This is a genomic window from Acinetobacter sp. YH12070 (genome assembly GCF_013419625.1).
In the GTDB taxonomy this organism is placed as follows: domain Bacteria; phylum Pseudomonadota; class Gammaproteobacteria; order Pseudomonadales; family Moraxellaceae; genus Acinetobacter; species Acinetobacter amyesii.
Genome location: NZ_VOZT01000001.1, coordinates 115344 through 162940, shown reverse-complemented (window position 1 = coordinate 162940; position 47597 = coordinate 115344). Strand labels below are relative to the sequence as shown.

Genomic DNA, 47597 nt, shown 5'->3' with positions numbered 1-47597 from the left:
AATGTCAACGATGTATAACCGGGTGCCGAATGGCGCCTTAGCAGAGGCTTGAGCCGTGTGCTGGGAAACTCGCATGCACGGTTCTTAGGGGGTTGGACGTAGGTAACTGCGTCTGACTACCCGACAATAATCAGCGCATGTTCAAAAAAACCTTGAGCTATTACATCATGCATATCACGGTTGCGATGTTGGTTGGTTATTACGTGACAGGCAGTATTGCAATGGCCATTACATTAAGTTTACTTGAACCAACTGTTCAAGCGGTTGCCTTTTTCTTCCATGAAAAAGTCTGGGAAAAGAAAGATAAAGCTGTAGAGGAAAATATCCCCGCTTAATCCAATCCTGCTCCTTGTAAAAAACCACCATAACGGTGGTTTTTTTAATGACCTTAAAACGTTCTTTTACTCTATCCACTTTAACTTTCTATTCATTTCATCCTATAGATTCAATTGTAGACAGAACATCAAAGCTTGGTTTTTTGCTGTAAGGCCAGCTGATCATGCGCCTCAACCAATTGTTCTATCGCAAGAATTAGTTTGTTTTTTGCCGCATTACACTCGGCAGCTGCACGGTTTTCGTCGTCTTCATCATCTGCGATTTCATATATCGCACAGCGCTTTTCGACTGTCCCTTCAAAAATATCCAATAAATTTTTAATGTGTTTAATATCCATCGCCTTCTCCCTGTGAGGTACAACATTGCTAATCGATGCAGCCATGACTGTACCTGTTGCTATAATTATTCACTGAAAAGTATGTTCCCCAAGCCATCAAAACTTGAGTTCATTTTTTTGTTTTAGTTCAATACTGAATTAAAAAGAAACGTCATCGCTCCTCTTTAATTCAAACGGTTGAATTACTTTCCAGCCCTGTATTTTTTATATTATGCATAACTCTGGTTTCGGTTTAAAAAATAACTTTGTAACAGCGCATTTGAGCTGAAAATGTCACAGCCCAATCTTAAATCATGCAGTGACCAAGTACTCAAATAACACTATTGAACCCTGAAAATCCCCTCAGATTTAAAGCGTCATCTGGCTTGAACGCCTAGTTTTAAATCAAAAGATACAACTTTTCCTTTGATTTATTCTTAAAATATTATAACAATGAGACTACGCATAAAAATTCTTTATAGGAATGAAGATGAATCTCGCAGCCTTTGAAGCCTTTGTAAAAGTCATGGAAACTGGTTCGATCTCTTTGGCAGCAGATCAGCTCTTCATTACGCAACCTGCTGTGACCAAGCGTATTCACAGTTTAGAAGAATACTTCGGTGTCAAACTTTTTGAATCCGCGGGTCGTGGTGTTCAAGCGACGCATGCGGCAAACTCTCTCTTGCCAAAAGTAAAAAGCTGGCTGAATGAATTGGGTGATATTCACCATACGCTCAGCCATGAGCAAGGTCAGGTTCAAGGTAAACTGAAAATTGGCACTAGCCATCATATCGGCTTACACCATTTACCGGCGCATTTGCGTCAATATGTACAACAGTTTCCAGAAGTGACCTTAGATGTACACTTTGTTGATTCTGAACAAGCCCATGAGCAAGTTTTAGCTGGCGACTTAGAGTTGGCTTTTTTGACTTTACCGCCACAAGGTGACAGCCGTTTAAAATACATCACGACATGGAATGATCCACTGGTATTCGTGGTTGCGCCTTTCCATCCTTTGGCGCAAGTTGAGCATTTAACCTTAGAAGATTTGATCCAGTACCCAAGTCTTTTGCCTGCGGCGCAAACCTATACCAGTCAAATTACTTTGGCTGAATTTGAAAAGTATGGACTAAAACCAAAAGTCACCATGAGCAATAACTCACTTGAGTCGATTCGTATGTTGGTTTCCATTGGTCTCGGTTGGTCAGTCCTTCCTAAAACCTTATTGAACCAAGATTTAAAACAACTGAATTTACCTTCAAACATGAATCGTCAATTGGGCATGGTATGGCACCCAGGCCGTACTCAGTCACTTGCTGCACAAAAGCTGGTTGAATTGATGAAACACATCTAATTCATTTTTTTGCCTACAAAATTCAATTATTAATCAAGCCACCGCTATGGTGGCTTTTTATATTCATCTGTTTAAGCATTTAGAAAAAGCGAATAATTTTCTATATGTTGAATGGTCGCTTAAATTTCTTTTGCATTAAAAATGGGATCGCCTATTTCAGCCGATCCCATTAAAAAACCCAAGGAAGACCTGTCGGTTTTATTTCGTCAATGAATCTTCATGTAATGATTCATTCAATTGATCGACAATAATCGCCCATTCACCATCTGACTTAATTTTTTCGGCCAAGAACTGACGCTGAGCATCTGTCCAATAGTCTGCTTCGGTAATTTTAGTTTGGGCACTGAGTTGATGCGTCACGATAAATAAAGCAATCGCGTCTTCACTCGAATCTAAACCCAGTTGTTCAAATAGATGAGTCATGCGTGGACGTACACTCATTGTCATTCTCCGTGTTAAAACTTATTGTTTATGGATACAAAATTATTCTGTTTTAAGGATATAACACGGAACGGACACGCACTCAATTACAGAATTCTACAGCGGTGAAAATTGAATAAAAGGCAAACTGAGCATAATCATCACGACCGATTGAATAAATACCAACAATAAAGGCAGCCCCCAGTTCACTCCGCCTTCTTCAGCAAACACCTGCTCACTATATTTCGGCTGCTGCATATAGGCTTTGGTCTTTTGCACAGCAAAATCGCTATAAAGCCGCTTTCCGATCCCTGCGAGTACGGCGTTAGGAATCAATGACAGCCCCATCAAGACCTGTTCAGGCACACCGATGATGAGCGCCAACATGCTAATCAAAAAACCAACCGCAAAGAATAAGAAGAAATAGCGATACATCTTCCGATAGAGTAACCAATAGGGCCCAAAAATTAACCCCGCCCAACTCAGGCCACTGTTGTGCCCACCTTGTTGTTCTATGAACTTTAAATAAGATTGAGCACGTGGCCCTATAAAGATTTGAATTAAATGTTTAAAAGAAGTTTCTGTCTGCATATGGAGCGATAGTTCAAATAAGTGAGCCGAAGTTTAATCAAAAGAACGTCAAATAAAAAAGCATCTCAAGATGCTTTTTTATCATATCTATTTTTAGGCTTGAATTGACCAGTCTTGAATGTCCCAACCTTGTTCTTTTGCTAGGACTTCTAAACGGTCATCTGGGTTAATTGCAAAGGCATGATCGGCATATTCCAACAGGAAACGATCATTAATCGAATCTGAATAGGCCCAAGACTCTGTCACATCACGACCTTCTAACCATTGATTCAAGCGGACTAATTTGCCTTTTTGATAGCACGGAGTATTGATCACTTTACCCGTATATTTACCATCCACAACTTCGGCATTGGTTGCAATGATTTCAGTAATACCAAATTCACGAAAAATCGGTGCGGTAATAAAATCAGACGTTGCGGTGATCCCGACCAATTGATGCCCTGCATCTTGATGGCGCTGAATGGCAGCAAAGCCCTCTGGACGCATTTGCGCACGAATGACTTTTTTCATAAACAACTGATGTAACTCAGTTAAGTAGGCATTGTCATGTTGAGTTAAAAACTCAAATACAAATTCATTATAAGCAATCGGGTCAAGCTGGCCTTTTTTATAATCATCATAAAATTTATCATTCATGGCACGATGATGAATTGGATCAACCAAGCCTTCATTGACCAAAAACTCCCCCCAAGAATGGTCTGAGTCGGTATTTAATAAGGTGTGATCAAGGTCAAACAGTGCCAATTTCATGAAAATACTCGTAAAAGCTGAAATTTAAGAAAAAAATTGTAAATCTATCTCCGCTAGTCGATAGAAATTCGTTAAGATCATAACAATTTTAACATTTTTACACTTTGCTTTTTCGAGATGGACACAGAAATAAACGTCCCCGTGAGCAAAGTCATAAATTACACAATATTTAGGTAGCCAAATGATCGATTCAGAAGGTTTCCGACCCAACGTCGGGATCATTTTGGCAAACGACATTGGACAAGTTTTATGGGCAAAGCGCATTGGTCACAATGCCTGGCAATTTCCACAAGGAGGTATCCAACATGGAGAAACCCCCGAACAGGCACTTTACCGTGAGCTGAGAGAAGAAGTTGGCTTACTGCCCGAACACGTCCAGGTGATAGCACAAACCCAAGGGTGGTTGCGCTATCGTTTGCCACATCGGTATATACGTACGGATTCAGACCCCGTTTGTATTGGTCAAAAACAAAAGTGGTTTTTATTAAAACTGACGGCTTCGGCACAGCATATTCAGCTGGATTTGTCAGACCCACCAGAGTTTGATCAATGGCAATGGGTCAGCTATTGGTACCCTTTGGGTCAAGTGGTGAATTTTAAACGCGATGTATATCGTAAAGCCATGGTGGAGCTGTGCAATCAGCTTCCGCAAAAACCGTAAAAATTTGCAGAATGGATGCAGATTTTTAGGATGAGTGTTGTTATAAATAAAGCAGAATAAATTTTGGAGCAGACACGATGTCGAACATGCAACTGGATACCTTAAGACGCATAGTCCAAGAGATTAATGCGTCGGCCAGTTTGCATGAATCTTTAGACATTATGGTCAATCAAGTGGCCGAAGCCATGCATGTGGATGTCTGCTCAATCTACTTGCTTGATGAACGAAATCATCGTTATTTACTGATGGCTTCTAAGGGTTTAAACCCTGAAGCCGTTGGGCATGTCTCTTTGCATACCAGTGAGGGTTTGGTCGGCTTAGTTGGACAACGTGAAGAAATCGTCAACTTAGACAATGCACCGAAGCATGAACGCTTTATGTATCTGCCAGAAACGGGGGAAGAAATTTACAATTCCTTCCTCGGGGTTCCGGTGATGTATCGCCGTAAAGTTATGGGCGTCTTGGTGGTTCAAAACAAAGAGCCTCAAGACTTTAGCGAAGCTGCCGAATCTTTCCTCGTGACCCTGTGCGCTCAACTTTCAGGGGTGATTGCCCATGCACATGCCGTCGGGAATATTGAAGTCTTTCGTAAACCAAACAACCTCCCTGCCTATAAAACTTTCCAAGGTATTTCAGGTTCAGGCGGTATTGCGCTAGGTCGTGCAGTCATCCTGTATCCACCTGCTGATTTGGCTTCAGTCCCCGATCGTGAAGCCGATGACATCAGTGAAGAACTCGAATTACTCGACAATGCCATAGACGCAGTTCGTCAAGAAATTTTGTCTCTCGATGAAAAGATGCAAGATGCCCTCATGGCCGAAGAGCGGGCATTATTTAGCGTGTTCTTGCGGATGCTCGATGCCAATGCCCTCCCCGCGGAAATCAAAAGTGAAATTCGTGACGGTAACTGGGCACAAGGTTCGGTACGCATTGTTATTGATAAACACATTGCGCTCTTTGCACAGATGGAAGATGACTATCTCCGCGAACGTGTTTCAGACTTAAAAGATCTAGGGCGTCGTATCTTGGCCTTTTTGCAAGAAGCAGATGCCAGTCACCGTGAAATCACCGATGAAAGCATTTTAATTGGTGAGGAAATTTCTACGGCTGCCTTGGTTGAACTCCCTGTCGATAAAATCGCGGCGATTGTGACCACCGAAGGTGCCATGAACTCACACATGGTGATTGTGGCACGTGCCCTCGGTATTCCAACCGTAGTCGGTGTGACTGAACTGCCAATTAATACCCTCGATGATGTCGAAATGATTGTCGATGCACATCAAGGTCGTGTATTCATCAATCCACCTCGTCGTTTACGCACACGCTATAAAGAGATTCAAAAAGAAGAAGAGCAAATTGCCAAAGATCTGAAGCAATACGAAACCAAAGATGCCATCACCCCTGATGGTGTTGCAGTTCGATTGTTTGTAAATACTGGCTTGATGATCGATGTGGTTCGCGGTGTACAACGTGGCGCCAAAGGTGTCGGTCTATACCGTTCTGAAATTCCGTTTATGCTGCGTGATCGCTTCCCTGGTGAAGAAGAACAGCGCGCTATTTATCGTCAACAGCTGAGTCATTTTGCCAATAAACCAGTGGTGATGCGTACCCTCGATATTGGTGCAGATAAAGACCTGCCTTATTTCTCGATTGAAGAAGAAAACTCAGCACTGGGTTGGCGTGGAATTCGCTTTACTCTCGATCATCCTGAGATTTTTTCAGCCCAAATTCGTGCCATGCTCAAAGCCAGTATTGGCCTGAACAACTTGCATATTTTGCTGCCGATGGTGACCAGTGTCAGCGAAGTCGAAGAAGCGTTGTATTTGCTTGATCGTGACTGGCAAGCGGTGCAAGAAGAAGAACAGGTGAAGATTACCAAGCCAAAAATCGGCATCATGGTCGAAGTACCGAGTGTGCTGTTACAGATCGATGAGTTTGCTGAATTGGTTGACTTCTTCTCGGTCGGATCAAACGATTTAACCCAATATTTACTTGCGGTTGACCGAAATAACCCACGAGTTGCCAATGTCTATTCACACTCACACCCAGCCGTACTTCGTGCGCTAACTCGCTTGGTGCAAGAATGTCATAAATACGACAAGCCGATTAGTATTTGTGGGGAAATGGCCGGTGATCCACTCACCGCTATTTTACTGATGGCGATGGGCTTTAATACCCTATCGATGAGTTCGAGTAATATCCTGAAAGTCCGTAAAGCCATCTGCCATGTGCCGATGCCCGATGCAAAAGAGCTCTTGGATCGTGCCTTAAGCATGAATAATCCCCTGATGGTGAAAAGCATGATGGAGTATTACTTCAAGACTCATGGTCTTGGTGATATGGTGAAATCTGCCACACGCATCGTGAGTGCTTAAAACTACTCATGTAAAATAATAAAACGAGGTGATGATGGATTTTTTATTTTTTCTGGCTTTTGTCGCAATTGCCTTTTATATGACAAAGATCCATCCACAACTCAAACAAAAAATGTTAGAGCTGCAGCAAGACACACCGATTGAAAAAGCATCCTCAACTCGACCTCGACCGTCCCAAACACAACAAGTCAATACACGCCCAACCAAGCCAACAAAATCCCAAGCCCCTGTCAGCCGCTCTCGTATTCCCCCTTTACTCGGTATAGAAATTACTGCGTCACAACAGCGCCGCTTAGGTAAAAATGATCCATCGGTACTGGCTGCACAGCACGCCAAACAGCTAAATCACATGCAACATACTGACTCAACATGGTTTAAGCAATTGACCAGTCAAGTGGAACACGTACTCCAACAACCTAATGACGCCTCAAAATATCAAAGTACAGCGTCTAGACCACAACAAAAATCCGCATTCAACAAAATGTTTGAAGACTTATTTTCAAAATAAGCGGTGTTTTAAGGTTCTACATTTAAACTCAAAACCAATGCTTTAAATACCGCATGGAACCATCTGAATGAACGTCGGTATCTTATTATTCAACGAAGTTGAAGTCTTAGATGATGCGGGGATTTCTTCGGGAATCAATGCATCTCTTTATATTGTGGCCAAATTGCATGGCCTAGAGATTGCGAAGCGAACAGTAAAACGTATGGAATATGATGTGAACTTTGTTTAAGCAGATGCTGAAGCCGAATCGTTTAGTAGACTACAAACTGAGAAAACACACTGAAATAAAAAGGGAGATAATCATTCGAATATCCCCCTTTTTTGTGCTTTGCATAGCCACGTTTTGCATTTTTCTTTCGATCTACAAAAGTTTGGCTTTTGTTAAAATCGTTCATGTGTTTTGCCACAAAGTTGCGAACTTCAACTTCAGGCAGGACTTTTTTCTTTGCCATTTGCATTCACCTTTTGCCTATACAGCACCCTCGTGCTGTAGTGCATATATTGGTCTATTTTTAGATTTTTTCAAGCACTTTCCTATGACTTTTTGATACAGCTTAGTTAGTCTCAAGACCATAAAAACTTTGCTTTGCCACATTTTTCCCCTCTCCCAAAGGGAGAGTAAAATACGTTGCATTTAACTTGCGAAAGCCCTTTCCAGCAAACGCTCCACATCGACCATTTTGGCGTCCAACATCCCCACCACTTGCCCATGTTTAGCGCTATAACGGCTTTGAATAAAACCATTTGCTACATAGTCAGGCGCATAGCGTTTCAGTAAAACTGCTTGTGCAAGTACCGTTAAACGACTGACCAAACTGCGCCCCATAAATTGTAAATCTTCAGGTGATTGATGGAACAACCTGAACAAGTCCTGCAATTCTGTTTGCAAGCTTTCATCTGTACTTGCTGTACTCGCCAAATCTTTAAACAGCACTTCAATAGATTCAGGGTCACGCCCAATCGCACGCAGCACATCTAGGCACATGACATTGCCTGAACCTTCCCAAATGGTATTCACAGGTGCTTCTTTAAAGATGCGCGCCATGATGCCGTTATCGACATAGCCATTGCCGCCAAAGACTTCCATCATCTCACCTGTCAGTTCCACCGCACGCTTACAAATCCAAAACTTGGCTGCTGGGGTCATAATGCGTTTCCATGCCACAGACAAAGTATCATCCGATTCATAGCACTGCGCCAAATGGAAACTGAGCTGCGTCGCTGCTTCACTTTCCAAAGCTAAATCTGCCAAGACTGCTCGCATTAGGGGTTGATCAATCAGATGTTTACCAAAAGCCTGACGCTGACGGGTATAAGCAATGCATTGCACCAAAGCTTGACGCAGCATGGCGCTCGAACCGACCGAACAGGTCAGACGGGTATAATTCGCCATTTCAATAATGGTTGGAATGCCACGCCCTGCCTCACCAATCATAATGCCCCACGCATTTTTGAATTCGACTTCCGAGCTTGAATTACTGCGGTTACCGACTTTTTCTTTTAGGCGTTGCACCTGAATATTATTCTTGGTGCCATCTTCCAACCAACGTGGCACAAAGAAACAAGCCAAGCCATCTTGTTCGTTTTTTGCCACCACCAAATGCGCATCACACATCGGTGCAGAGAAAAACCATTTATGCCCCGTGAGTAAATAAGCTTTACCTCGTCCTGTTTCTGCCACAGGCACAGCTATAGTTTCATTAGCACGTACATCTGAACCGCCCTGCTTTTCGGTCATGCCCATACCGAGCCAAATCGACTTTTTCTGCGCAATCGGTACATCGCGTTCATCATATTCAGTCGATAGTAGTTTCTCGCCAATTTTGGCCCACAGTTCAGGTTCGCGCTGAATGAGTGGAATACTGCCGAGCGTCATGGAGTTTGGACATAAATTGCCGCACTCGACCTGACCTGCTAAATAAAAACGTGCTGCCCATTCCACCCATTTTGCCTTGGAATTTGGCTGATTAAATGGATGTGCATGGGTATCAAACTGGCGGTTGAGCCCCATCCATTTATGCCATGAAGGATGAAACTCGATAAAGTCAGTACGGCGACCTCGCGCATCGAAGGCATGTAAAATTGGGGTATGTTTGTTGGCTAAAGCCCCATGCTGAAAGTATTCACTCGAACCTGCCACTTTGCCCATTTCGCATAAAGTCGGCTGATCATGGCTGCTGCAGCGTTTTAAGATTTCATGTAAAACCGTATCGCTTGAAAATAGATTGTAGTTTTCTAGTTCATCAAATTGGTTGCTGATTTGATGCGTCATCCATGGCTGTTCTAATGTATTCATCGTCTATATTTTCCACTTGTTCTTGTTGGCTTTTCATTTCAGTATAGAGAAAATTTAAAGCATAGACGTTCGGTTTTCAGCGCTTAACAATATGAAGAATTCAGCCATTCAGATACGGCGTAAGCCGCGTCAATCGCGTGCAAAGCTCACGCAAGAAGCCTTACAGGACAGTTTTGTTCGGCTTTTGCATGAGCGCCCTGCCAGTCAAATTACCATTCGGGAAATTACCGACCTTGCAGGCGTTGGCTTAGGGACATTTTATGAATATTTTTCCAAGAAGGAAGATTTGATTGCGCTAACCATTCATTTGCATGTGAAACACAATGCTGAACAGATGAAAACTTATGCACAATCGCTGATCAAGTTATCCACAGATTTGGATTTTCAAGAGTATTTACAGCAAATCATCCACTTTCAAATTGAGCAAATTCAAGCGCAGCAGTTTTTATGGTCACAGGTGTTTTTATTGGAACGGCGGATTTCAGATATTGAAAGTTACCGTAAAAGTTATGTCATGATGGTGCAAATGTGGCAACACATGCTTAAGCCTTTTATAAATAACGAGGAAAAGCTCAAGCCAATGGCTTTAAATATACAAAGAGTGTGTTATGGCTTTGTGTCGCAAAGCTTGTTGATCGTACCCAACTTTACTGAATGGGATGAATTAAAGCGAGATATAATTCATATGTTGCGCGATTAGACTTCGCGGACAAGTCTAATGACGTTTCAAATGCATCGGTGAATAAAATAAAGTCATGTTATTTACAAAAAAAACCGGCTCTTAAACCAGTTATTTTAGATATTTAGGAAATTCATTTTTACGGTAGAAGAAAATCATTCATCACTTGGTTCATCCTTCAATAAAAGTGCTTTAGAAGTTATGCTTTTATTGCCAGCTTACTTATCTCATTTATACGCCTTTGCAATGCTGGCCAGTTGTAAGCTCTTTAAAAACTCAGCCGTATATTTCGGGCTATGGCGTAATGCATCTCGATGATCGCCATTTGGGATCGCATGATAGACCGCTGGCAATTTTTGTTTGCACACTTGCTGGTAATAACTTTGAGTACCAAGGTGATCTACAAATGGTCTGCGGCGCCTTAAACAAACATCAGTGTTACGGTTAGGGTCATATATTCAATCGACTACCGTTTTAAATAGCTTAGGGATGGCCTTAAGTCTGAATTTTTTAAAAGATTGGCTGAGGTGCTTGTTTTAACTAATTTTTTAGTTCTGATAAACAGCGTTTACGGGCCTGATTTAGTAAAGACTGCATATCTGGACTAACCTGTTGATCTACATTGATCGATCTGCTGCGGCTGCTCCCTACAACACGCTGGGGAAAAATGCCGCTACGTTGGTATCTGGGTTTGGATTGGTTTCTACGTATTCAGCAATACATTCATATTGATAACCACCCGGTGCCAAGGGTATTGCAGCTTTAAAATTTAATTCAAGCGCATCTTTTTGCTCCTGAGCTGCAACCGCAATCACAGCTGCACCACCTTGACTATGCCCCATCACCATCCAGTCTTTATTAAATTGCTTCGACTTGCAAGAATGCAGTGCATGTACAGAATGCACCAAATTATAAACTTAACTGACTACATTCATATGAGGGCGCAGTTTTAGCTTACCCAGTCCTTATAATCTGTTGCAACCACTACATAGCCATGCCTCAAACAACTGTCGATTGCACCATCTATGACTAGTTGCAAACTATATACAGGCCCATTGTATAATCACTTGAAGGAGCACTTGTATCAGCCACACAGTCGTGCCATGTGCTCATGCCAATACGGTCCAGTCTTGTTTAAGTGCTTATCCTTTTAGGCGTAAAATATATCCCGAGGTCAAAATGGGTTCGCCATTAACCCCCTCAACTACGATATGCGATCACGTAAGGTTGCCTAGTATGTTGATATGATGTAGGAATCGATACACGCTGGAGTGACAACACCTGACCTGACAACAATAAAGATAGGTGTGCCAACTAGCATCACCCCATAAAAAATTTATTTACAATTTTCTAAAACAACTTAGACCACTTGCCAATATTTCTTCAGCTGTATTTTTAGCTTATTTTAAGTATTAAATAATGTCTTTAATGTTAAAAAAGCTCTGCAATATTAACAACATAAAAATGTCTTTCATTAACTAGAATCAGCTAAAAAACCTATATTAAGGCCAAAATCCATAATAGAAATATGGATTTAGATATTTCGTCCTATTCTACCTATCATAGCGATATATTTGAGTTTAATTCATCGATAAAATATTAAAACAAAATATATAAATAAATAATATAAATTCAATAACTTAATCAATCGAATTAACCATTTATTCAAAACTATTTTTCCATTTGTCAAAAGCCACAGAAAGCTTTAGAGTCAATAAGTATATAAAGATTTTTAAGCTTTTAACGGCTACAGTTTTATGACTTATCTTCGATTGATTGCTGCTTGAAAAATTTTAGAATGAGAGAAAACTGTTGTCACATTGTCACTTTAAAATGAATTAACAAAACGGTTAAGGTCATGTGCTGTTGAGCGTGTTATCAATTGAAAGGTTATAACTCCCAACTTTAATACATGATTATAATAATGGAGATACTCAATGAGCGACGACGTTAAAAAATGTCCTGTCACCCACCTAACAACTGATGCTGGTGCTCCTGTTGTAGACAACCAGAACAGTATGACGGCAGGTGCACGTGGTCCTTTACTTGCCCAAGACCTATGGCTTAATGAAAAACTCGGTAATTTCGTTCGTGAAGTAATTCCAGAGCGTCGTATGCATGCCAAAGGTTCTGGTGCTTTCGGTACGTTTACCGTGACTAACGATATTACCCAATATACCCGCGCTAAAATTTTCTCAGAAGTTGGTAAAAAAACTGAACTTTTTGCTCGTTTCTCTACCGTAGCGGGTGAGCGTGGTGCTGCAGATGCAGAACGCGATATTCGTGGTTTTGCCCTTAAATTCTATACTGAAGAAGGTAACTGGGATTTAGTTGGTAATAACACCCCTGTCTTCTTCCTACGTGATGCTCGTAAATTCCCTGACTTAAACAAAGCAGTAAAACGCGATCCTAAAACCAATAAGCGTAGTGCAACTAATAACTGGGATTTTTGGACTTTACTACCTGAAGCTCTACACCAAGTTACGATTGTGATGTCTGACCGCGGTATTCCAGATGGTTACCGTCATATGCATGGTTTTGGCAGTCATACTTTCAGTTTTATTAATGCCAATAATGAACGCTTCTGGGTTAAATTCCACATGCGCACGCAACAAGGCATTAAAAACTTAACCGATGCTGAAGCTGAAGCGATTATTGCCAAAGACCGTGAAAGCTCACAAACCGATCTGTTCAATGCAATTGAACGCGGCGATTTTCCAAAATGGAAAATGTACGTTCAAATCATGCCTGAACTTGATGCAGAAAAAGTACCTTATCACCCATTTGATTTAACCAAAGTATGGCCTAAAGGCGACTATCCGTTGATTGAAGTGGGTGAATTCGAACTCAATCGTAACCCTGAAAACTATTTCCAAGATGTTGAACAAGCCGCTTTCGCACCAAGTAACTTGGTGCCGGGTATTAGCTTCTCACCTGACCGTATGCTGCAAGCGCGTTTATTCAACTATGCTGATGCTGCACGTTATCGCGTGGGTGTAAACCATTACCAAATTCCTGTAAATGCACCACGTTGCCCTGTTCATTCCAACCGTCGTGATGGACAAGGCCGTATGGATGGTAACTATGGTGCAACACCGCATTATGAACCAAACAGCTTCAGCCAATGGCAAGAGCAACCACAATACAAAGAACCACCATTGAAAATTACTGGTGATGCTGACTTGTGGGATTATCGTGAAGATGACAGCGACTATTTCAGTCAACCACGTGCATTATTCAACTTAATGAATGATGAACAAAAACAAGCATTGTTTAATAACACTGCTGGCGCAATGGGCGATGCACTCGACTTCATCAAATATCGTCATATCCGTAACTGTTACGCATGTGATCCAGCTTATGGTGAAGGTGTTGCAAAAGCATTAGGCTTAACTGTAGCGGATGCGCAAGCTGCTCGTGCAACTGATCCAGCTCAAGGTAATCCTGGCTTGCTTTAAGTTTTATCTTTGAATAAAAAACCACCTTTTAAGGTGGTTTTTTCTTGGCATTAAATATTCCAATTACCTTCTAATTAATCCTTAAACAATCAGTTTTTTGCCTTCATGCATGGTCAAAAATGGATTCATTAACTTTGATGTTTTACGCATTGCATGATGTAAGTCATGCTCCGGCTGGTCTCTAGCTTCATCAGTCAACTGAAACGTCCGATAATGCATTGCCAATGAACATTTTGACTGTAAATCTTTATGCGCCTGAAAAGCTTCTTCGGGATTCATATGCAAATATTTCATTAAACGACGTGGCTCATAAGCTCCAATCGGTAATAACGCTACTCGGGGTGCACCTAAGCGTGTATGGATTTGTTTGAAATGTGCGGCATAGCCCGTATCTCCAGCAAAGAAGAAATGTCCTGTACTATGCACGATGGAAAAACCTCCCCATAAGGCATGATTTTGATCTCGCCAACCACGACCTGAACCATGCTGTGCAGGCGTATAAACGATACGCAAATCTTCAAACATTTCCGATTGCCACCAATCAAGTTCAATGACATTGAAATGTGTGGGTAAATAATAAGCATTGCCTAAACCAGTATAAATCGGCATAGCAAATTGTTCATGTAACCAATTCAAGGTTGCTAAATCCATATGATCATAATGATTATGGCTTAGTAAAACCCCATGAATTGTAGGTAATTCTTCTAAGGCAATTCCTGCAGGACAAGCACGTCGTGGTCCAGTCCCTTGACGTGGGCCTGCATACTCCGCCCATACAGGATCGGTCAAAAAATTATATGGCCCAATTTGAATCAAAACCGTCGCATGTCCGACAAACCAAACCAACCAATCATCCATTTTAGCCAATGGCCGATTGTGCGGAATGCTACGCGAAGAAGCAAAAAACTGTTGGTATTCTTGCTCACGATCTACTTTCCATGTATCGCTTTTACGCGTCATGATCCATTTCAGCATATCTTTACGCGTAAACGCATCTGGATTTCGAAGGGTATTAAAGAATTTTTCCCCATTAAAATGGTCAGTTGCCAGATAATCAAATACAGGCTTCGTCCACGTATGTTTCATACAGCGTTCAGTACTGATTTGAAACTGTGCTGATTGAGTTTTTTGATTCATGTGTATTTAAAATTCATTCACTATGCTGACAAACCTTGCAAAGTATTTAACCTCGCAGACCTATTGATCAAGACGACCTTTCATGCGCTCAAGCCAAACCTTCCGAGATTGAGGCTTGACAAAGAGTGCCACAATTTCAGGATGAAGCTGTTTAATTTGTGCTTCAATTCTGTTGACACAAGCTTCTATATCATCTGACGTTAAATTATCTTTAAATTCAAGACTCAAAGATGCCAAAACTTGATGTGCACCCATCTGCTCTGTTAACACCCCATTGGCAGAATGCACTGCTGGATCTTGCTCTGCAACCATCAAGACATTATGCCTCAATTGTGGGTCAGCAGTTTCTCCCATGAGCAATCCTTTAGTCTCACGTGCAAGTAAAATTGCTGAAATAGCGAGTACAACCCCAATTAGAATTGATGCCAGACCATCAAGCATTGGCATATTCAGCGCGTGTGATAAATAGATACCGATCAGGGCAATAAACAGACCAATCAGCGCTGCTGAATCTTCAAATAACACGGTAAATGTCGTCGGATCTTTACTGCGTCGAAATGCTTCAAAATAGCCCTGTTTCCCTTTGATTTTACGAAATGCTTTCAATGCCACAAACCAAGAGGTCCCTTCACACAAAATCGCAATACCTAATACGATATAGTTAATCATCGGATTTTGCATTTCTTCGGGGTGATAAATATGACTAATCCCTTGATAAATCGACACGATCGCACCCAAAGCAAAGACCATCAACGCCACAATAAAAGCCCAAAAATACAGCTCTCTCCCATAGCCAAACGGATGGCGTGCATTTGCTGGCTGCTGCGATTTTTTCATACCGTAGAGCAGTAAGATTTCATTTAAAGTATCAACCACAGAGTGAATAGCTTCACTCAACATGGCCGAACTATTCGTGATATAGGCAGCGACAAACTTCACCAGTGCAATCGCTAAATTGCCGAAGAGCGCTGCATATACCACGATTTTGTTAGATTCAGACATTTAAAATTGTCCTAAATTTATTTTTATCAAACAGATCTATTTGATTTTATAACTCATTCCATAGTACTCAAACTGACTGTAGCTGTTGTTTGTTATTTTGTTGTTTTTACACCAACTGTCGATTGTTTCGACAATGCCATCATGTTCCATGTGAAACACGCTCTTTAGCGCAAAGGTATAGAAAAAAAAGAAGCCGCAGCTTCCTTATAATTCTGTAGATGTACACGGTTCAACGTACTTTATTAAAATATTGCTCGCGCCACTCTTTCCAAAAGTACATCACAATACCAAACATCACGACCACGATTCCAACAAAGGCATTGGAGCTAATATGTTCACTGTTCAACGTCGCTCCCAAAACCAATGCTATGACAGGTGTCATCACATTACTGAGTGACACCGTTGATGCCGCCAAACGTTTGATCAGCCAGAAGTAACACAGCATTGCCACAATAGATGACATGATCATGGTAAAGACAAAACCTATCATGGCACGGCCACTTGGCAATTCGGTTGGAAAATGCTGCCAGATAAAAGGAATGATGAGTACCGAACCCAAGGCAGAAACAATCAGAGAACCTGTTGCCTGAGACATTGGCTTTAACGGTGCATTAATCTGCTTCACCCAAAAAATCGAACTAATATACGACACCATGCTGATTAGCATCAGTACAACGCCAATTGGATTGACTTTGCTATCAGCAGAATCTGCAAAGACAAAAGTTAGACCACCCACTGCAACCGCCATGCCCAACCACTGCAAAGCGACCAATTTATGTGTTTTTAAAATTACATGCCCAATCAAACCGGCAATTAAGGGTGAAAAACCAAAAATCAGTGCCATTAAACCAGAGGTGAGATAATTGGCTGCGAGATAAATAAACAACTGTGCGCCAATCAAATTCAAACTCCCTGCCACATAACTTTTTAATGAGGTTTCATCAAACGGCAAAGGATCACGCATCAATTTCAACAGAAACAGCGCAATAATAGATGCGCCGAAGTAACGGATAATCAACACCCACATCGGATGTATTTCCTGCACACTCCACACAATCGCGAGCGGCGTCGTCGCCCAAATCAGTACCAAAAGAGCATATATACTTGCCGTCAGCGGCAGTGAAGATTTCATTTCATTCTCAAATTTGATTGTTCTAACGACTTAACCTGAAACCCACTATTCAGATCTGGAACTACTCGTAAGACCATTAACTAATAAAGTTTAAGACCAATTATTGTTCTCCCCTTTATCAACTAAATTGGAGGCGGTATGAATGCCACCCGATCGTTTGGGGTATAAGGACTTCTCCTCAAACGATCAATAATCTCCCCTAGCCCCTCTTTAAAAAAGAGAGGGAACCATCCAAACGAAATCCATTCTTCACAAAGACTACTCCCTCCTTTGAAAAAGGAGGGCTGGGAGGATTAAAACCGTTGAATAGATCTATATAAGCTAAAACTGTATACATGGACTACAAAAATAGCTTTATAAGTGCGATGCTAAAACTAAAGACATAAAAAAACAGACCTACGTTACCGTAAGTCTGCTCCTCTTAGACATTCAGCTTACTTTACAAGTTTACGTAAATCTTGGCTTAAATCTAAATATTTATCCGCTTCAAACGCCGCATTCTTGCTAATCAATTTTTTCAAATGACGCATCTCTTTTGCAGCATTCACCGTAATACCACCAACAATGACACCGTCAGTTACACCAAACAATACAAATGAAGACTCAGCCGCCAATTCAGGTTTAATTTCACCACGAACGATCCATTCGCTTGCAGCCATATCACCTACAAATTGATAGTTGATATTCAATTGATCTGTCCAGAACCACGCTGGATTTGGGGTTGGATGTTCTACATCCATTACATGACGAGCAAAGATACCTGCTTGCAAGTTCGCATTTTCCCAAGTTTCGACACGACGGTGGTTACCACAGTCACGAAGCTGAGTCGCAACGTCACCCGCTGCATAAATATCTGGATGCGAAGTTTGGCAGTTATTATTCACTTTAATGGCAAAATCAACGTCTAAACCTGCATCAACCGCAAGTTGAGCATTTGGCACAATGCCAATACCATAGATCACTGCATCGGCACGAAGTTCTTCACCGCCTTCAAGCGTGATCACTACTTCTTCGCCATCAAGCTTACAGTCAGCAATAGAAGTCGAAAGACGAACATCTACACCTGCAAGACGTTGCTGTGCCAATAAGAATTCACTTAAAACACGTGGAGATGAACGACCCATGACCATCGGACCCATTTCAATCACGGTCACGATACAGTCTTTAGAACGTGCTGAAGATGCAAGCTCAAGACCAATCACACCACCGCCGATCAATACAATACGGCGACCCGCTTGTAATACAGGCACCAATGCTTGTGAATCTTCAAGGTTACGTAAGGTATAAACGTGTTTACCCAAAGCATCGAAATTCGGTAAACGGCGTGCTGCACCACCGGTTGCTAGAAGCAACTTGTCAAATGCAACAATTTCGCCATTTTTCAGTTCAACTGTTTTCGCATCGCTATGGATTTTCACAACGCCATTGCCACGAATATGTTCAACACCGAGTTCTGCCAATTTTTCTTCTGACAGAATTTCGATTTTGGTCTCTTCAGGTTTTAGAATTACGTCTTTAGACAAAGGCGGACGTTCATAAGGAAGATGTGTTTCATCACCCACCAAAATGATTTTGCCTTCATACTTGTTCGCACGGAGTTCTAAAATGGCGCTAGCACCAGCTTGACCAGCTCCAACAATAACGATGGTTTCGATACCATTTTGGCTCATGGGTTTGTTCCTTATTTCAATTCTGCAGATACGATGCCGAAGCCCGCAATCCACTCACTAATGTCTTCGTAGCAATGTGTTGTCATGTCGTATTCGCCCACTTCATGTAGTGCAGCAAAAGCAGCCATCCAAGAACGAACTTCTTGACCGCCACGACCACCTTCAACACGAATTTCAGCTTCAGTCATTGCTTCAATGGCAGCAAAGTCAGCTTTGGCAAACGTCTCAAGCAATGCACGATCCCATTCTGGGTTTAAAGGCACTGCGACAGAAGTATCACCCGCTGCGAGTTTTTGACCGACAGCAATGATTTTGCCTTGACGTGTATTACGTGCCTCTTCAGTTGGATTACGACCTGCAATCAGGAACTCTTCCACTTCTGGTGGAACTGAACCCATTTGCGGCGTTGGTGGATCATGAGACAAACCACCTGTACCCAAAACAAGTACACGTTCATTCTCTAAGTTCAATGATTTAATGAACTGACCGACTGCACGCCCCAAAGCGACTGTACGCTTGGTTGTTGGCATCGGCGCAGCTGCACCATTGATAAAAATTGGAATCGTTGGATAACGATCAAGCTTGCCACCACAAAGGAAATGTAATGGTTGAGTCACACCGTGGTCTGCCTGCATACGATAAGAGTATGCAACATCGACACCTTCATCCAATACGCGACGAACCAGACTGATTGCTGTTTCTTCAGGCACATTGATGTGGTCATTGTCTTTACCATAATCCCAATCACCTGCTGCTTTGGCACGAATACCGACGCAGAAAGATGGCATGAGGTCATAGAAGAAACCATTGAAATGGTCTGGACCAAAAGTAATGATCAATGTTGGATTATAGTCTTCAACTTTTTTAGCAAGTTTGGCAAAAGTTTCGCGAACTTTTTCCTCTTTGTATTTCTCTTGCGGAGAAGCAAATTCCATTAGGGGACTGTGCGATGCACAAATAAGTTTAACGGCCATGGGTGACTCCTAAACGGAAGGCAGCCAAAAACGGCTGCCGAGTAAGTCCTTTACGGTTTTGGCGATTTAGATCTCGTCAAAGAAGCCAGCACGTGGTTGACGTAAACCACGGATACCTAGACCACATTCCGCGTTGATTAAAACGCCTGTCAATGGACGGTTGTTTTGACGAGAAGCCAATAACACATAAGAACCAGTCATATCTTCGGGTTCTGGTAAGAAGTTGAGCGGCATACCGCGGGCAATCTTCTCAGGATCACGTGCATCGAGTAGACCGAGGTTTTCTTGGCCTAAAGAAGCAGCACCTTTGATGTTTACATTCATACCCGACGGAGCAACAGCGTTCACTCGTACTTTAGGCGCAAGCTCGTAGGCTAATTCTTTCATAATCCCAACGCCAGCATGCTTAGACGCTGTGTATACAGGGCCTCCGCCTGCCGAATACAGTGCTGAGTTAGACAAAGTAAATATGATAGAACCTTCCGAAGCTATCAATGCATCAAGTGCAGCTTTGGCACCTAAGATGAGAGATTTGGTGTTAATACCCATAATCTCATCAAAAGCTTTCTCCAGCTGTTCACCCGATGTATTGACGATATCTGCGTAATGATCCCAGATACCTGCGTTTCCGACGAAACAGTCAAGTTTGCCATAATGTTCTACAGTTGCTTGAACTGCACGAACATTATCCTCATAGCTGGCTACATCTCCTGCGATCGCAAGCACGCGGTCACCAAAATGTTCTTTCAATGCATCAACTTTCGATTGAGAACGTTGAAGAACAGCAACTTGTGCACCTTCTTCTAAGAAACGTTCAACCAATGCCCAGCCTAAGCCTGAACCACCACCGGTAATAAGTGCAACTTCGCCTTGTAGCCAACCCATGATTACTCTCCTGCCATCTCTACGTATAAAGCACCATCTTCAACAATCACAGGGAATGTCTTGATAGGATCTGTTGCTGGTAAGCATAATGCTTGACCAGTTTTCAAACAGAATCGAGCCGAATGAAGTGGACATTCAACAGTGCCATCATCTTCAAGGTAACCTTCAGACATTGAAGCATTACCATGTGAACAACGGTCGTTCATCGCGAAAAATTCGCCATTGTTGTTGAATACTGCAAGCGCATCGATACCGTTAACGCCGCAATCTACTTTCAATGCTTCGCCTTCGTCTAATTCGTCAACTTGGCAAACAAAAATCTTATTCATTAGAAGAACACGCTCAGGTTATGTGAGTTGTAAGTCACCTGATCAAGGGTAATCTTACGGTTGAAGATTTCGAAACCTTGCTCAGTGTCGACTTTGCGGATCTTGTCGTGACGCTTACCACAGTAGATTGTTACATCTTTCTCTTTCTGGGTACGGTACAACAAGTACGTTACGTAAACGTCGTATTCGCCTTCAACTTCAGTCGCTTCAACAATCACATTTGAAACCATGTGTGTTGTACGTGAAGGAGGTTCCTCAGCCCAAGCCATACCTGTCTCTAAACGAGCTACACGGCGTTCCAACAAATCTTTAGTATCGTTAAATACCCAAGTTGTTGGCGGCTCAATCGAACGACGACGGTCACGTGTTTGCGCGTTTGGTGTTGTGCGTAGCGTATAAGAAATATCTTCCGCTAATACAGCTAACCAATCACGGAACTTCCAATCGTCCAGCAATTTTGCTTCACGATAAAGAAACTGACTAATTTGGTGATGGAGTTCTAAACTAATTTGACTCATTTCATAAGCTCCTTCTCATATTCGTCAGCCGCAGCTTCAACGTCTTCCCATTTTTCATGAATCAATAGGTCAGCCCAACGACGGTACATACCTCGTGCAGCTGTTTCTGAGAAAATGTAGTTGGTGATACCAGGGATACCATCTTCACGTACTTTCTCGTTACCTTTACCCATTTCCATAATTAATTTGTTTTGACGGGCTTTATAACCACGTAAAACTTTTTGAATTTCAATCCAGTTCTCAGAGTCATCTTGCTCAAGGAAACCAGCAGGACCGAATGCGCGAGTCGCAGAACGCTCAAATGCTTCTTTCACTTCTTGAGATGCTTCAGCGTCTGCAATACAGAATGCCCATACTTCAGTTTTGTTTGGACCACGTGGGTGCCATACACGAAGTGTTGCTGTACCGTTCAACCAAGACAATGTTGGGAACATGGTGTTGTGACCAGCAAGACGTAAAGCACGTACTTCGCCTAAACGCTCTTTAACTTCATCAAATGTTTCACGGAAGTAGTTTGCAACTTCACCATCTACCCAAACGTTTGCATCTGGTTTTTCTGTGAAGAAGAAGCCTGAACCGTGACCACGTGAACCGTATTGGATCGCATCTTTCGCAGTTTCCCAAACAGGACGAGCTGTTTGTGCAGCACCTAATTTCTTAGATGATTCGTCATCTGGTTTCGCGCCAAGTACTTGGATCGCAGATGCGTGAGAGAACAATGCATGGTATTGGTCAGATGCAAACTGTTCAGCTGCAAATTTCCAGTTACACTCGATTTCCCACTTGTGTACACCACCGATAATTTCTGTACCACCTGGACGACGGTCAAGAACACCATCTAAGTACCAAGCGATATCGCCCATGTATTCTTCTAGGTCAGGTGTTGTTTCATCCCAACAAGCGAATACTAAGCCTTTGTATGATTTAACACGGTTAACTTCAACAAGACCCCATTTCTCTTTACAAGCACCGTGCGGGAACGCGCGGTCTTCAAGTGGAATATCTTTTAAAGAACCGTCAATGCCGTAAGACCAGCCGTGGTACGGGCAAGTAAATGCACGTGTATTACCACAGTCCGCGAAGCTCACACGCATAGAGCGGTGACGACATTGGTTTAAGAATGCTTTGATTGAGCCATCTTTTTGACGTGCCACGATGATTGGATCTTCACCCATATAGGTATTGAAGAAATCGCCGGCTTTAGGAATTTGGCTCTCATGGCATAGGAATAACCATGTACGACCGAACACACGTTCTAATTCAAGTTCGTAGATGTCTGGATCTGTATAGATAGATGGCGTGATACGTCCATTTTGTGCATCGACCAAAGCATCGATTTCGCGCACATCAATTTTTCCACTCATGAAAAGCTCTCCTGTGACCAGTAAGGCACAAAGTAATAGACTCAACTTTTCAACGATGATGGATTTTAGACCGATTTTCGGGAAATATTTATTTTGTTTTAATTAAGAGATTTTATGGATTATTACGGTAGATTTTTTTTATGGCATTTTTTTTAAATTGCCGAGAACACCATTTATTTCGTGAATGGTAAAATAATCCTCACGCAATAGTTGTTTATAGATTATACTGAACGGACTTCTAAGTAAGACATTTTTTGGATTACTCCACGGGTTGATTATATGGAATTACGACACTTACGCTACTTTATTACTGTCGCTGAAGAACTCAATTTCAGTAAAGCTGCGTTAAAACTTTATACTGCTCAACCTTCTTTAAGCCAACAAATTAAAGATCTTGAAGAAGATGTCGGCGTAAAACTGTTGCACCGTACTAAACGTAAAGTTGAGCTCACAGAAGAAGGTGCCGTATTTCTAGAACAAGCACGTTTGACACTAGCTCAAGCAGACAAGGCCGTAGCGATGGCACGTCAGGTTTCACAAGCCAAACAGCAGATGCTGCGCATTGGTTTTGTCCCTGTCGCAGAGATGAAAATCTTCCCTTATGTGCTGCCAAATTTACGTGTTCAGAACCCAGAACTCAAGATTGAATTACTCAGTTTAAATAACCGTGATCAGATGAAATTGCTGCAAAAAGGTGAACTGGACATCACTTTTACCCGCAATAACTTCCACAGCGACGAAATTGAAAGTCAGTTTGTACTGCGTGAACCGCTGATCTTTATTTTACCCAAAGATCACCCTTTAGCGAAGTACGAGCGCATTCCAGTTAAAGCATTGAATGGGATTGATTTTATCATTCCTGCACGTGAACAATCTGGCACGTTGCATGAAGCCATTTTGGACTTTGCTTCGACCCATGATATTCAATTTAATATCGTGCAAAAAGCCGACAATATCCTGTTTAACATTAACTCCATCGGCATGGGCTTAGGCTGCACGATCCTACCGGGATACATCGCGCCATTGACCATGAACAATACGGTGATTCGTCCTTTAGATGTCGAATTACCGTATCTAGACTTGTATGTAAGTTACCGAAAAACGGCGAGTTCTGTGGCTGTAGATAAATTCCTTGAACTGCTAACCAAAGTTTTTTATCTCGATATTAATCGCGAACAGCGTTAATTTTCGCCAAGTCATAATTTATAGATATAGCACCATTATTTTTAAAATGAATAATGGTGCTTTTTTTATGGCTAAAAAGTCGCTTTTTTAATCGTTTAAATGTTTTAATCGACGCATTTTATCTATCATGCATATCGACTTGATGGAAAATAACTTATAAATTTTAGTTTAGACATTGATAAAAATTGCTAAAAATTGCCGATTTACAACTTAAGTCTAATAAATAATTCCCCTTCCCCAACCATTTAGATGGGCTGATTTTATGCCTTTTTACTGATTTAGACCGTACACTGTCGACCTTTTAATGAGAATAATACTCACTTAAAGTGTTTCTTTCAAAAGATTTATATAAAAAAAAGGATGGCAAAACCATCCTTTTTTTGAATTTCATGTCAGTGACAAGAAATTACACACCACGCGCTTTTAAATAATCTTTAATCACGGTGTTAAATTCTTCAGCTTTTTCAACTTGTGACCAGTGACCACATTGGCTGAAAATATGCGCATCAGCATGAGGAACGGTATTCAAAATATCCCACGTACGAGATACAGGAATCACCACGTCTTGTACACCGTGAATCAACAATACTGGCACAGTAATGTCTTTCATTTTTTCAAAGTCGAGTGGGAATTCGAAACGGTCACGGTCGCGTGCGCCAACAACATCCATCAAACGATTTGATGCATAGTCATTTGCAGCAGAAGCGAAACGTACTTTTACTAATTCATCAGTAATCAAGTCTTTGTTTACAACAAACATAGACAAGGTTTTCTTGATGCCTTCTTCGGTTAATACAGGGTTTGCATGTGCTTTAAGTGCTGCAGTTTGTTTAGCACCGCCTGTACCCATAGACACGATACCCAATACACGTTCTGGATAGTCCAAAGCCATTTGGAATGCTAACCAGCCACCGAGTGAGTTACCCACTAACCAAGTTTTTTCAATACCTAGGGCATCTAACGTACGTACAGCGTGATCAACCCAAGCACGGATACCATAAGCAGTATTCGGTGCAACAACAGTTTGACCATAGCCAATCGTATCGATAGCGATACAACGAGCTTGTTCACCAATTTGTGGAAGGTTTAACCACCAGTTTGCCGCAGCAGATACACCTGTACCTGAACCGTGTAAAAATAGAATTGGTGTGCCTTCACCCACTTCGTGGTAATGCGTTAATTCGCCTTCAGCAGTTTCAATCCATTTATCTTCTAAACCAAAGAATGAATCAGTTGTATAGTCAGGAATCTGAACAGTGCTCATACATGCTCCTCGTATTGCGTAGAGCTTATGTTTCAATCCATAACGGATTTAAACACAAGGGGGACTCTTTTGGATTTTGTGGTTTTTACAGTCTCATATTACCTGTTCAGCCACTGCTAACTGATACATATTTACGATCATAAACAACAAATAGACTATAATTTAAGTTATTGTTTTTAAATACATAACTCAAAAATATATCCATAAAATCTTTGAGGTATTTCTTTTTTAAATAAACCAGCGAATAAAAAGGGAAGCAATGAATCCACTTCCCTCTTTTTTATCCTGAGAAATTAGAACTTATAGGTATAAGTTGTCGCGACACGGTACTCTTGCAAGTCAGATTTGTAATCGAAATCGGCATCGATATACATTGCCTGGAAGCCTAAGCCCTTCAACTTACCTTCAGGCACGGTGTAGTTCACGATTAAGTTAAGCTCATCAGATTTTTGATCTTTCAGGATGCCATTTGCAGTACCAATTTCTGCATCAGAACCTGTAAAGTAAACCGCTGTAGCATTTAGGCCTTTCGCACCAAGCTCTGCAAAGTCATAACCATACGTAAAGCCCCATGATTTTTCATTTTTTGCAGTAAATGTTGCTATACCCCAGTTGACTAAGTACGGCTGCGGCACCCATCCACCCAGTGTTGGGAATGCATTATCACCAAACATTTGTTGATAACCCAAACCAAAGGTATGCGAACCGTAATTCACTTTCGCACCAACCGATAACGCTTGGTTATCAATTTCGCCATATAGTTTGTCACCCGAATCCGAGTTATCGAAGTAACGGATATGGCTATCCAGTTTGGCTTTGTCACCTAACTTGGTTTTATAGTTCGCGCCGACATATTGCTGTGTGTAGATGTCTTGAACATCGGCATACCAGTAGCTACCACCAATTTCAGGTGTGAATTGATGGTCAATACCCGCAATATACATACCATCAGAAGTTGGCCCAAGATCATAATGACCCATGGTGCCATCTGGTAATCTTTTACCTGGAGCGAACATTGATAAATCACGGAATTGGTTGTCATAACGGTTATTGATCCCGTCAATGTATGCCAAAGTTAACTTAGTATCTTTAATCTCTTTCGACTCTAACCATGCACCGCTATAAGTTGTCATTAGCTGACGAGATGGATCGAAAACCAACACTGGAGAAACTGGTAATAACTCACCCACTTTCAACTCAGTTTCAGATACTTTGGCTTTAAGGGTCACGCCCACTTTACCAAAGTTATCTTTTGATTCTTTACCATCGTGCGGCAAGATCCAGTCTGGGTTTTTATCGCGTGCATTAAGTTTAAATGCATGTTGAACCAAAAGGTCAGCACCCACTTGAATACCTGCACCAATATCTTGATACCCTGACTTGGCATCCAAAGTCACACCCTGTGACCATGAACCCCAGTTACCCGCCGGATTTTCTTTAATTTGACGGTCTAAGTAGAAGTTTTTAAATTTCAATTGTACTTGGCTGTCGTCAACAAAGTCCGCATAAGTTGCAGATGTTCCTAATGTTGCTGTCGCAGCAAGAATTGCTATCCATAAATTTTGACGACGCATGGCTTATTCCCAGTGATCAAATTAAGCTATGACATCATCATGCTCAACAATACCTTGGAAAAAAATCCGACTACAGTATTAAGGTTTATCAGGCTTTTGTGCGACTTGAACTTTGGAAGCTATTTCTGCTTATTTTCCTTAGAGATTAAAACAATAACTCTTTTTTATCATTTAGAACAACTGATTAAATTAACCCCATGTTTTATTAACATAAAATTTAAAGTTTTTTATTTTTTGCAATTACATGCGCTGTATTAATTGCTTTTAAGTTTAAACAAAGTTTTTTGCTGAGATTTATCCTTATTTGAGTTATAAAATTTAGCTATCACATAATATTTAATTTATATAATCATCAACAACTTAAAGTTAAATTTTACTACTATGGCTGCTCGAAATCAGCCATTGGTTCGCAGAATTTTTCTTATTTCAATCCGCTTTCTATGCATCAATTCAATCTCAACTAAAAACCAAGCCCATATAGTCAGTTGAGACATAAAAAAAGCGCCCATTTCGGGCGCTTTTTGACTTAAAGCAAATTAAGCATTGGCTTCTTTTGCTTTAGACATGGTCAATGCCAAGTCTTCAATCATATCTTCTTGACCACCAACCGTACCACGACGACCAAGCTCAAGAAGAATTTCACGAGCAGATACGCCGTATTTCGCTTCAGCGCGTTTTGCGAATAATAGGAATGAAGAATACACACCTGCATAACCTAAAGTTGCTGCATCACGGTCAGCACGGATAGGCTGATGCATCACTGGTATAACCAATTCTTCAGCAACGTCCTGAACTTTGAACAAGTCTACGCCAGTGTCCATACCCATACGGTTCGCCACCGCAACGAATAGTTCTAATGGTGTATTACCTGCGCCTGCGCCTAGGCCAGCAGATGCCAAGTCGACACGAATCGCGCCAGCTTCAACAGCAGCAACCGTATTTGCTACGCCCATACCTAAGTTGTGGTGACCATGGAAACCGAGCTCAATCTCTGAACCCAAGTTTGCACGTAAGATACCCACGCGGTCAGTTACATCTTGAGGAAGCATGTAACCTGCAGAGTCTGTTACATAAATACAGTTTGCACCGTAAGACACCATTTTTTGTGCTTCTTCGAGTAATTTCTCTGGTGTCGCCATGTGCGCCATCATCAAGAAGCCCACAGTGTCCATGCCGAGTTTACGCGCAGCCGTAATATGCTGTTCAGAAACGTCTGCTTCAGTTGAATGTGTTGCTACACGAATCGTAGAAACACCAACATCATGTGCCATATGCAAATGATCAACCGTACCGATACCAGGAAGTAAAAGTGCAGACACTTTCGCCTGTTTTAGGTTTGGAATAACGGCTTTTAAGTATTCTTCATCAGTTGCTGCAGCAAAACCGTAGTTCACTGAGTTACCACCAAGACCGTCACCATGAGTAACTTCGATCAGCGGTACACCGGCATCATCAAGCGCAGTTGAAATAGCAATCATTTGCTCGATTGATGTTTGATGGCGCATTGGGTGCATACCATCACGTAAAGTCATATCGTGAATAATAACCTTAGACATGTGGCTACTCCTTAAGCTTCAACAGTGGATAAAACGCGTTCTGCAAACATTTCTGCAGTACGTGCAGCTGCCGCAGTCATAATGTCGAGGTTACCTGCATATTTAGGAAGATAATCACCTAAACCTTCAACTTCTAAGAAGATTGAAACACGGTTACCGTCAAATACAGGACCATTTACAAGTTTGTAACCTGGTACATATTTTTGAACTTCAAGAATCATCGCATGTACAGATGCTGTGATTGCTGCTTGATCTGGTTCACCTTCAACAAGACAGTGAACAGTATCACGCATCATCAGTGGTGGCTCAGCAGGGTTAATGATGATGATCGCTTTACCTTGTTTCGCACCGCCCACTTTTTCAATAGCGCCAGCAGTCGTACGAGTAAATTCATCAATGTTTTTACGTGTACCTGGACCCACAGATTTTGTTGAAACTGTTGCAATGATTTCGCCGTATTCAACAGGCTGAACACGTGAAATCGCTGCAACCATAGGAATCGTTGCCTGACCACCACATGTCACCATGTTGACGTTCGGAACTTCACCTGCGTCCAATAACGCTTCTAAGTTTACTGGTGGTACGCAGAATGGACCGATTGCAGCAGGTGTTAAGTCAATCATTAACACACCAAGTTCATTTAATTTGCGGCTGTTTTCAGCATGAACATAGGCAGAAGTTGCATCAAATGCGATTTTGATTTCGTCTTCAATTACGTGTGCAAGTAAACCATCTACGCCTTCAGCAGTGGTTTTTAAACCCATTTTAGCAGCGCGAGCCAAACCTTCAGACGTCGGGTCAATACCAACCATCCATACTGGTTCTAAAAATTCGCTGCGTTGAAGTTTGTAAAGCAAGTCAGTACCAATGTTCCCTGGACCGATCAATGCACATTTAATCTTTTTCATGAATGTGTACTCTTAAAAATTCCGTAAAATCCAAGCTTATTTCGCTGCAAATGCTGCAGTCACAGAACCAAAGCCTTCAATTTCAACTTTGAATTCATCACCAGGATTTGCCACAACCATTGGGCCTAAGGCACCGGTCAATACGATGTCACCTGCAAGCAATGGACGACCACGACGAACCATTTCGTCAGCCAACCACACTGCTGCATTTAATGGGTTAGAAAGACACGCTTTACCCACACCTTGTGAAACCACTTCTTCACCACGAGTCATGACCATTTTGCAATTTACAAGGTCAAGATCTGCAAGTTTTACAGGCTTAGAACCCAGTACAAAACCTGCTGAAGATGCGTTATCTGCCACAGTATCAATCAACGAGATTTTCCAGTTTTCGATACGGCTATCGACCACTTCAATGGCAGGCAGTGCATATTCTGTTGCACTAATAATGTCTGCATAGGTGTGTTTTTCTTTGGTCAAGTCTTGGTTAATCACCAAAGCAATTTCTGCTTCAACTTTTGGCTGAATCAATAAACCAGCAGGGATTTCTTCACCATCGCCATACGCCATGTCAGCAAACAACATACCGAAGTCAGGTTGATCAACGCCTAACTGCGCTTGTACAACTTTTGAAGTTAAGCCAATTTTACGACCTACAAGGCGACGACCTTCTGCCACCGCACGTTTGGTATTCACTTCTTGAACGGCATAAGCAATATCTACATCAGCACTTTCACCACCAAGTTGTGGACGGATCGGTGCAATCGCAGCCTGATTTACTTCCGCATCGCGTAATGCTTGCGCAACTGATTCAACAACAGCAGAATTCGACATCAATGTTTCCTTAAACTGCAAAAATTGGATGCACAACGTGTTTCATCCCGATCACCATCAAAATCAAAGTGATGAAAGTCATGTCAGGATTCGCCTAAAGCATTTCACTTGACATACTACACGTTATGTTTAGATGCATTTAGCATCGAGATTTTAGAAAGTGAATACCAATACTTATTTTATTTATGACTATAGCTATTAGCTATAAATTAATCATTATTTATTATTAATATTCAAAAACTTAAGTCAAAATAATTAGATAAAATTCACTATTTTTTTCGCCCTTAAATCTGAATCTCTACTAAAAAACTTGGCTTATACGACTAAAAGATAAGATTAAAAGATTATTTTAGCGTCAGGCCAGCTTTTACACATAGGTGTTCAATTTCATCTGATTTAGTTTAATAAATTAAAAAATTAAAAATAAATCAATAAACAACAATAAGATAAAACTAAAAATTCAAACAAAAAATCTATTCCAGCTTGTGGTAAAAGGCCAAATAGTTGCGCTCAACTTTTTAAGGTAAATTTGCTAGAAGACTGCTTGTTATTGTAGAAAAATCTAGTGTTATTACTTTTTTAAATAATTGAATTTACTCATTTCAACAACTAGAGCTTGCGTTACTATTCATTTGGTAACAAAAAAGGTGAAAACAAATTTCACCCTTTTTACTCGTTTGTATCCGCAACTAGACAGCGAGACGCAATTTAACGTGTTCCAGTAGAAATTCAGTCAAATCACCTACGCTATGTGCAATATGTAAGGGTTGAAAACACTGGAGTGTTTCTACAGTATGCACTCCATAGCTCACGCCTACACGTGGCATCTGAATATTGAGGGCCATTTCTAAATCATACGACGTATCACCAACCATAATGGCTTGATCGGCACGTAGTCCTGTTTCCGCCAAAATTTCTGCCAACATCAACGGATCTGGCTTAGATTTGGTTTCACTGGCTGCACGTGTCGCACGAAACAACTCATGACTTTGCGTTTGAGCCAAGACACGGTCTAGACCTTTACGACTTTTTCCTGTTGCAACAGCCAATTGTAGACCGGCATCGCGTAATTCCTGCAACATATCCGCGACACCATCAAACCACATATCCCCTTTGGAATGGGCCACATAGTGATCGGCATAACTTTGCAAAATGTCGCTGTGCAATTCAGGAACCGTCGGAAATAACCGCTGTGCGACTTCCGGCAGACCTAAACCAATAATACTTTTCGCATCAGCATCGGTCAGCGGCTGTGAATATTGATCTGCTGCAAATTTTAAACTCGCTACAATTTGACCCACAGAATCAAATAAAGTGCCATCCCAATCGAAAATGACTAGTTTTACAGCTGAGTTCATACGTTTTCCTAGATTTGATTCAGTGTTTGGTAATTCAGATTCTGGAGTGCATCAATTTATTTACCTCACCCCGGCCCTCTCCTTAAAGGAGAGGGAGAAAGAAAACTTACGAAGCAGTCCTGCTCAGGGAGAGAAGTCTCGTATTTAAAACTTACTCGTCATCTTCTGAAGACTTCACCACTTTGTCGGCTTTTTGCGCGCGTAGCTGCGCCACAAGGCTTTGCATATCTTCTGGCAATGGCGCTTCAATGGTTTGGTAACCCGGAATTTCTAAACGCATAGCATGCAGACATAAACGACGTGGCTTTGGACCACGGTATTCAGTTTCATGACCGTATTTTTCATCGCCCACCAATGGATGACCAATACTTAAACCATGTACACGGATCTGATGGGTACGGCCCGAAAGTGGAGACGCATACACCAATGTGGCATGCATAAAACGCTCTTTCACGTTCCACAGCGTCTTCGACTCTTTACCTTCTTTAGGTGATACACGAACACGACGCTCGCCATTTGCCAGTTCGTAACGATGCAAAGGCTGATCAATGAGCTGCTTATCCAAACTCACCACGCCTTTCACCACAGCAGCATAAGTTTTTTGGATTTTGTGCTCACGTAACATGTCTTGCAGGCTTTTTAACACACTACGTTTTTTCGAAATCATCACCAACCCAGAAGTGTCGCGGTCAATTCGGTGAATCAGCTCAAGGTATTTCTTCCCTGTTGCGGCACGTAAGCCTTCGATCAAGCCATACGCCACACCACTACCGCCGTGAACAGCAATACCAGAAGGTTTGTTTACCACCATTAAGCCTTCATCTTCGTACACCACACGGCTCAGTAAACTTTGTGCCACTTTGTCCGATACGGGAACCGCAGACTCATCTTTTTGCTCATAACGAATTGGAGCAACTCGAACTTGGTCACCAATATTGAGTTTGGTTTCCGCTTTGACGCGTTTTTTATTGACGCGAACTTGGCTTTCACGAATCAGACGATAAATGCGACTTTTAGGCACACCTTTCAGACGACTAAACAGGAAATTATCAATACGTTGACCCGCCTGATGCTCGTCCACTTCAAACCAGGTGACGCTTTGCCATTCTTGCGTAGAATTCATACAGTTACTGTGACCTAAAAAAATACTAAAATTGATTAAAAATTGATCATTTAAGCTATACTTTTCGCAAGAAACATAAGCTTAGCCCATAGGCAGATGATGCAAGGTTTGATATAGTCAGCGCACGGAAACCACCGTAACTGAGTAAAAGTTGATTCATTTCAGTATTTACTGTCATTGAACTTTCAAGCAATTACTCATTTAGCTCGGAAAGGTCCCAAAAGAATTATGCCGACGCCGAAGGCTTATTATATCGGCAAAACTGCAAACTGTTGCGTTTAATTGTGCCGTAGGTACATAAAACAGTTTGCCCCAAAAAAATATGTGCCAACCAAGGTTGGTTTTTAAACGTAAACTGATACACATCAGACCAGTCGCTCCCTGGAAATCGTGTTCAGGCCACAACGTTTGATGCATTGGATCTGCACAGTTTGTAAAGGTACGATGATAATTCCGTATCAAGACGCTCTATCAGATATGAATGGATGCTCTTCGAGCAATGTGACAGTGAAAGTTACTCACATCCAATGCACCGTTTGTCCGCCAGTGAAACGCGTTCAGGTGACTTTAATCGTTTAAAAGATTGAAGCCGTATTGCCATCATCAATACGTGAATCAAAAACCGTTGCCCGCCCAAAGAAGGTCGGTACACATGCACAGATGATGTTTTTCGATCTGTGCAACTTGATCCATGCTATCTGATGCTCGCTACGAGTCAGGCGATGTTCTTCTGTGTATCACTATTAGGTGTTACACCCATGAAACGTATGTTGATTAATGCAACACATGCCGAAGAAATTCGCGTTGCACTTGTCACTGGTCAGCGTCTTTACGATTTTGACTTAGAGAATCGTACCCGTGAACAAAAAAAATCGAATATCTATAAAGGTCATGTGACTCGCGTAGAGCCGTCTTTAGAAGCTGTATTTGTTGAATACGGTGCAGGTCGTCAAGGTTTCTTGTCGATGCGCGAAATAGCTAATTCTTATTACAAAGCAGATCCTCGCCAAACTTCAAACATCCGCGAATTGATCACTGAAGGCACTGAGCTTTTGGTTCAAGTGGAAAAAGAAGAACGTGGTAATAAAGGTGCTGCCCTTTCTACATTTATCTCTCTTGCTGGTCGTTATTTGGTCTTGATGCCAAACAACCCGAAAGGTGGCGGTATTAGCCGTCAAATTTCAGGTTCAGTTCGTGAAGAATTGAAAGAAATGTTGGCGTCTTTAAATGTCCCTCGTGGCATGAGCGTGATTGTACGTACTGCAGGTATTGGTCGTTCTCAAGAAGAACTGCAACTTGACCTTCAACACTTGCTGGACCTTTGGGCACAAATCCAAAGCACATCAAGTTCTGGTCCATCACCAATGTTGGTTCACCAAGAAGCCGGTGTGGTTACACGTGCGATCCGTGACTATTTACGTGATGATGTTGCTGAAATTCTGATTGACTCTGAGCAAGCGTATAACGAAGCGTATAACTTTGTTAAAGCAGTGATGCCACGTCAAATCGACAAATTAAAAACCTATACTTTAAATGAACCGTTATTCGCTCATTTTGGTATTGAAAGTCAAATCCAAACTGCCTATGAACGTGAAGTAAAACTTCCTTCTGGTGGTTCAATTGTGATTGACCAAACTGAAGCATTGGTTTCAATTGATATTAACTCTGCAAAATCAACACGTGGTAGCGACGTAGAAGATACAGCGCTCAATACCAACCTTGAAGCTGCAGAAGAAATTGCTCGCCAATTACGTTTACGTGATATCGGTGGTTTAGTTGTGATCGATTTCATCGACATGACCAAAGACCGTAACCAACGTATGGTTGAAGCTAAACTTCGTGAAGCAACACAAAGTGACCGTGCGCGTATCCAATTCGGTCAATTGTCACGCTTTGGTTTGATGGAAATGAGCCGTCAACGCTTACGTCCATCGCTTGAAGAAGCCACAGGTTATGTGTGCCCACGCTGTCATGGTACAGGTATGGTACGTGACCTACGTTCTTTATCACTTTCAATTATGCGTAAAGTGGAAGAAATTGCGCTACGCGAACGTCATGGTGAAGTTCAAGTTGAAGTGCCTGTTGAAATTGCTGCATTCTTATTGAATGAAAAGCGTCACAGCCTTGTATATCTTGAGCAAACTTCAAATGTACGTGTGACTGTACTTCCACACCCTCACCTAGAAACACCACATTACGAAATTTCGTATAACCCTGAAGGCTTTGCACCGACAAGCTATGAACGTACTGAAGCAACACGTTCTAGTGAAAAAGAATTGGGTTACGAAGCATCTGAGTGGCATTTAGGTGAAGAACAGGCCGCTGCTGCTCAGCAACAAGCACCTGTACAACAACAAGAAAAAGGCCACAAAAAGAATAAGCAACAACCTGTTGCTGCTCAACAAGCACCTGCACAAGTTGCAGCTCCTGCTGCATCATCTAGTCCATGTGCATGGTTAGAAAACTTATTTGTTCAAAAACAAGCTGCAACCGTTGACCAGTCTCGCACTGCAAACAATGCTGCTGCTGCAATTGAACAAATGGTGAATGGCGGTGCTGCAAGCCGTGGCCAGTTTGGTCAAATTACCCCTGCATCGGCAGCGCCTGCTGTTGTCGCAGATAATAATGCTTACCTTGCACCTTCTACTGTTGTGCATAAACAAGAACGTGACAGCCATTCAGAAAAAGCTGAACGTGAAGAAAAACGTCACAATAAAAAGCGTACTAAGCATAAAGAACCACGTGAACAAGAAGCTCAACCGCATCAAGTTCATGAAGAAGTGTTACAACCTTCACGTCAAGACCGTCAAGAACAGCGTAATAACGAAGCACGTCAAAACGAACGCCAAGAGCAACGTTCTGAACGTCAAGAACCGCGCCAAGACAACCGTCAAGACCAACGTGAAAACCGTCGTAACTCACGCCGTCAACACAACAACGAACAAGTGCAGCAAGATGTTCAAAACAATGAACAACCGCAGTCTGTTCCGCGTCGCGACCGCAACAACCAACAACGTCCAAATCGCCCAAATCGCCACCGCGATCAAAGCGTATTGAACGAGCAAGCGATTGCTCAGGAAGTTGCAGCTGAGCAACAACCTGAAAACCGCAATCAACGTCAACCTAAAGTTGAAGTTGTTGATGCACCACGTCAAGACGTGATGCCAACAGCACTTGTGGTGAATGTTGATCAAGCTCAAAGCGAAATCGTAGCACTAAATACTGCTCCAGCAGTTGAAAAAACTATAGAAACCCCAGTTGTCGAAAAGGCCGCTGTCGTTGAAGCAGCAAAAGTGGAAAAACCTGCGACTGAAACAAAAGAAGCAGCGCATAAACCACAGCATGCACAGCAAAAACCGTCTCGTGCAAGCAATGACCCACGTCAACGCCGCCGCGAACAGCGTGAAGCTCGTGCTCAACAAGCACAGGCTCCGAAAATTGCGCCATCTCAAGTGCCGACACTAAGTCAATACACTGTAAGCAGCTTGATTAAGCATGTATACGGTGAAGACTGCTCTGTACTGATTGAGCAATTTGGCTTAATTCCAACATTCAACCGTGCATTGCAAAAATTCACGGAAGAATATGCCGCGACTTTGACTACACCTGCAGCTGAAACAGCTGTAGAGAAAAAGCCTGTCACTCGTGATGTTCAAGTTGCAAAAGCTGCACCTGAAGCTGAACCAGCGCCAATGTTGGATTTGACACCACCAAAGCCTGTGTCAGATAAACGTGTTGCTAATGACCCACGTGAGCGTCGTCGCCTTGCTAAACTTGCCGCTGAACAAGCGAAACAAGACCAAGCAAAAGCACATGCTGAGGTGGAAGCTACGCCTGTCGCAGACACTGCTATTGAGGCGCCTGTAGTTGCAGAAGCTAAAGCTGCTACAGTTGAAGCCAATGTATCCGACGTTGCAATTCAAACTGAAGCACCTGAACCCGTTCAAGCTGAAGTACCGACACCCGTTCAAGCTGAACTGGATGTGAGTGCGCAGCCTGAAAAGACGGAAGAAGTGTCTGAAGCTCCTACTAAACCAGTAGAAGAAAAAGCTCAAGCCGTTGAAGCGGAAAAGAAAGTTGAGGTTCCTGTAGACGAGAACTCGGCCACTGAAGGTGAAAAACCTGCACGCCCTCGTCGTCCTCGCGGTCGTCCACCGAAAAAAGCAAACACCGCAACTGAGCAGTAATTTGCTATTTTGCAGGCGAATAAAAAAATCCAGTCATTTCGGTGACTGGTTTTTTTTTTGATACTTTTGTCAAATTAGGTTGATTGCACTAGATCGAAACGATTAAAAGACAATTGTAGAATTTGCTGCAAATTTCATTGCAAAGAAATAGACCGTATCGGATTACGAAAAATAAATAGGATTCACATGAGCCAAACTACACAACACGACCTTATTGGGATTGCTGATGTTGCAGCAAAAATTCCCGCGTTCATTAGCAAAGTACCCAACCTGTTGAGTGGTCTAAAGCAAGCCTATTTACGTACCCCAAATACTTCCGCAGGCTTAGGAATTGCATTTGAAAAAGCCGTAAAGCGTAATCCCAAAGGTTATGCACTTTATTTTGAAGAGCAAAGATATACCTATAACGAATTAAATGAATGGGCCAATCAAATTGGTCACTATTACCTAGCACTCGGTGCAAAAAAAGGTGATGTGATTGCGGTGATGATCGAGAACCGATCTGAACTCGTGGCAACTATCGTGGCATTAGCCAAAATTGGCGTCACTAGTGCCTTGGTCAACACCTCACAAGTCGGCAAAGTACTGACACACAGTATCAACTTAGTAAACCCAATTGCGGTAATTGTGGGCGAAGAATGCCGTCAAGCCGTAGAAGAGATTCGTAATGATCTCAGTGTGGCTGCAGATCGTTTACATTGGTTCGCAGATCAGGCCACCCGTGTAGATGCCGGTAAAGCACCTAAAGGCTTTTTAAACCTTGCAGTAGCGATTGATGAATTTCCAAAGTTCAACACACCCACCACTGCAAGTGTAAAAGGCAAAGACGGCCTATTTTATATCTACACCTCTGGGACAACAGGCTTACCTAAAGCGGTGATTTTCACCAACAGCCGTTGGACTTTGGCTTATGGAACATATGGTCACGTCCTTAATCTGAATAAAGATGATGTGATGTATGTGACCTTACCGCTCTACCATGCTACAGGTACTGTAGTTTGTTGGTGTGGGGTGATTGCCGGTAGCGCCACGCTTGCCCTGCGTCGCAAGTTTTCAACTTCATCGTTTTGGAAAGATGTACAAAAATTTGATGCGTCAGCCATTGGCTATGTGGGTGAGCTTTGCCGTTATTTGATGGATGCCCCACATTCAGACCTTGAAAAAGGCCATCGTGTGAAAAAAATGATTGGTAACGGCATGCGACCAAATATTTGGGATAAGTTTAAAGAACGCTTTGGGGTCGAAGAAGTCCTTGAACTCTATGCTTCAAGTGAAGGCAACGTTGGCTTTAGTAATGTATTTAACTTCGACAATACCGTTGGTTTTTCACCAACGCCTTATGCGATTATTCAGTTTGATAAAGAAAAAAATGAAGCTGTACATGATGCTAAAGGTCGCTGCATTAAAGTGAAAAAAGGCGAAGTCGGCTTACTCATCGGTAAAATTACCCGTCGCTCACCTTTTGATGGCTATACCGACACGGAAAAAAACAAATCCGTCATTATGAAAGATGTGTTCAAGCATGGTGATTCATACTTCAACACTGGCGACTTGGTCCGTGACATTGGCTTCCGACATGCACAATTTGTCGACCGTCTAGGCGATACCTTCCGCTGGAAAGGTGAAAACGTCTCAACCACTGAAGTTGAAAACATGGTGAGTGAGTACGATAAAATTGCTGAAGCTGTGGTTTATGGCGTAGAAATTCCAGACACCAATGGCCGTGCAGGTATGGCTGCCATTACACTGACTGATGGTACCGAACTCAACGAACAAGATTGTAGTGAAATGGTTCTACAATTTAAAAAATGCTTACCCGCTTATGCTGTACCGGTATTTTTACGTGTACAGAAAAAAGTCGAAACCACAGGCACATTTAAATACCAAAAAAACAAGCTGAAAGAACAAGCTTTTGATCCTAAGCAAACTGATGAACGTTTATTGGTATTGCTGCCAAATGCAACTGCTTACTGTGATTTAACTCCTGAAATTTATGCCAATATTCAGGCATATAAATACCGTTTCTAAATCAAACTGGCTCATTTTGACGACAATCACCCGTCAAAATGAGCCACATTGTTGTATTTATAATCAAACACAAGCAAGTTTATGATTTTTTACTTGCGCTTGAAGCAGATCTTGCTACAATACGCACCATCAAGCGAAATGGGTCGTTAGCTCAGTTGGTAGAGCAGTAGACTTTTAATCTATTGGTCCCGCGTTCGAGTCGCGGACGACCCACCATTTCCTTCGATACCACAAGATGGGTCGTTAGCTCAGTTGGTAGAGCAGTAGACTTTTAATCTATTGGTCCCGCGTTCGAGTCGCGGACGACCCACCATCTTTCTAAAATGCCAGTTTTAGATTACAATCTTGTGCATACCCCCTAAGGGTCGTTAGCTCAGTTGGTAGAGCAGTAGACTTTTAATCTATTGGTCCCGCGTTCGAGTCGCGGACGACCCACCATTCTTTCTTAGGGCTTCTTTCTTCCGGCAGTTGAAGAAAAAGAAACCTGCAGGTTCCGACCAAGACAAACCATCACCATTATTGGTTTTGATTCGCCATTCTCGAAATTTTGCTATAGCGATGTTGCGAAGTATCATTCTTGTCTTGCTAGATGAAGTATTTGACCTGAAAAATTTTAGATAACAAATATTCCCTAGTACTCAAAATTACGCGCTTCGTTTATCTTGCTAAAATTTTAAAATGTTATTTTAAAATTTTCTCAGGGTTGTTAGCTCAGTTGGTAGAGCAGTAGACTCTTAATCTATTGGTCGTGGGTTCGAACCCCACACAACCCACCAATTCTATTTAGTCTTAACTATGTCGTATTAATAATTCAATTTTTTATTTGCTAGTAACATTTGATCCACCAAGATCTGCGAATTTCACGCCGACACTCAAACGCAATTTATAATTTTATTTACTTCATTCGCAGTATTTAATTTGGATCTTTCACCAAGGTATAGGCATGTTGAGGCTGAGGATAACCCTTGGAAAATAATTCCTGATTTCGGTCGACTTCACCTTGACGAATTTTGTCTAAATCCATGGTGATTTTATTTTCGTTAATCACGTGATAATAAAAATTCACGCCTTCTTTTCGATGAACCACCAGCTCGGTATGTGCTTCATTAACACTCCACGTATCCTTACGGTATTTCACATTAATGCCTGGCGTATTGGTTTTTTCAGCAAACACTTTTCCAATTTGAATAATACTGCGGTGTACCGTGCCATCTGGTAATAAGTTGAGGATGAACTCTGCATCGCCTTCTGGGCATGGAATAAAACTGTCATCGCATTTTACTTTGGCATGAAAACGTCCAATAAAAATTTTGGCATGCTCAGGAACAGGAGCTGACTTTATTTCATCGTCATTCGGCAATGTCGCCTGCCCTGCTACTTGGGTTAATTTTTTTCCATGATCTTGCTTCGCTTGAACTTCCGATGCGACAGTTGATGCTGAACTTTCACCCTTATCCGCTGCAGGTTGATGCGTTGGACTACAGCCAATAAAAGAGAGGCTGAACACTCCTGCAAACACTGAAAGATATGCAAATTTCATCAAAAAAGGTGAAGCCGATGTTTTCATATAATGTGCCAAGACCAATCATTCATTGGTTTTTTCAGTTCTTGCTGACTTAATATTGTAATCAAAAAATCAACGCTGTATACATATATTTGCAATATATGTTAATCATATCTCATTGTTATCGTTGATATTTAATTAGTACTCAAGCTATTTTAAAGGCAAACTAATCAAACCAATTCTTCAAATTACATAACTTTACTTAATTTTTTTTCTGCACCCTTTAAATCGTAAAGCTTGTCACCATTTCTATAATATGAATTTGGAAATATTCAAATTTATTCTATTTTTTTAAGGAGACCTGAATGGCCAATGTTGGTTTATATCGCTCAAACCACTCTAACATGATTGCTGGTGTGATGGGGGGTATTGCTGAACGTTTTGGTTGGAACGCAAATTTACTGCGTATTATTTTTATCTTTGTATCATGCTTAAGCGCAGCCTTTCCCGGTATTTTGGTGTACTTGGTTTTATGGTTAGTCATGCCTAAAGCACAAGATAACTTTTTCCGTACCAATGGCTATTCAGACCCGATTCGTACTGTGAATGATGACAGACGTTAAAATCCCTTGACCCAGTTTGGTCGCTACGGTTTCTCCCCCAAGATTCCGTAGCTTTTTTTTGTCTACATATTGGCAAAGCCATATTTAAGTCTGATGAATTTAAATCAAAGTTTAAGGCTTAAGATTTTGTTTGCTGATTTAGCTGTTGATATAAGGCGGCAATCATATCGGCACGGCTAATCATTCCCACCAACCGTTTTTGCTCAACAACTGGAATATAATTAAAAGATCTTTCCACAAAATATGGCACCAAATCTTCAATCGGTTGATCAGGCTGCACGGTCACCACTTTGGGATTCATAATTTGATAAACGTGATTTTCCCAACTGGCCTTTGGGTCTGCGGCACGTTTAAACCATTCCACCACATCATATAAAGCCAAATTTCCCACCAAGCGATCCAAATCACTCACCACAGGCAAACTCATCAAATTGACTTGTTTAAACTTTTCCAACGCTGACTGAATATCATCTTCTGCACGCAGGGTAATCACTTGCTGACTCATGATGTCACGACAATGAAACTGGCTTAGGCCACGACGACTGGCTAATTGCTGTGCTTCTAAAATAATTTTTTGTAAGTCATATTCACTAATATCAAGCAACTGACTTTGCTGTTCTAAGACTTGCTGAATATCCGCTGGCTGAATCGACACTTTTTGTGTCGGTGTTGGATCTGTCGTCCGAGTATTGACTTGCGTTTTTTGTGGATACTGCTTGCCTAGTAATCGGTTATAAATGATAGCAACCACCATCAACAGCACCGAATTTAAAAGGACTGGATAAAAAAGAAAGGCATAGCCTAAATCATGGACTGCCTCTCCGCCCAATACCGCTGTAATCGCCACGGCTCCACTTGGTGGATGCAATGAGTCTGTGGTCATCATTAAGATAATCGCTAATGCAACCGCGATACTAAAAGCTTCTGTTAAATTAGGAATAAACATCGCACACGTCACGCCAATCAAGGCCGCAAGACTATTACCGACCACCATATTCCACGGCTGTGCCAATGGGCTGGCAGGTACAGCAAAGAGCAGCACAGACGATGCGCCCATCGGGGCGATATACCATGCATTTAAGTCACCTAGCGCCAGCCAACTGATCAGTGAAGAAATACTCAGACCCAGCAAAGCGCCTACCCCACATAGGATGCGGTCTTTTAAAGGCAGAACTTTAAAATTGGGTTTAAGTGTATTGAGCCAAGCTGATTTTGCGTGAAACACGAGATGCCTTGTTTGTTGTTTTGCGAGATGTGGCAATTATAAAGCCATGCAAGCAATAAGATGTATTCAACTTACATCTTTATCTTATAAATTTTACTTTTGATTCTTTTGAATGATGAATACGCCGCTTACTTGCGTAGTTTTATCCCAAGAAATGAGCCTAAAAGGCTCATTATATATTACTGATAATTAAAATAAAAAATCTATCAGCGCTCACATCTGCACTCACTAAAATAAAGGAACATTTAGGCGGTCAGCTTATTTATCTTGATCAATTAAATCTTCACTGCCATAAATAATTTTCTGAGCTGTTTCATCATACACAATAGGAAACCATTCATAATAAGCCGAAGGGATTCGTTCAACTCGAATACGTCCAATCACATAATTATGCCCACCCAATAAATCAACTGTGAATCGAGCTGGACGAGCGATAACTAGCTGTGAATTATGATCAATGACGAGCTTAGTTTTCCCTTGTTCTACCGCGGTGGTAAACCGTCCATGAATAGGTGAGTCAAAAGCCATTCCTCGTGTGACTTTTCGCGTCCCCTGCTGACCATTGACCTCTAGCAAAAGACCTTCGCTCATTTGATACTTTGAACTGACCATGAGCTGCTGTTTAATCACCTTCTTACATTCAGCGTTGCAAGAATTTGTAATAGTCGCAATTTTTGAAGCTTGAAGTGATGAATCTGAATACAAAGCTACAGGCGTCGTACTACAGGCAGATAGCACCATACTTATCACAATAAAAGACTTCTTAAACATTGTTATCGCTCATCATTAAATTTATTCATCCACTTTATGCCACAAGTAACTTCGTTTTTATTCTGTACAATAGGAAAATATAAAATTCTGCACATCATTAAAACATCAAAGCTTGGTTCAAGATTGATTAACCCTTTGCCACACACCCCCAAAATCCTTATAATTGAGCACAATTTTTATCTAATTTTAAGTGGATGACCATGAGTCGCGCCATATCGCATATTGATACCTTCCAAGGCTTAATTCTTGCCTTACAAAACTACTGGGCTGAACAAGGCTGTGTAATTCTTCAACCTTACGATATGGAAATGGGTGCGGGTACATTCCACACTGCAACTTTCCTACGTGCCTTAGGCCCTGAAACTTGGAACGCTGCTTATGTTCAGCCATCTCGCCGTCCGAAAGATGGCCGTTATGGTGAGAACCCAAACCGCCTACAACACTACTACCAGTTCCAAGTCGTGTTGAAACCAAACCCAGACAACATCCAACAGTTGTACTTAGATTCATTAAAAGCCATTGGTATTGACACCCTTGTTCACGACATTCGTTTCGTGGAAGATAACTGGGAATCTCCAACACTTGGCGCATGGGGCTTAGGTTGGGAAGTTTGGTTAAACGGTATGGAAGTAACTCAGTTCACTTACTTCCAACAAGTTGGTGGTGTTGAGTGCTACCCTGTGACAGGTGAAATCACTTACGGTCTAGAACGTCTAGCGATGTACCTCCAAGGTGTAGACTCTGTTTACGATTTGGTTTGGACTAAAGGTCAGTTTGGTACAGTGACCTATGGCGACGTGTTCCACCAAAACGAAGTTGAACAATCAACCTATAACTTCGAATATGCCAACGTTGAAAAAATGTTTGAACTCTTCGACTTCTATGAAGCGGAAGCGACTCGTTTAATGGAAGCGGAACTTCCACTTCCTGCTTACGAGCAAGTGATTAAAGCATCGCATAGCTTTAACTTGCTTGATGCACGTGGCGCAATTTCAGTAACTGAACGTCAACGTTATATTTTACGTGTCCGTACATTGGCTCGTGCTATTGCACAAAGCTATGTCGCTGCGCGTGCGAAGCTTGGCTTCCCGATGGCAGAACCTGCTTTACGTGACGAAGTCCTTGCTCAACTCAAAGCTCAAGTTGAAGCGGAAGCAAAAGTAGAATCTAAGGAGAGCAAATAATGTCTAAACATACAGTATTGTTCGAATTAGGCTGCGAAGAACTTCCACCCAAAAGCTTAAAAAAATTACGTGATGCGCTACATGCAGAAACGGTAAAAGGCTTAAAAGACGCAGGTCTAGCATTCGATTCAATCGAAGCATATGCAGCACCACGCCGCCTTGCACTTAAAATTGTGAATGTTGATGCAGCGCAAGCTGACACTCAAAAACGTTTTGATGGCCCTGCGAAACAAGCAGCATTTGATGCCGAAGGCAAACCGACTAAAGCACTTGAAGGCTTTATGCGCGGTCAAGGCATTACAGTTGATCAAGTATCAACTTTCCAAGCGGGTAAAGTTGAAAAAGTGTGCTACTTAAAAGATGTAAAAGGTCAAAGCCTTGATGTTTTACTTCCACAAATTTTACAAGCCGCTTTAGATAACCTACCTATTGCAAAACGCATGCGTTCTACTGCAAGCCGTACTGAATTTGTACGTCCTGTAAAATGGGTTGTGTTGTTGAAAGACAGTGATGTGATTGAAGCAACAATTCAGGATCACCAAGCAGGTAACGTGACTTATGGTCACCGTTTCCATGCTCCTGAAGCAATTACACTTGCAAATGCCGATGCTTATCTTGATGCCCTGCGTACTGCAAAAGTGATTGCAAACTTTGAAGAGCGCCAAGCCATCATCGACCAACAAGTGAAAGCTTTGGCTGATGAAGTGAATGCCTTTGCGATTGTCCCTGCGGACTTACGTGACGAAGTAACAGCATTGGTTGAATGGCCAGTTGCGCTTCGTGCAAGCTTTGAAGAACGCTTCCTTGCAGTGCCTCAAGAAGCACTCATCACGACGATGCAGGACAACCAAAAGTACTTCTGCTTAGTGAATAGCGACAATAAACTTCAACCGTACTTCATTACCGTGTCAAACATTGAGTCGAAAGATCCGTCTCAAATTATTGAAGGGAATGAAAAAGTTGTTCGTCCACGTTTGTCAGATGCTGAATTCTTCTTCTTACAAGACCAAAAGCAACCGCTTGCATCTCGTAAAGAGAAACTTGCAAACATGGTGTTCCAAGCAGAACTTGGCACACTATGGAACAAGTCTGAACGTATCGCGACTTTGGCTGTTGCACTTTCTGCAATCACTGGTGCAAACCCAGCTGATGCTGAAAAAGCTGCCCTGCTGGCAAAATGCGACTTAACATCTGAACTTGTGGGTGAATTCCCTGAGCTTCAAGGTATTGCGGGTACTTACTACGCACGTATTGAAGGCGAAAACGATGAAGTTGCTGAATCTTTAGGTGAACAATACTTACCTAAATTTGCAGGTGACGTTTTACCAAAAACCAAGACAGGTACAACGCTTGCGCTTGCAGACCGTTTAGATACGCTCACAGGTATTTTTGGTATTGGTCAGGCGCCTACAGGTTCTAAAGACCCGTTTGCATTACGCCGTTCTGCGATTGGTATTTTGCGTCTTGTGACTGAAAATGATTTAGATGTTTCGATTGAAGATCTAATCAAACTTGCACTTGCTGCTTATGGCGATGTATTGAAAGATCACGATAAGACTTTAGCGGATGCTGTCGCATTCCTTGAAGGTCGTTACCGTGCGAAATACGAAGACCAAGGTGTGGCTGTAGACGTGATTCAAGCTGTTCAAGCACTTTCTCCAAAATCACCACTTGATTTTGACAAACGTGTAAATGCGGTAAATCATTTCCGTGACCTCCCTGAAGCTGCTGCACTTGCCGCTGCAAACAAACGTGTTGCAAACATTCTAGCGAAAGAAGCTGCTCCTGAAGGCGCTGTGGTTGAAGCAAACTTGGTAGAAGATGCTGAGAAAGCATTGTTCGCTGAGCTTGCGAAAATCACACCTGTGGTTGAGCCGTTATTTGCTGCGAAGGACTACACTGCTGCATTGTCTGCACTTGCTGCACTTCGTGCGCCAGTCAATGCGTTCTTTGACGGTGTGATGGTGATGGCAGATGATGCAGACCTGAAAGCAAACCGTTTACGTATGCTTGCACAGTTGCGTGGCTTATTTACAGCAGTTGCGGATATTTCAGTGTTACAGCACTAATATGACAATCTATAGCGATTCTCCAATTGCTCTAGCAATTTTCGAGCTCTTCTCAGAGCTCGAAAATTGGATCCTAGAAAACCATTCTGATTTACCTCATGGTGCAGTCAAAGCATTTATTTTTGGTGGATGTGCTTTTCATATTCACACTAATGCTCGAGGTAGTAATGATATTGATGCACACATAGAAGCTATCAAAGAGTTAAAGAAAGATGAAATTTATTTATTCCTAGAAGGAAATGATATCGAATATTTAGATAACCATAATCTTGAAACCAATTTAGAATTTGACCGCGGATTCAATACTAGCTTAGCTTCTATTGATCCTGACTACGATGAACGTATAATTCCTCTCGTAACAGAACATGTGGTTGAGGTTTACTTAGTTTCTGGTCTAGACCTAGCCGTTTCCAAGTTAGCTCGTCTATCTGATCGCGATATAGAAGATATTAAAGAGCTATTTCTTAGAAATAAATTCACTCTTGAAGAATTTGAAAAATCAGCGAATAATGCTATGGATTACTATGCAACTCCGCAACAGTTAGAATCCAACATCAGATACATGATTTCGATCTTGTCAGAACTCAGAGATTAATTGTATGGATCAAGTAGAATTTGAAAATGCTTTGAAAAAACTATTAAAGCAGCCCCTAACCTCTGCCACATTTGAGGAGGTTCGACCTGTGGCTGAAGCATTACTGTATTCAGAATTTCTACCGTCCGTTACATTACATCTAAATAGACTAGAGAAACGCCGTCTTGTTTTCTTACTAGAAAAATTTAGACGCTATTCTTGTTCCAGCGTATCTAGAAGACAACAACTCAAATCCTTTTCACAATCAATGAATGTTCAGCATACTTATAGAGTTCATGATGTCAGAACATTAGTTGATCCTTTAGCTAAAAAATATGGATTAAATGAGGATTTAAATCATCTAAAACCCCAATTGCTCAGCTTACAAACACGACATTATTCTCACGTTTAAATAAATCAATCAAAACCCTTTAAATAAAAATTACTCACTTAAGATTTGAAAATACAAAAACCTTTAGAGCAGTAAGCACAAAACAAGCTCAATATAAAAACAAAGAACCTCTCTCCGTCATCGAATACATCATGATTGCTATGCTCCCGCCAATCATAGCTGAATTTTTAATATTTTCAGGAGCTGAGCGCAACTTTTGATTTTATTTTTCTACCTATACAATCATCATTCTGGCATTACTATACATCCAATATAAAAAACAAAATCAGATAGATCTACCGATCCGTAAAATCGAATAGCATGAATATCTTAGACTAGAACCTTAAGCCTATAGCCAATAATTCACCAATTCCCTATACTCAAAGACAACAACACTCAACAAGAATGAAACTTATGAAATTGAAAGCATTCCTTTTGACTGGTCTTGCGGGTCTAACACTTTCTGCATGTACATCTGCACCAA

Annotated in this window: 43 protein-coding genes, 4 tRNA genes and 1 pseudogene (1 of these 48 only partly in view); 21 read left to right on the top strand and 27 right to left on the bottom strand. The window is 41.7% G+C overall.

The window, feature by feature from the left end:
- Positions 1 to 137 precede the first annotated feature (137 nt).
- Positions 138 to 335, top strand: coding sequence for a DUF2061 domain-containing protein (locus tag FTU17_RS00765; protein ID WP_180134487.1), 198 nt, complete (start codon positions 138 to 140; stop codon positions 333 to 335).
- Between the two features lie 128 nt (positions 336 to 463).
- Here FTU17_RS00765 and FTU17_RS00760 read toward each other — a convergent pair whose 3' ends face one another.
- Positions 464 to 673: a hypothetical protein gene (locus FTU17_RS00760; RefSeq protein WP_180024477.1), complete on the bottom strand. Its 210-nt coding sequence runs from the start codon at positions 671 to 673 to the stop codon at positions 464 to 466.
- Between the two features lie 469 nt (positions 674 to 1142).
- Between FTU17_RS00760 and FTU17_RS00755 the strand changes: the two genes are divergently transcribed.
- On the top strand, positions 1143 to 2006 hold the full coding sequence (locus FTU17_RS00755) for a LysR family transcriptional regulator (RefSeq protein ID WP_078189725.1): 864 nt from the start codon (positions 1143 to 1145) through the stop codon (positions 2004 to 2006).
- A gap of 198 nt (positions 2007 to 2204) precedes the next feature.
- Here the strand turns inward: FTU17_RS00755 and FTU17_RS00750 are convergent, their stop codons facing one another.
- The 3 genes from FTU17_RS00750 to FTU17_RS00740 form a co-directional block, all read right to left on the bottom strand.
- Positions 2205 to 2447, bottom strand: coding sequence for a DUF2789 family protein (locus FTU17_RS00750; protein WP_078189726.1), 243 nt, complete (start codon positions 2445 to 2447; stop codon positions 2205 to 2207).
- Between the two features lie 96 nt (positions 2448 to 2543).
- Positions 2544 to 3017, bottom strand: a complete 474-nt coding sequence (locus FTU17_RS00745) for a DUF2628 domain-containing protein (RefSeq protein WP_180134486.1) — start codon at positions 3015 to 3017, stop codon at positions 2544 to 2546.
- A gap of 93 nt (positions 3018 to 3110) precedes the next feature.
- Complete coding sequence (locus FTU17_RS00740; protein ID WP_078189728.1) at positions 3111 to 3767, bottom strand: HAD family phosphatase; 657 nt, start codon at positions 3765 to 3767, stop codon at positions 3111 to 3113.
- A gap of 181 nt (positions 3768 to 3948) precedes the next feature.
- On the opposite strand from FTU17_RS00740, the gene FTU17_RS00735 reads away from it, so the two are divergent.
- The 4 genes from FTU17_RS00735 (at position 3949) to FTU17_RS00720 (ending at position 7540) form a co-directional block, all read left to right on the top strand.
- Positions 3949 to 4428: an RNA pyrophosphohydrolase gene (locus tag FTU17_RS00735; RefSeq protein WP_078189729.1), complete on the top strand. Its 480-nt coding sequence runs from the start codon at positions 3949 to 3951 to the stop codon at positions 4426 to 4428.
- Positions 4429 to 4505: 77 nt separating this feature from the next.
- Positions 4506 to 6803 (top strand): phosphoenolpyruvate--protein phosphotransferase, encoded by a 2298-nt coding sequence (gene ptsP, locus FTU17_RS00730; protein WP_180005299.1) that lies wholly within the window; start codon positions 4506 to 4508, stop codon positions 6801 to 6803.
- A 79-nt stretch (positions 6804 to 6882) separates the two neighbouring features.
- Positions 6883 to 7311 carry a hypothetical protein gene (locus tag FTU17_RS00725; protein ID WP_180134455.1) on the top strand — a complete coding sequence of 143 codons (429 nt, stop codon included), beginning with the start codon at positions 6883 to 6885 and terminating at the stop codon, positions 7309 to 7311.
- Positions 7312 to 7378: 67 nt separating this feature from the next.
- Positions 7379 to 7540 carry a hypothetical protein gene (locus FTU17_RS00720; protein WP_180109040.1) on the top strand — a complete coding sequence of 54 codons (162 nt, stop codon included), beginning with the start codon at positions 7379 to 7381 and terminating at the stop codon, positions 7538 to 7540.
- A 22-nt stretch (positions 7541 to 7562) separates the two neighbouring features.
- Here FTU17_RS00720 and FTU17_RS00715 read toward each other — a convergent pair whose 3' ends face one another.
- Positions 7563 to 7763: a hypothetical protein gene (locus FTU17_RS00715; protein WP_180042069.1), complete on the bottom strand. Its 201-nt coding sequence runs from the start codon at positions 7761 to 7763 to the stop codon at positions 7563 to 7565.
- Positions 7764 to 7945: 182 nt separating this feature from the next.
- The gene (locus tag FTU17_RS00710; protein ID WP_180134485.1) at positions 7946 to 9607 is read right to left on the bottom strand and encodes an acyl-CoA dehydrogenase family protein; all 1662 of its coding nucleotides are present in this window, start codon (positions 9605 to 9607) and stop codon (positions 7946 to 7948) included.
- A 91-nt stretch (positions 9608 to 9698) separates the two neighbouring features.
- On the opposite strand from FTU17_RS00710, the gene FTU17_RS00705 reads away from it, so the two are divergent.
- A complete protein-coding gene (locus tag FTU17_RS00705; RefSeq protein WP_180134484.1) occupies positions 9699 to 10307 on the top strand; it encodes a TetR/AcrR family transcriptional regulator in 609 nt (202 codons plus the stop codon).
- 626 nt (positions 10308 to 10933) lie between these two features.
- Here FTU17_RS00705 and FTU17_RS00700 read toward each other — a convergent pair.
- Positions 10934 to 11194 carry a hypothetical protein gene (locus tag FTU17_RS00700; RefSeq protein ID WP_180065344.1) on the bottom strand — a complete coding sequence of 87 codons (261 nt, stop codon included), beginning with the start codon at positions 11192 to 11194 and terminating at the stop codon, positions 10934 to 10936.
- Between the two features lie 1029 nt (positions 11195 to 12223).
- Here FTU17_RS00700 and FTU17_RS00695 point away from each other — a divergent pair.
- Entirely contained in the window at positions 12224 to 13744 is a 1521-nt protein-coding gene (locus FTU17_RS00695) for a catalase (RefSeq protein ID WP_111884100.1), read from the top strand.
- Positions 13745 to 13825: 81 nt separating this feature from the next.
- On the opposite strand, the gene FTU17_RS00690 is transcribed toward FTU17_RS00695, so the two are convergent.
- From FTU17_RS00690 to hcaE, 9 genes are all read right to left on the bottom strand, one after another.
- Positions 13826 to 14881 (bottom strand): MBL fold metallo-hydrolase, encoded by a 1056-nt coding sequence (locus FTU17_RS00690; protein WP_180134483.1) that lies wholly within the window; start codon positions 14879 to 14881, stop codon positions 13826 to 13828.
- A gap of 60 nt (positions 14882 to 14941) precedes the next feature.
- Positions 14942 to 15883: a cation diffusion facilitator family transporter gene (locus FTU17_RS00685; protein WP_078192768.1), complete on the bottom strand. Its 942-nt coding sequence runs from the start codon at positions 15881 to 15883 to the stop codon at positions 14942 to 14944.
- A gap of 229 nt (positions 15884 to 16112) precedes the next feature.
- Positions 16113 to 17015, bottom strand: coding sequence for a DMT family transporter (locus FTU17_RS00680; RefSeq protein WP_180021141.1), 903 nt, complete (start codon positions 17013 to 17015; stop codon positions 16113 to 16115).
- 434 nt (positions 17016 to 17449) lie between these two features.
- Positions 17450 to 18685 carry a 3-phenylpropionate/cinnamic acid dioxygenase ferredoxin--NAD(+) reductase subunit gene (hcaD, locus tag FTU17_RS00675; protein WP_180007136.1) on the bottom strand — a complete coding sequence of 412 codons (1236 nt, stop codon included), beginning with the start codon at positions 18683 to 18685 and terminating at the stop codon, positions 17450 to 17452.
- Between the two features lie 11 nt (positions 18686 to 18696).
- Positions 18697 to 19659 (bottom strand): 3-carboxyethylcatechol 2,3-dioxygenase, encoded by a 963-nt coding sequence (locus FTU17_RS00670; protein WP_180002939.1) that lies wholly within the window; start codon positions 19657 to 19659, stop codon positions 18697 to 18699.
- Between the two features lie 66 nt (positions 19660 to 19725).
- On the bottom strand, positions 19726 to 20544 hold the full coding sequence (gene hcaB, locus FTU17_RS00665; RefSeq protein WP_078192772.1) for a 3-phenylpropionate-dihydrodiol/cinnamic acid-dihydrodiol dehydrogenase: 819 nt from the start codon (positions 20542 to 20544) through the stop codon (positions 19726 to 19728).
- 2 nt (positions 20545 to 20546) lie between these two features.
- Positions 20547 to 20873 (bottom strand): 3-phenylpropionate/cinnamic acid dioxygenase ferredoxin subunit, encoded by a 327-nt coding sequence (gene hcaC / locus FTU17_RS00660; RefSeq protein ID WP_067763933.1) that lies wholly within the window; start codon positions 20871 to 20873, stop codon positions 20547 to 20549.
- Complete coding sequence (gene hcaF / locus FTU17_RS00655) at positions 20873 to 21391, bottom strand: 3-phenylpropionate/cinnamic acid dioxygenase subunit beta (protein ID WP_067763936.1); 519 nt, start codon at positions 21389 to 21391, stop codon at positions 20873 to 20875. Before hcaF ends, hcaC begins: the two co-directional genes overlap by 1 nt.
- A complete protein-coding gene (hcaE, locus tag FTU17_RS00650; protein ID WP_067763943.1) occupies positions 21388 to 22755 on the bottom strand; it encodes a 3-phenylpropionate/cinnamic acid dioxygenase subunit alpha in 1368 nt (455 codons plus the stop codon). The genes hcaF and hcaE overlap by 4 nt, the downstream gene beginning before the upstream one ends.
- Positions 22756 to 23034: 279 nt before the next feature.
- On the opposite strand from hcaE, the gene hcaR reads away from it, so the two are divergent.
- Positions 23035 to 23940 (top strand): DNA-binding transcriptional regulator HcaR, encoded by a 906-nt coding sequence (gene hcaR / locus FTU17_RS00645; RefSeq protein ID WP_180002937.1) that lies wholly within the window; start codon positions 23035 to 23037, stop codon positions 23938 to 23940.
- A gap of 406 nt (positions 23941 to 24346) precedes the next feature.
- Here the strand turns inward: hcaR and FTU17_RS00640 are convergent, their stop codons facing one another.
- The 8 genes and pseudogenes from FTU17_RS00640 to FTU17_RS17705 all read right to left on the bottom strand — a co-directional run bounded on the left by FTU17_RS00640 (position 24347) and on the right by FTU17_RS17705 (position 32921).
- Positions 24347 to 25204, bottom strand: coding sequence for an alpha/beta fold hydrolase (locus tag FTU17_RS00640; protein WP_078192776.1), 858 nt, complete (start codon positions 25202 to 25204; stop codon positions 24347 to 24349).
- Positions 25205 to 25497: 293 nt separating this feature from the next.
- Complete coding sequence (locus tag FTU17_RS00635) at positions 25498 to 26778, bottom strand: OprD family outer membrane porin (RefSeq protein WP_168377929.1); 1281 nt, start codon at positions 26776 to 26778, stop codon at positions 25498 to 25500.
- 536 nt (positions 26779 to 27314) lie between these two features.
- Complete coding sequence (gene dmpG / locus FTU17_RS00630) at positions 27315 to 28334, bottom strand: 4-hydroxy-2-oxovalerate aldolase (RefSeq protein ID WP_180134482.1); 1020 nt, start codon at positions 28332 to 28334, stop codon at positions 27315 to 27317.
- An 11-nt stretch (positions 28335 to 28345) separates the two neighbouring features.
- Positions 28346 to 29242 (bottom strand): acetaldehyde dehydrogenase (acetylating), encoded by an 897-nt coding sequence (locus FTU17_RS00625; protein ID WP_180134481.1) that lies wholly within the window; start codon positions 29240 to 29242, stop codon positions 28346 to 28348.
- 36 nt (positions 29243 to 29278) lie between these two features.
- Positions 29279 to 30076 carry a 2-keto-4-pentenoate hydratase gene (mhpD, locus tag FTU17_RS00620; protein ID WP_078189749.1) on the bottom strand — a complete coding sequence of 266 codons (798 nt, stop codon included), beginning with the start codon at positions 30074 to 30076 and terminating at the stop codon, positions 29279 to 29281.
- Between the two features lie 689 nt (positions 30077 to 30765).
- Positions 30766 to 31434 carry an HAD-IA family hydrolase gene (locus tag FTU17_RS00615; protein ID WP_111884106.1) on the bottom strand — a complete coding sequence of 223 codons (669 nt, stop codon included), beginning with the start codon at positions 31432 to 31434 and terminating at the stop codon, positions 30766 to 30768.
- 151 nt (positions 31435 to 31585) lie between these two features.
- Positions 31586 to 32557, bottom strand: coding sequence for an RluA family pseudouridine synthase (locus FTU17_RS00610; protein WP_078189751.1), 972 nt, complete (start codon positions 32555 to 32557; stop codon positions 31586 to 31588).
- Between the two features lie 55 nt (positions 32558 to 32612).
- Positions 32613 to 32921, bottom strand: a pseudogene (locus tag FTU17_RS17705) (hypothetical protein).
- Positions 32922 to 33315: 394 nt separating this feature from the next.
- Here FTU17_RS17705 and FTU17_RS00605 point away from each other — a divergent pair.
- The 6 genes from FTU17_RS00605 to FTU17_RS00580 all read left to right on the top strand — a co-directional run bounded on the left by FTU17_RS00605 (position 33316) and on the right by FTU17_RS00580 (position 39548).
- Complete coding sequence (locus FTU17_RS00605; RefSeq protein ID WP_180134480.1) at positions 33316 to 36744, top strand: Rne/Rng family ribonuclease; 3429 nt, start codon at positions 33316 to 33318, stop codon at positions 36742 to 36744.
- A 186-nt stretch (positions 36745 to 36930) separates the two neighbouring features.
- Positions 36931 to 38772 carry a long-chain-acyl-CoA synthetase gene (locus FTU17_RS00600; RefSeq protein ID WP_180134479.1) on the top strand — a complete coding sequence of 614 codons (1842 nt, stop codon included), beginning with the start codon at positions 36931 to 36933 and terminating at the stop codon, positions 38770 to 38772.
- Positions 38773 to 38912: 140 nt separating this feature from the next.
- Positions 38913 to 38988 (top strand) — tRNA-Lys (locus FTU17_RS00595).
- Between the two features lie 21 nt (positions 38989 to 39009).
- Positions 39010 to 39085: transfer RNA gene (locus FTU17_RS00590), tRNA-Lys, on the top strand.
- A 49-nt stretch (positions 39086 to 39134) separates the two neighbouring features.
- Positions 39135 to 39210: transfer RNA gene (locus tag FTU17_RS00585), tRNA-Lys, on the top strand.
- A gap of 262 nt (positions 39211 to 39472) precedes the next feature.
- Positions 39473 to 39548: transfer RNA gene (locus FTU17_RS00580), tRNA-Lys, on the top strand.
- 137 nt (positions 39549 to 39685) lie between these two features.
- Here FTU17_RS00580 and FTU17_RS00575 read toward each other — a convergent pair.
- Positions 39686 to 40339 carry a hypothetical protein gene (locus tag FTU17_RS00575; RefSeq protein ID WP_180134478.1) on the bottom strand — a complete coding sequence of 218 codons (654 nt, stop codon included), beginning with the start codon at positions 40337 to 40339 and terminating at the stop codon, positions 39686 to 39688.
- A gap of 302 nt (positions 40340 to 40641) precedes the next feature.
- Between FTU17_RS00575 and FTU17_RS00570 the strand changes: the two genes are divergently transcribed.
- Complete coding sequence (locus FTU17_RS00570; protein ID WP_180002930.1) at positions 40642 to 40899, top strand: PspC domain-containing protein; 258 nt, start codon at positions 40642 to 40644, stop codon at positions 40897 to 40899.
- A 118-nt stretch (positions 40900 to 41017) separates the two neighbouring features.
- Here FTU17_RS00570 and FTU17_RS00565 read toward each other — a convergent pair whose 3' ends face one another.
- Positions 41018 to 42124 (bottom strand): HPP family protein, encoded by a 1107-nt coding sequence (locus FTU17_RS00565; protein WP_180134477.1) that lies wholly within the window; start codon positions 42122 to 42124, stop codon positions 41018 to 41020.
- 258 nt (positions 42125 to 42382) lie between these two features.
- Positions 42383 to 42895 (bottom strand): hypothetical protein, encoded by a 513-nt coding sequence (locus FTU17_RS00560; protein ID WP_180041347.1) that lies wholly within the window; start codon positions 42893 to 42895, stop codon positions 42383 to 42385.
- Positions 42896 to 43095: 200 nt separating this feature from the next.
- Between FTU17_RS00560 and glyQ the strand changes: the two genes are divergently transcribed.
- The 5 genes from glyQ to FTU17_RS00535 form a co-directional block, all read left to right on the top strand.
- Complete coding sequence (glyQ, locus tag FTU17_RS00555) at positions 43096 to 44079, top strand: glycine--tRNA ligase subunit alpha (RefSeq protein ID WP_067666981.1); 984 nt, start codon at positions 43096 to 43098, stop codon at positions 44077 to 44079.
- Positions 44079 to 46148 (top strand): glycine--tRNA ligase subunit beta, encoded by a 2070-nt coding sequence (gene glyS / locus FTU17_RS00550; protein WP_180134476.1) that lies wholly within the window; start codon positions 44079 to 44081, stop codon positions 46146 to 46148. The genes glyQ and glyS overlap by 1 nt, the downstream gene beginning before the upstream one ends.
- A 1-nt stretch (position 46149) precedes the next feature.
- Positions 46150 to 46743, top strand: a complete 594-nt coding sequence (locus FTU17_RS00545; protein ID WP_180041344.1) for a DUF6036 family nucleotidyltransferase — start codon at positions 46150 to 46152, stop codon at positions 46741 to 46743.
- A 4-nt stretch (positions 46744 to 46747) separates the two neighbouring features.
- Positions 46748 to 47134, top strand: a complete 387-nt coding sequence (locus FTU17_RS00540) for a hypothetical protein (protein WP_180041342.1) — start codon at positions 46748 to 46750, stop codon at positions 47132 to 47134.
- 393 nt (positions 47135 to 47527) lie between these two features.
- A protein-coding gene (locus tag FTU17_RS00535) for a hypothetical protein (protein WP_078189759.1) crosses the window boundary here: on the top strand, positions 47528 to 47597 show its 5' end (the start). The gene runs 320 nt beyond the window's last position; 70 of the gene's 390 nt are visible here — the first part of the coding sequence; it begins with the start codon at positions 47528 to 47530; its stop codon lies off the right edge, out of view.

Coding starts and splice junctions, on each gene's coding strand:
- hcaC (WP_067763933.1), bottom strand. CDS start 20,873: ATGAATAAGATTTTTGTTTGCCAAGTTGACGAATTAGACGAAGGCGAA.
- FTU17_RS00685 (WP_078192768.1), bottom strand. CDS start 15,883: ATGTCTGAATCTAACAAAATCGTGGTATATGCAGCGCTCTTCGGCAAT.
- FTU17_RS00720 (WP_180109040.1), top strand. CDS start 7,379: ATGAACGTCGGTATCTTATTATTCAACGAAGTTGAAGTCTTAGATGAT.
- FTU17_RS00695 (WP_111884100.1), top strand. CDS start 12,224: ATGAGCGACGACGTTAAAAAATGTCCTGTCACCCACCTAACAACTGAT.
- FTU17_RS00575 (WP_180134478.1), bottom strand. CDS start 40,339: ATGAAAACATCGGCTTCACCTTTTTTGATGAAATTTGCATATCTTTCA.
- FTU17_RS00560 (WP_180041347.1), bottom strand. CDS start 42,895: ATGTTTAAGAAGTCTTTTATTGTGATAAGTATGGTGCTATCTGCCTGT.
- FTU17_RS00745 (WP_180134486.1), bottom strand. CDS start 3,017: ATGCAGACAGAAACTTCTTTTAAACATTTAATTCAAATCTTTATAGGG.
- FTU17_RS00640 (WP_078192776.1), bottom strand. CDS start 25,204: ATGAGCACTGTTCAGATTCCTGACTATACAACTGATTCATTCTTTGGT.
- hcaD (WP_180007136.1), bottom strand. CDS start 18,685: ATGAGCCAAAATGGTATCGAAACCATCGTTATTGTTGGAGCTGGTCAA.
- FTU17_RS00750 (WP_078189726.1), bottom strand. CDS start 2,447: ATGAGTGTACGTCCACGCATGACTCATCTATTTGAACAACTGGGTTTA.
- glyQ (WP_067666981.1), top strand. CDS start 43,096: ATGAGTCGCGCCATATCGCATATTGATACCTTCCAAGGCTTAATTCTT.
- FTU17_RS00570 (WP_180002930.1), top strand. CDS start 40,642: ATGGCCAATGTTGGTTTATATCGCTCAAACCACTCTAACATGATTGCT.
- FTU17_RS00540 (WP_180041342.1), top strand. CDS start 46,748: ATGGATCAAGTAGAATTTGAAAATGCTTTGAAAAAACTATTAAAGCAG.
- FTU17_RS00735 (WP_078189729.1), top strand. CDS start 3,949: ATGATCGATTCAGAAGGTTTCCGACCCAACGTCGGGATCATTTTGGCA.
- FTU17_RS00725 (WP_180134455.1), top strand. CDS start 6,883: ATGACAAAGATCCATCCACAACTCAAACAAAAAATGTTAGAGCTGCAG.
- glyS (WP_180134476.1), top strand. CDS start 44,079: ATGTCTAAACATACAGTATTGTTCGAATTAGGCTGCGAAGAACTTCCA.
- FTU17_RS00545 (WP_180041344.1), top strand. CDS start 46,150: ATGACAATCTATAGCGATTCTCCAATTGCTCTAGCAATTTTCGAGCTC.
- hcaE (WP_067763943.1), bottom strand. CDS start 22,755: ATGAGTGGAAAAATTGATGTGCGCGAAATCGATGCTTTGGTCGATGCA.
- FTU17_RS00635 (WP_168377929.1), bottom strand. CDS start 26,778: ATGCGTCGTCAAAATTTATGGATAGCAATTCTTGCTGCGACAGCAACA.
- FTU17_RS00670 (WP_180002939.1), bottom strand. CDS start 19,659: ATGGCCGTTAAACTTATTTGTGCATCGCACAGTCCCCTAATGGAATTT.
- hcaB (WP_078192772.1), bottom strand. CDS start 20,544: ATGGGTTGGCTACAAGGCGAAGTTGCACTTATTACCGGTGGTGGTTCA.
- FTU17_RS00765 (WP_180134487.1), top strand. CDS start 138: ATGTTCAAAAAAACCTTGAGCTATTACATCATGCATATCACGGTTGCG.
- FTU17_RS00615 (WP_111884106.1), bottom strand. CDS start 31,434: ATGAACTCAGCTGTAAAACTAGTCATTTTCGATTGGGATGGCACTTTA.
- FTU17_RS00705 (WP_180134484.1), top strand. CDS start 9,699: ATGAAGAATTCAGCCATTCAGATACGGCGTAAGCCGCGTCAATCGCGT.
- FTU17_RS00690 (WP_180134483.1), bottom strand. CDS start 14,881: ATGAATCAAAAAACTCAATCAGCACAGTTTCAAATCAGTACTGAACGC.
- FTU17_RS00605 (WP_180134480.1), top strand. CDS start 33,316: ATGAAACGTATGTTGATTAATGCAACACATGCCGAAGAAATTCGCGTT.
- FTU17_RS00760 (WP_180024477.1), bottom strand. CDS start 673: ATGGATATTAAACACATTAAAAATTTATTGGATATTTTTGAAGGGACA.
- FTU17_RS00715 (WP_180042069.1), bottom strand. CDS start 7,763: ATGGCAAAGAAAAAAGTCCTGCCTGAAGTTGAAGTTCGCAACTTTGTG.
- ptsP (WP_180005299.1), top strand. CDS start 4,506: ATGTCGAACATGCAACTGGATACCTTAAGACGCATAGTCCAAGAGATT.
- hcaF (WP_067763936.1), bottom strand. CDS start 21,391: ATGAGTCAAATTAGTTTAGAACTCCATCACCAAATTAGTCAGTTTCTT.
- FTU17_RS00710 (WP_180134485.1), bottom strand. CDS start 9,607: ATGAATACATTAGAACAGCCATGGATGACGCATCAAATCAGCAACCAA.
- FTU17_RS00740 (WP_078189728.1), bottom strand. CDS start 3,767: ATGAAATTGGCACTGTTTGACCTTGATCACACCTTATTAAATACCGAC.
- mhpD (WP_078189749.1), bottom strand. CDS start 30,076: ATGTCGAATTCTGCTGTTGTTGAATCAGTTGCGCAAGCATTACGCGAT.
- hcaR (WP_180002937.1), top strand. CDS start 23,035: ATGGAATTACGACACTTACGCTACTTTATTACTGTCGCTGAAGAACTC.
- FTU17_RS00680 (WP_180021141.1), bottom strand. CDS start 17,015: ATGAAATCTTCACTGCCGCTGACGGCAAGTATATATGCTCTTTTGGTA.
- FTU17_RS00755 (WP_078189725.1), top strand. CDS start 1,143: ATGAATCTCGCAGCCTTTGAAGCCTTTGTAAAAGTCATGGAAACTGGT.
- dmpG (WP_180134482.1), bottom strand. CDS start 28,334: ATGTCTAAGGTTATTATTCACGATATGACTTTACGTGATGGTATGCAC.
- FTU17_RS00625 (WP_180134481.1), bottom strand. CDS start 29,242: ATGAAAAAGATTAAATGTGCATTGATCGGTCCAGGGAACATTGGTACT.
- FTU17_RS00600 (WP_180134479.1), top strand. CDS start 36,931: ATGAGCCAAACTACACAACACGACCTTATTGGGATTGCTGATGTTGCA.
- FTU17_RS00610 (WP_078189751.1), bottom strand. CDS start 32,557: ATGAATTCTACGCAAGAATGGCAAAGCGTCACCTGGTTTGAAGTGGAC.